Annotated in this window: 43 protein-coding genes (1 of these 43 running past the window's edge); 8 read left to right on the top strand and 35 right to left on the bottom strand. The window is 61.9% G+C overall.

Annotation, left to right across the window (positions count from 1 at the left end; genetic code table 11):
- Positions 1-22 carry the 5' portion of a GDCCVxC domain-containing (seleno)protein gene (locus ACN0SO_RS19070; protein WP_417680315.1) on the bottom strand. The gene continues 197 nt to the left of window position 1, outside the view, so the window shows 22 of its 219 coding nt (coding positions 1-22); it begins with the start codon at positions 20-22; its stop codon lies off the left edge, out of view.
- Positions 23-437: 415 nt separating this feature from the next.
- On the opposite strand from ACN0SO_RS19070, the gene ACN0SO_RS19065 reads away from it, so the two are divergent.
- A complete protein-coding gene (locus ACN0SO_RS19065; protein ID WP_417680314.1) occupies positions 438-5,339 on the top strand; it encodes a CHAT domain-containing protein in 4,902 nt (1,633 codons plus the stop codon).
- Positions 5,336-6,100 (top strand): peptidoglycan-binding domain-containing protein, encoded by a 765-nt coding sequence (locus ACN0SO_RS19060; RefSeq protein WP_417680313.1) that lies wholly within the window; start codon positions 5,336-5,338, stop codon positions 6,098-6,100. The genes ACN0SO_RS19065 and ACN0SO_RS19060 overlap by 4 nt, the downstream gene beginning before the upstream one ends.
- A gap of 12 nt (positions 6,101-6,112) precedes the next feature.
- Here ACN0SO_RS19060 and ACN0SO_RS19055 read toward each other — a convergent pair whose 3' ends face one another.
- From ACN0SO_RS19055 to chvE, 15 genes are all read right to left on the bottom strand, one after another.
- Positions 6,113-6,841 (bottom strand): FadR/GntR family transcriptional regulator, encoded by a 729-nt coding sequence (locus ACN0SO_RS19055; protein WP_417680312.1) that lies wholly within the window; start codon positions 6,839-6,841, stop codon positions 6,113-6,115.
- Complete coding sequence (yjfF, locus tag ACN0SO_RS19050) at positions 6,838-7,827, bottom strand: galactofuranose ABC transporter, permease protein YjfF (protein ID WP_417680425.1); 990 nt, start codon at positions 7,825-7,827, stop codon at positions 6,838-6,840. The genes ACN0SO_RS19055 and yjfF overlap by 4 nt, the downstream gene beginning before the upstream one ends.
- Complete coding sequence (locus tag ACN0SO_RS19045) at positions 7,827-8,870, bottom strand: ABC transporter permease (protein ID WP_417680311.1); 1,044 nt, start codon at positions 8,868-8,870, stop codon at positions 7,827-7,829. The genes yjfF and ACN0SO_RS19045 overlap by 1 nt, the downstream gene beginning before the upstream one ends.
- Positions 8,870-10,384: a sugar ABC transporter ATP-binding protein gene (locus ACN0SO_RS19040; RefSeq protein ID WP_417680310.1), complete on the bottom strand. Its 1,515-nt coding sequence runs from the start codon at positions 10,382-10,384 to the stop codon at positions 8,870-8,872. Before ACN0SO_RS19040 ends, ACN0SO_RS19045 begins: the two co-directional genes overlap by 1 nt.
- 81 nt (positions 10,385-10,465) lie before the next feature.
- On the bottom strand, positions 10,466-11,422 hold the full coding sequence (gene ytfQ, locus ACN0SO_RS19035) for a galactofuranose ABC transporter, galactofuranose-binding protein YtfQ (RefSeq protein WP_417680309.1): 957 nt from the start codon (positions 11,420-11,422) through the stop codon (positions 10,466-10,468).
- 267 nt (positions 11,423-11,689) lie between these two features.
- Entirely contained in the window at positions 11,690-13,195 is a 1,506-nt protein-coding gene (locus ACN0SO_RS19030; RefSeq protein ID WP_417680308.1) for an aldehyde dehydrogenase (NADP(+)), read from the bottom strand.
- Positions 13,196-13,205: 10 nt separating this feature from the next.
- On the bottom strand, positions 13,206-14,114 hold the full coding sequence (locus tag ACN0SO_RS19025) for an SMP-30/gluconolactonase/LRE family protein (protein WP_417680424.1): 909 nt from the start codon (positions 14,112-14,114) through the stop codon (positions 13,206-13,208).
- Positions 14,115-14,148: 34 nt separating this feature from the next.
- Positions 14,149-15,066 (bottom strand): dihydrodipicolinate synthase family protein, encoded by a 918-nt coding sequence (locus tag ACN0SO_RS19020; protein ID WP_417680307.1) that lies wholly within the window; start codon positions 15,064-15,066, stop codon positions 14,149-14,151.
- A 5-nt stretch (positions 15,067-15,071) separates the two neighbouring features.
- Complete coding sequence (locus ACN0SO_RS19015; protein WP_417680306.1) at positions 15,072-15,692, bottom strand: 2-dehydro-3-deoxy-6-phosphogalactonate aldolase; 621 nt, start codon at positions 15,690-15,692, stop codon at positions 15,072-15,074.
- On the bottom strand, positions 15,689-16,624 hold the full coding sequence (locus ACN0SO_RS19010) for a 2-dehydro-3-deoxygalactonokinase (RefSeq protein WP_417680305.1): 936 nt from the start codon (positions 16,622-16,624) through the stop codon (positions 15,689-15,691). Before ACN0SO_RS19010 ends, ACN0SO_RS19015 begins: the two co-directional genes overlap by 4 nt.
- A 4-nt stretch (positions 16,625-16,628) precedes the next feature.
- A complete protein-coding gene (locus ACN0SO_RS19005) occupies positions 16,629-17,570 on the bottom strand; it encodes a Gfo/Idh/MocA family protein (protein ID WP_417680304.1) in 942 nt (313 codons plus the stop codon).
- Positions 17,570-19,312, bottom strand: a complete 1,743-nt coding sequence (gene araD / locus ACN0SO_RS19000; RefSeq protein WP_417680303.1) for an L-arabinonate dehydratase — start codon at positions 19,310-19,312, stop codon at positions 17,570-17,572. Before araD ends, ACN0SO_RS19005 begins: the two co-directional genes overlap by 1 nt.
- A gap of 60 nt (positions 19,313-19,372) precedes the next feature.
- Entirely contained in the window at positions 19,373-20,575 is a 1,203-nt protein-coding gene (mmsB, locus tag ACN0SO_RS18995) for a multiple monosaccharide ABC transporter permease (RefSeq protein WP_417680302.1), read from the bottom strand.
- Between the two features lie 12 nt (positions 20,576-20,587).
- Complete coding sequence (mmsA, locus tag ACN0SO_RS18990) at positions 20,588-22,108, bottom strand: multiple monosaccharide ABC transporter ATP-binding protein (protein ID WP_417680301.1); 1,521 nt, start codon at positions 22,106-22,108, stop codon at positions 20,588-20,590.
- 97 nt (positions 22,109-22,205) lie between these two features.
- Positions 22,206-23,270: a multiple monosaccharide ABC transporter substrate-binding protein gene (gene chvE / locus ACN0SO_RS18985; protein WP_417680300.1), complete on the bottom strand. Its 1,065-nt coding sequence runs from the start codon at positions 23,268-23,270 to the stop codon at positions 22,206-22,208.
- Between the two features lie 427 nt (positions 23,271-23,697).
- On the opposite strand from chvE, the gene ACN0SO_RS18980 reads away from it, so the two are divergent.
- A complete protein-coding gene (locus ACN0SO_RS18980) occupies positions 23,698-24,648 on the top strand; it encodes a LysR family transcriptional regulator (RefSeq protein WP_417680299.1) in 951 nt (316 codons plus the stop codon).
- Between the two features lie 115 nt (positions 24,649-24,763).
- Here ACN0SO_RS18980 and ACN0SO_RS18975 read toward each other — a convergent pair whose 3' ends face one another.
- Both ACN0SO_RS18975 and ACN0SO_RS18970 read right to left on the bottom strand, forming a co-directional pair.
- Entirely contained in the window at positions 24,764-25,306 is a 543-nt protein-coding gene (locus tag ACN0SO_RS18975) for an invasion associated locus B family protein (RefSeq protein WP_417680298.1), read from the bottom strand.
- 185 nt (positions 25,307-25,491) lie between these two features.
- Positions 25,492-34,281, bottom strand: coding sequence for a filamentous hemagglutinin N-terminal domain-containing protein (locus ACN0SO_RS18970; protein ID WP_417680297.1), 8,790 nt, complete (start codon positions 34,279-34,281; stop codon positions 25,492-25,494).
- 484 nt (positions 34,282-34,765) lie between these two features.
- Here ACN0SO_RS18970 and ACN0SO_RS18965 point away from each other — a divergent pair, with 484 nt between their 5' ends.
- A complete protein-coding gene (locus ACN0SO_RS18965) occupies positions 34,766-36,517 on the top strand; it encodes a ShlB/FhaC/HecB family hemolysin secretion/activation protein (protein WP_417680296.1) in 1,752 nt (583 codons plus the stop codon).
- 89 nt (positions 36,518-36,606) lie between these two features.
- On the opposite strand, the gene ACN0SO_RS18960 is transcribed toward ACN0SO_RS18965, so the two are convergent.
- The 8 genes from ACN0SO_RS18960 to kynU form a co-directional block, all read right to left on the bottom strand.
- Positions 36,607-37,812 (bottom strand): ABC transporter substrate-binding protein, encoded by a 1,206-nt coding sequence (locus ACN0SO_RS18960; RefSeq protein ID WP_417680295.1) that lies wholly within the window; start codon positions 37,810-37,812, stop codon positions 36,607-36,609.
- Between the two features lie 96 nt (positions 37,813-37,908).
- Positions 37,909-38,871, bottom strand: a complete 963-nt coding sequence (locus tag ACN0SO_RS18955; protein ID WP_417680294.1) for a branched-chain amino acid ABC transporter permease — start codon at positions 38,869-38,871, stop codon at positions 37,909-37,911.
- A gap of 16 nt (positions 38,872-38,887) precedes the next feature.
- Entirely contained in the window at positions 38,888-39,760 is an 873-nt protein-coding gene (locus tag ACN0SO_RS18950; protein ID WP_417680293.1) for a branched-chain amino acid ABC transporter permease, read from the bottom strand.
- A 9-nt stretch (positions 39,761-39,769) separates the two neighbouring features.
- Positions 39,770-40,477, bottom strand: coding sequence for an ABC transporter ATP-binding protein (locus tag ACN0SO_RS18945; protein ID WP_417680292.1), 708 nt, complete (start codon positions 40,475-40,477; stop codon positions 39,770-39,772).
- Positions 40,474-41,244, bottom strand: a complete 771-nt coding sequence (locus tag ACN0SO_RS18940) for an ABC transporter ATP-binding protein (RefSeq protein ID WP_417680291.1) — start codon at positions 41,242-41,244, stop codon at positions 40,474-40,476. The genes ACN0SO_RS18945 and ACN0SO_RS18940 overlap by 4 nt, the downstream gene beginning before the upstream one ends.
- Positions 41,245-41,308: 64 nt before the next feature.
- The gene (kynB, locus tag ACN0SO_RS18935) at positions 41,309-41,935 is read right to left on the bottom strand and encodes an arylformamidase (protein WP_417680290.1); all 627 of its coding nucleotides are present in this window, start codon (positions 41,933-41,935) and stop codon (positions 41,309-41,311) included.
- Complete coding sequence (gene kynA / locus ACN0SO_RS18930; RefSeq protein WP_417680289.1) at positions 41,932-42,777, bottom strand: tryptophan 2,3-dioxygenase; 846 nt, start codon at positions 42,775-42,777, stop codon at positions 41,932-41,934. Before kynA ends, kynB begins: the two co-directional genes overlap by 4 nt.
- Positions 42,778-42,779: 2 nt before the next feature.
- Positions 42,780-44,000, bottom strand: a complete 1,221-nt coding sequence (gene kynU / locus ACN0SO_RS18925; RefSeq protein WP_417680288.1) for a kynureninase — start codon at positions 43,998-44,000, stop codon at positions 42,780-42,782.
- 149 nt (positions 44,001-44,149) lie between these two features.
- Here kynU and ACN0SO_RS18920 point away from each other — a divergent pair, with 149 nt between their 5' ends.
- Both ACN0SO_RS18920 and ACN0SO_RS18915 read left to right on the top strand, forming a co-directional pair.
- Positions 44,150-44,860: a GntR family transcriptional regulator gene (locus ACN0SO_RS18920; protein ID WP_417680287.1), complete on the top strand. Its 711-nt coding sequence runs from the start codon at positions 44,150-44,152 to the stop codon at positions 44,858-44,860.
- Positions 44,861-45,083: 223 nt separating this feature from the next.
- The gene (locus ACN0SO_RS18915; RefSeq protein ID WP_417680286.1) at positions 45,084-47,300 is read left to right on the top strand and encodes an NADP-dependent isocitrate dehydrogenase; all 2,217 of its coding nucleotides are present in this window, start codon (positions 45,084-45,086) and stop codon (positions 47,298-47,300) included.
- A 73-nt stretch (positions 47,301-47,373) separates the two neighbouring features.
- Here the strand turns inward: ACN0SO_RS18915 and ACN0SO_RS18910 are convergent, their stop codons facing one another.
- The 4 genes from ACN0SO_RS18910 to ACN0SO_RS18895 all read right to left on the bottom strand — a co-directional run bounded on the left by ACN0SO_RS18910 (position 47,374) and on the right by ACN0SO_RS18895 (position 51,041).
- Complete coding sequence (locus ACN0SO_RS18910) at positions 47,374-48,246, bottom strand: bifunctional helix-turn-helix transcriptional regulator/GNAT family N-acetyltransferase (RefSeq protein ID WP_417680285.1); 873 nt, start codon at positions 48,244-48,246, stop codon at positions 47,374-47,376.
- A 135-nt stretch (positions 48,247-48,381) separates the two neighbouring features.
- The gene (locus ACN0SO_RS18905; protein WP_417680284.1) at positions 48,382-49,311 is read right to left on the bottom strand and encodes a 3-hydroxyacyl-CoA dehydrogenase family protein; all 930 of its coding nucleotides are present in this window, start codon (positions 49,309-49,311) and stop codon (positions 48,382-48,384) included.
- A 152-nt stretch (positions 49,312-49,463) separates the two neighbouring features.
- Positions 49,464-49,787: a 2Fe-2S iron-sulfur cluster-binding protein gene (locus ACN0SO_RS18900; protein ID WP_417680283.1), complete on the bottom strand. Its 324-nt coding sequence runs from the start codon at positions 49,785-49,787 to the stop codon at positions 49,464-49,466.
- 90 nt (positions 49,788-49,877) lie between these two features.
- Positions 49,878-51,041, bottom strand: coding sequence for a cytochrome P450 (locus tag ACN0SO_RS18895; protein WP_417680282.1), 1,164 nt, complete (start codon positions 51,039-51,041; stop codon positions 49,878-49,880).
- Between the two features lie 124 nt (positions 51,042-51,165).
- Between ACN0SO_RS18895 and ACN0SO_RS18890 the strand changes: the two genes are divergently transcribed.
- A complete protein-coding gene (locus ACN0SO_RS18890) occupies positions 51,166-52,068 on the top strand; it encodes a helix-turn-helix domain-containing protein (RefSeq protein ID WP_417680281.1) in 903 nt (300 codons plus the stop codon).
- Here ACN0SO_RS18890 and ACN0SO_RS18885 read toward each other — a convergent pair.
- From ACN0SO_RS18885 to ACN0SO_RS18865, 5 genes are all read right to left on the bottom strand, one after another.
- Positions 52,065-53,075, bottom strand: coding sequence for an aldo/keto reductase (locus ACN0SO_RS18885; RefSeq protein WP_417680280.1), 1,011 nt, complete (start codon positions 53,073-53,075; stop codon positions 52,065-52,067). The genes ACN0SO_RS18890 and ACN0SO_RS18885 overlap by 4 nt on opposite strands.
- A gap of 116 nt (positions 53,076-53,191) precedes the next feature.
- Positions 53,192-54,136 (bottom strand): Gfo/Idh/MocA family oxidoreductase, encoded by a 945-nt coding sequence (locus ACN0SO_RS18880; protein WP_417680279.1) that lies wholly within the window; start codon positions 54,134-54,136, stop codon positions 53,192-53,194.
- Between the two features lie 84 nt (positions 54,137-54,220).
- Complete coding sequence (locus tag ACN0SO_RS18875; protein ID WP_417680278.1) at positions 54,221-55,075, bottom strand: class III extradiol dioxygenase subunit beta; 855 nt, start codon at positions 55,073-55,075, stop codon at positions 54,221-54,223.
- A complete protein-coding gene (ligA, locus tag ACN0SO_RS18870) occupies positions 55,075-55,464 on the bottom strand; it encodes a protocatechuate 4,5-dioxygenase subunit alpha (protein ID WP_417680277.1) in 390 nt (129 codons plus the stop codon). Before ligA ends, ACN0SO_RS18875 begins: the two co-directional genes overlap by 1 nt.
- A 444-nt stretch (positions 55,465-55,908) precedes the next feature.
- Positions 55,909-57,162, bottom strand: coding sequence for a LysR family transcriptional regulator (locus ACN0SO_RS18865; protein WP_417680276.1), 1,254 nt, complete (start codon positions 57,160-57,162; stop codon positions 55,909-55,911).
- A gap of 154 nt (positions 57,163-57,316) precedes the next feature.
- Between ACN0SO_RS18865 and ACN0SO_RS18860 the strand changes: the two genes are divergently transcribed.
- Positions 57,317-57,671: PIG-L deacetylase family protein (locus ACN0SO_RS18860; protein WP_417680275.1), on the top strand; the 355-nt coding region annotated here is incomplete at its 3' end.

Here is a 57,671-nt window from a genome sequence, read left to right as displayed (position 1 = left end):
GCTTTGATTTCAGATCAGCCATTTTTCACATCAGCGTAATTGGAAAATCATTGATACGGGCTTCGTTGAAAACGATAACCCGCGCGCACGCCGTCAGAATGGAACGGACTATCCAATGCTGACAGCTCTTATGGTGCACCAGTCTTAGTTTCCAATTGCGGCAATGGTCGGCACGGGGTCACGGACTTGGCCGAACCATGATTTTTTCCGCTTGCGCGCCGGCCTGCGCTTTGCTCCAATAGACCTGTTTTATCGGTACGCTTTTTCGAGCAGGGGTTGCTCTGCAAATTTTAACATTTTCAGATAGCTGGCCTTTTTCGCCGTCTAATGGTCCACTCTGATTAAAATCCTCCGCAAGTCATCGGGATCTGGCGGGTGAGCGGTTTTGTACCCAATGGGTTTTCGTCAGAACGGACAGGCAGAAGAAAGAACTGACCGTGTTGATCAAAGCAGTCTTTGCCGCAAGCGCATTGTTTTATCTCAGCCTCTCCGCCGAGGCGCTTGAAATCTACCGTAACAGTCAACGCTACGACATTTCAGCGAGCCTTCCCTCCGGTGCGTCTTTCAGGGAAGAGGGCGTCGACCGGAAGTTCGAGATCGGCGGCGTCAGCGGCAATCTCCGGCTGATCCAGGACAGCTATAACGACTGCACCGCCCTCATCGACGAGAGGCAGCGGAACTGGGTCAAATACGGCTTCAGCGAAGCCACCGACCGGCATGCGAGTTCCAACGAATGCGCGATCACGATCCACAATCCGGCAAGCGGCGAGACAGTCAGTTCCTTCTACATCCGCATCGATGCCTGTGATTGTTACTCGGCACTGCATTTCCGCTTCCAGGAAAAGGACCGGCCGGATTTCGTCGACGCCGCACCGTCGATTGTCGCGAGCGTCCGCCGGAACAACAGCGGGCCCGCCGGCCCGGCTGTCGCCGCGACCGCGAGCGCCTCAAGCTCCGGTGGCTTGGCGCCCAAACCTGTCGCGCAGGTAAACGGCCCCCGGGCTTCGGCACGGGACGTTATCGGCAGAATCACCTCGGCGCTGACCTCTCTCTCCTGCCTGCCCGTTGCCGAGGACACGAACGAAGAGGCCTCCCGCGCCTTGCTGACACTGTCTGCATGGACGGGAAGAAAAATCGACGACCTGGCTCGCGATGCCGGCGTCTCGCAATTGGGTTCGCGTATCAATTATGATTTTCCGTCCGGCGACCCCGGAAATCTCGATCTGGTCGAAGCCGTACTCTCGGCCAATGACAGGGCCGTCACCAGGCTGGAAAGCGACATCGAGACCCATGGCGCAAGCCTGTGCGGTGTCCTGTCCTTCGCGCTCGCAGACCGGATCGATACGCTCTACGATCAGCAGAAATCCTTCAACTCCGTCTACCACGGTTATCTGAAGGCGGCGCAAAAACTGGTCGTCATGAACCAGTGTGCGAGCGGCGAACCGGATGGCGCCTTCGGCCCGTCCAGCAGAAAAAGCTGGAACAAATTGCTTGCTGCCCTCGGTAGACCGCCAATGAGCGGGGCCTTCACCCCGACCATCAGCGACCTGATCGAGGTCGCAGCCGTTCCGGTAGCGGATGCGGCCTGCGGTTCCGGCACCGCAGGGTCACCGGGTAGCCGAGTTGCCGTTCTGCCGTTCCTCTTCAGTGACGGTTTCGATTTCGGCGGCTGGCTCGCAAAACGCACACCGGCACTCGAAGCGGCAATGGACCAAATGGCGGCCGCCGGCCAGTGGACCTCCTTCCAGCAGCAGCTTGCACGGGAGGTAATAGGCAGGAGTTACGGACAAAGCGACGGCGATGTTGCGGAGAAGCTGGCGCGGCTCTTTGCGCAAGGGATCGGCGTTGCCGCGAACAAGCAGGCCGCCGAATTCTGGCAGGCAAAGGCAGCTCGCGATCCCTCCCCATACCAGCGCTACGTCACGGCGATCGAAACCGGCGACGGCATCGAACAACTGACCAAGGAGCTGATCCGGGCCTATGCATCGACGGAAACCTATCAGTCGAAAACGGTCTCCGGCCCGATGCTCGTCGACAGCACGCTTGCCCTGACCCTGGACCGCAGGACCGGCCTGGCCCGATTTGCGCATCTGGTGATGAAATACCCCGAAGCGCTGCGGATCGTGGCCGAAACCGCCCCGGCTGAAGTTCAATACATGCTTGCGGAGCGCCTGCTCGATGGCGCGAGCATTCTGGGAAAGGGAACCGGCGAGGCCCAGGTCCTGCTTGAAGCAGCAGCTCCGACGCTGCCCTATGCCGCCGCGCATCTGGCTTTCATGCTGAGCTACGGCAACGGCGGGACCGCCGATCCGTCCCATATCCGGGACCTTCTCCGCTCCGCCGCCGACAGAAGCGATCCTTTCGCGCTCTACCAACTGGCCCGGCAGGCGGAACAGGACCGGCCCGAAGCGCCCGATGAGGCCTTGAAATGGTACGAACGCCTCTTTGCCCAGGACACAGGTGAATATTCGCCCTTCGCAGGATCCGATCTGGTCGCCAACAGGATCATGGCCGGCAGCCTTGCGCTCGCGAGCCCCAAGGGCAAAAAGCTGATCGAGGGTCTGGCAAAACGGAAGGAAGACTTCGCCGGACTGCTGGCAAGCCTCTACCTCTGCGCCGATTGCGGTGGCGCCATCGACTACGCCGAGGCGGCCAAGTGGCTGCGCATCATGCGCGACGCCAAGGTGAAGCAGTCGAGTGTCGTTCTTTACCGCCTGCTTCAGAAATTCCCCGAACTGGCGGAAAGCAAAAATGAAGCAATCGCCGGCCTTGTCCGCGCCAATACCGACGAGAACGGCAAGATCGCCCTTGGATGGGATGCGGATGTCGCCGCCTATCTTGCATTGGGTCTGGAGACCGGCAAGGCCAAGCTCAAGGCGGAGCAACTGCCCGCGTTCATGGAAAGCGTGCTCGACCGCCTGTGCCAGCCGCGGGAAAACGGTCCCACATACTGCGAAGAAGCGGCCCAGTTTTTGGCATCAGGCGCCTTCGGCACCAACCTGGTCGCGCTCGGCCTGAGGCGTCTGGAGGAAATGGACTCCGTTGCGCTCACCGACGCGCTGGCCGCTTACGGCGATTTCAAAGGCGCGCTGGAACGCGGCCTGCGGGCGGAGAAGAACCTGCGGCTGCAGACCTCCACCGTGATTTCCCGCGCCTCGTCCGGACAGGACGGCTTGCGCCTCAACCCGGACGATCTGCGCGCTCCGACCCTGCGCCGCCTTATCGCCCGACGCGATCCGTCCGACATGTCCACCCTGCCGAAAGGCTTCACCGAATACCTCGGCATGCTGGCGCGAAACGGCGACACCCAGGCGCGCGATTATCTGCGCCTGATTGCAACGCCACCCGTCGCACCGGTTGCCGTTGAACCTGACATTGCCGCCACGAAGGCAACCTTCGAAACCGTGAAGGCACGCGGCGGCCTCAGCATGTCGCTGGTCAACGCGGCCCGGGTTTACTCCTCCGCTCTGCAGGCGTCCGGCGACACGGATCAATCCCTCGAGCTGGAACTGACCGCCCTGGCGGCCGAACGGCAGCTCGACCAGGTCGTCGGCCTTGGGGCCGGGCCGCTTCAGGGCAAGCTGACCACCGTGTGCCATCTGTCCAGGGCCAGCGAACGCGCCTTCGGCCTCGGCAGCGACGGCATCGCCCTAGTTCTGGCAAAGGATGCGATCAACGAACTTCAGGAAATCCGCAGGAACCTTTCGGCGATCCCGGAACGCCTGCAGGGCTGCTTCCGTGATCTCGTCGCCGACAACTACCGCTGGCTCGCCGATCTTCTGGTGCGCCAGAACCGGCTGAGCGAGGCTGAGCTCGTGCTGTCGCTGCTGAAGGATTTCGAAGCCTTCCAGTTTGCCGGCCGTGACACCGACTTCACCGGAGATTCGTTCCGCCAGTTGCCCTATTCGGCCGCCGAGCAGGAGCTGAAGAACGCCCTCGATGCCCTGCAACTGCCGACCGTGACGGATGTCCGTCAAAGGGAGGAACTGCTTGCCAAGGAGCAGCTTCAGGGCCTCACCCAGGCCGAAGCCGCCCGGCTTGCCGATATCCAGGCCCGCCTTCAGGCGGCCGAAGGCGCATATCAAAGCGGCCTGAAACGGATCATCAAGGCGGCCGCAAACCTGAAAGGCAACGCCGATCCGGTGGCGGAACTCGCCGAAACGGAATCGATCCAGAAAACCCTTCTGGGCAAGCTGAAGGAAAAGGCCGTCGCGATCCATTACCTGGTCATGCCGGATCGCCTCAACATCATCCTGACCACGGCCACCGATCGCAAGAGCGTCACGGTCAGGACCTGGAACGGCGCTCCGTTCACCGAAGCCGCGCTGAACGAAAAGCTGGAGGAATACCATGCTGTTGTGAGCGACCCCGGATACGATCCGAAGAAGCGGAGCCGGCAGCTCTATGACCTGCTTGTCGCACCGCTGGAAAAGGACCTGAAGGCAGCCGGCCCGGACATGCTGCTCGTCTCGCTGGACAAGCGCCTCAGGTACCTGCCCTACCAGAGCCTTTATGACGGCGATGAATACCTGATCGAGCGCTACTCGGTTTCCCTTCTGACCAGCAGCGAAAGCGAGATCTCGGGCAAGAAGACCGTAGACGTCCCCTTCGCCGGCCTCGGCATGACCCAGGAGACGGAAAACTTCCTTGCCCTGCCGGGCGTAGCGGTCGAGTTGGACGGGATCGTCAAGGGCGACAACAATTTCGGCCTGTTCGACGGTGAGGTCTACATGGACAAGGCGTTCGACAAGCCGGCGCTGGTCCAGTCGCTCCGGATCGGCGAAAAGGCCCGCTCCGGACTGGGCGTCGTCCATATTTCATCGCACTTCAGCCTCGGCGACAGCGACAAGGAGTCTTTTCTGCTGCTTGGAACCGGCGAGCATCTGAGCCTCGCCGACATCAAGAACGATCCGAAGGATTTCAGTTTCGACCATGTTGAATTGCTGACACTGTCCGCCTGTGAAACCGGACGGGCAAACCCGGACAGGGACGGGCGGGAAATCGAGAGCCTTGCCAAGATCACCGGAGACCGGGGCGCAAAGTCGACGATCGCCAGCCTCTGGCCCGTGGCCGACAGCTCGACGGCGATCCTGATGCAACGCTTCTATGAGCTGCGCGAGCTCGGCGACATGTCGAAGGCGCAGGCCCTTGCCATGGTGCAGCGGGAGTTCATCCATGGTGAGGTTGGCAGCCAGGCGAACCTCACTAGGCGGAGCGTGGTCTACGAGACCGCGCAACGGTTCAATGAAAATTTCCGGGAAACACCCGACGGCCTGGATCCCGGCTTCTCCCACCCCGCCTACTGGGCACCCTTCGTATTGACCGGAAACTGGCGATGACCCGAATTTCAATGATGAAATCCGCTCTGATTCCCCTTGCCACGGCGGTCATGACGGGCAGTCTCTTCTGTTCCGGAACGGCCCTTGCCGGCGACGCGCCCGGCATCATGGCCAAGACCGGCCAATGCTACGGGGCGTCCTATTCCCGCAAGGACGGGCCTGTGAAGGACTTGCGCATTTCCTTTCGACGGTCAGTCTCAGACGAAAACGGCACGAACACTTTCGTCGACTTCCAGCTCAGCCAATGGGATGTCCCGAACGACGTTTACGGCTTCACCGCCAATTGCACCGCCGACGGCGGCGAGATCGTCTGCGGCATCGAATGCGACGGCGGCCGCCTCCGGCTTCAGATGGCGAAAGACGGCCGTCTTTTCGCCGAAGCCGTCGGTCTGCGCTATGATCTGACCCGGGGACCGGACACATTGCTGCCCCCGGTCATGGATGCGGATGGCCTCACGCTGAGCAGCATTTACGCGCTGACGCCCATCGGCAAGCCGGGAGAGGCGTGCGAAGTGTCCCCGCAACAGACCTTCGTGGCACTTCAGGCGGGCGACCTGTCGCCGCGGGTGAAGATCCTCGAAACCAAGCTCAACAGCCTCGGCCACTTTCTTCAGTTTCCAAACATGGTCTTCGACAAAACCACCACGAAGGCAGTCGAGTCCTTCCAGGGCCAGTACAACATTCCGGTGACCGGTGTGGTGGACCGCCGCACCGCCGAGACCATCGAAAGCGCGGCCCTGATCAGCGCGGGTGGTTGCTGACGGATCGGTCGGCTATCTTTTTAAGGAAGACACCAGACCCTGCTGGCCGGCCAGAATAACGGCGTGCATGGCCGACTGGGCCTCTTCGGCGGAGCCGGCGGCGATCGCGCGAACGATCGCCCGGTGGTTCTGCACGAATTCGGCCGCCTCGTCCGGATTGCGCTCCCGGATATCCGACTTGAACAACGAGAAAAGGGCTGCCTGCACCAGATCTCCGAGCGATTGCAGAAACCGGTTGCCGGAGAGTTTCAGCACGGCCTTGTGGAATTCCAGGTCCGCGACGGCAATGGCCGCCCGGTCATTGCCCGTCTCCATGTCATCGACCAGCTTGAACAGGCGGGTGCAGTCCTCCTCCGTGGCCCGCTCCGCAGCGCGTCCCGCAGCCGCCGGTTCGAAAATCAGGCGGATCTCGAAAAGCTCGTCCAGGAACGGCCCGGCGTTTTTCAGCGCCGCGTGCCAGCGCAGCACGTCCGGATCGAACATGTTCCACTGTTCGGCGGGCCGCACATGGGTGCCGACCTTGGCCTTGGACTGGATCAGCCCCTTGGCGATCAGGGTCTTCTTCGCCTCGCGAACCACCGTCCGGGAGACGTCGAACATTTCCGAAATGTCCGGATCGAGCGGGATCATGGTCTCGGGCGGGTACTCGCCTGCCACGATGGCCCGACCCAGCTGTTCCACGACATGAGCTGTGTGATTGCCGATCCGGCTGCCAAGCCCACCCGAGGCGACGAAGGTCATGATTGCGCGGCGAAATCGATCGCTGGTTTTCTGCGCACTGTCGTTGCCCAAGTCAGTCCCTTCTGCAGCAGGATAAATGCGAACAGCAGACCTCCGATCACGATCTTGGTCCACCAGCTCGACAATGTCCCGTCAAACACGATGTAGGTTTGTATCAACCCCATTATCAAAATGCCAAAGAAAGTGCCTGCGACGAAACCGGTTCCCCCGGTCAAGAGCGTACCGCCGATCACCACCGCCGCGATGGCGTCCAGTTCGACGCCGACAGTCGCCAGCGAATAGCCGGCCGATGTGTAGAGCGAGAACACGATCCCTGCGAGACCCGCCAGCCCGCCGGAAATGGCATAGATGCTGACGGTGGTCCGCGCCAGCGGTACCCCCATCAGCCGCGCCGTCGCCGGGCCGCCGCCCATGGCATAGATGTTCTGGCCGAGCCTGGTCCGGTGGGCAACGATGGCGCCGACCACGAATGTCAGGATCATGATTCCGCCGATCAGGCGAAACCGTCCGCCGCCCGGCGCCTTCCAGTAGAGCGACTGGAGCGTGTCATAGAATTCGTGGGTGATCGGTACGCTGTCCGTCGACAGCACATAGGCCGCCCCGCGGGCCAGGAACATGCCCGCCAGCGTGACGATGAAGGGTGGCATCTCCAGGTAATGGATGATCGCCCCCATCCCCGCACCGAAGGACACGGTGATCACCAGTACCAGGGCAAAGGCGACGATCGGATGGATCGACGTGTCCCGGAGGATGACCGCCAGGAACACGCCGGTAAACGCGATGACCGACCCGACCGACAGGTCAATGCCGCCGGACAGGATGACGAAGGTCATGCCCACCGCCGTGATCCCGAGAAAGGCGTTGTCGGTCAGAAGATTGGACACCACCCGCGTGGACAGCATGGCAGGAAACTGCCAGGCACACAGGGTGTAGGCGAGAAGAAACGTGGCGACTGTCACCGCGAGCGGAAGATGGGTCGTACGGATCATTGCGTGCTTTCTTTCAGCTCTTTCGGTGTCTCGGGCGGCACGATGGGCTGGGCTGAGGCGCGGATGATGTAGAGCGCGTGTTTCACTGTCGGCGACTGGATGACCAGGATCGCGATGATGATCAGCGCCTTGATCACCAGGTTGAATTCCGGCCGCATTCCCGAAAGCAGAATGACGGAATTCACCGACTGGATGATCAGTGCACCCAGCAGCGAGGCGATGATGGAGAACCGTCCCCCCAGCAGGGAATTGCCACCGATAACGACGGCGAGGATGGCGTCGAGTTCCAGCCACAACCCCGCGTTGTTGGCGTCCGCCCCCTTGATGTCGGCCGCCACGATCACGCCCGCGAGCGCCGCGCAGAAGCCGGAAATCAGGTAGACGCAGACGAGCAACACGCGGCTGTTGATGCCCGCCAGGCGCGACGAGCCTTCGTTGATGCCGATGGCCTCGATCAGCATGCCAAGCGCCGTGCGCCTGACAATGGCCGTAACGGCAAGACCAAGGCCGAGCCAGATCAGGATCGGTGTCGGAATGCCCGCAACAGTCCCGGCGCCGAGCTGGATCAGGCCCGGATTGACGAAGGTCAGGATTGTGCCCTCGGTAATGAGCTGCGCGATCCCCCGACCGGCGACCATGAGCACCAGGGTCGCGACGATCGGCTGGATACGAAGCACCGCAACCAGTACCCCGTTCCACAGGCCGCACAGGCAACCGACGGCCAGCGCCCCGATGAGCGCCGTGCCCCAGCCGTGCCCGTCGACGACGAGCGAGGCGGCAACGGCTCCGGCAATCGCCATCACCGCGCCGACGGAAAGGTCGATCCCCCGTGTGGCGATGACGAGGGTCATGCCGATGCACAGCAGCGCCGTCGGCGCGCCCCGGTTCAGGACGTCGATCAGATTGCCGAACAGCCGGCCGTGCTGGAACTTGATGCTGAAGAAGTCCGGGAACACCAGGAAATTGAGCAGGAGCACCACTGCCAGAATGAGAAGCTGCGGTGTCGTTCGCTTGAGAGTGGAACGCAGGATCTGAGGCATCAGGCGGGCTCCCCAACCGTTTCGTCGGCGATCGCCCGCACGATATTCGCTGTCGTGATCTCCTTGCCCCGAAGCTCCCGCACGTGGCGGCGGTCGCGCAACACGATCACCCGCGTGGAATAGGCGACCAGTTCCTCCAGCTCCGACGAAGCGACCAGAAGCGCCATGCCGTTTTCGCGCAGTTTCTCGATCAGGGCGATGATTTCCGCATGGGCGCCGACATCGATGCCGCGGGTCGGTTCGTCCAGGATCAGGAAGTCCGGGTTGGTCGCCAGCCAGCGCGCCAGAAGCGCCTTTTGCTGATTACCGCCCGACAGCAGCCGGATCGGCATATCGGGGCTTGCCAGCCGGATGTCGAGCGCCTTGATATAGGCCTCGACCAGCTCATTCACCTTGGCCCGCTGCAGCGGACGGAACCAGCCCTGGCGCGCCTGCAGGGCCAGGATGATATTCTCGCGCACCGACAGGTCGCCGACGATCCCGTCCGTCTTCCGGTCTTCCGGGCACAGCCCGAAGCGATGCCCGATCGCAGCCCGCGGATTGCCGAGGCCGATCTTCTTGTCTCGCAGCAAGACCGATCCCTGATCCGCCTGGACGGCGCCGAAAATCAGGTTCGCGGTTTCCGTCCGCCCGGATCCCAGAAGACCGGCAAGACCCACGACCTCGCCTTCGCGGATTTCCAGATCGAAGGGGTCGATCATGCCGCGGCGGCCGAAGTCGCGCAGTTGCAGAAGGGTCTTGCCGGCTTCGGCGGGAGCCCGGTCACGGATCCGGCTTTCCAACTGCCGGCCCAGCATCATGGTCACGATGTCCGTCTGGGACGCCTCCGCAAGCATGCGCGTACCGACCACCCGTCCGTTGCGCAAGACGGTAGCCCGGTCGGAAATCGCGAACACCTGATCCAGGAAATGGGTGATGAAGACGATCGCAAGCCCCCGTTCCCTGAGTTTCCGGATGACCGAGAACAGAAGGTCCACCTCGTCGTGATCGAGGCTCGCCGTCGGCTCGTCGAGGATCAGGACCTTGCCCGACAGGGCAACGGCGCGCGCGATCGCGACCACCTGCTGGACGGCGACGGAATAGGACGAAAGCGGTTCGTCCGGATTGATCGACAGGCCGAATTCCGCAAGCGTCTCGCGCGCCATGTCGCGCATCCGGCGTGGCGAAATGAAGCCGCGCCGCGTCGGCTGGCGGCCGAGAAACAGATTTTCGGCAACAGTCAGGTTGGGGAGCAGATTGACTTCCTGATAGACGGTGCCGATGCCCAGTTCCTGGCTGGCCTTGGTGCTTTGCGGAGCGATCTCCTCGCCGTCCAGCCGGATTGTTCCGCCGTCGCGTCGGTACGCCCCGGTCAGGCATTTGATCAACGTCGACTTGCCCGCCCCGTTTTCGCCCAGAAGCGCATGAACTTCGCCGGGATAAAGTTCCAGTTCCACCTCATCCAGTGCGATGGCGCCGGGAAAGAATTTCGAAATGCCCGTGCAGTGAAGCACCGGGCGCATGTCCTCAGCCATATATCGGGCTCCCCCCGAGGGCTTGCTCACCCCCAATTGTCGGTGCCGGGCGGTCTCCCGCCGCCCGGCACGTCCGCTGGATCAGTATCCCAGGTTCTTTTTATTCTCGTAGATGGCCTTATTATCATCTTCGGCCGTGTAGAGCCTGGATTCGGTCTGAATCCACTTGGGAGGAACGGTACCGTCCTTGAGATAGGCCTCGAGCACGTCGAAGGCCGGTCCCGCCATGTTCGGTGTCAGCTCGATTGTGGCATTGGCTTCGCCGTTGGCAATCGCCAGGTGCATGTCCGGCACGGCATCGATCGCGACGATTTTGATATCCTCGCCCGGCTTCAGGCCGGCTTCCTTGATCGCCTGAATGGCGCCGACGGCCATGTCGTCGTTATGGGCGTAGAGTGCACAGATGTTCTTGCCGCCGTCCTCTGCCTTGAGGAAGCTTTCCATCACGACCTTGCCCTGACTGCGGGTGAAATCGCCGGTCTGGCTGCGGATGATCTTCAGATTGTCATGTCCCGCGATGGCGTCGCCAAAGCCCTTCTTGCGGTCGATTGCCGGAGACGACCCGGTCGTGCCCTGCAGTTCGACGATGTTGCACTGTTTGCCGTTCATGGTATCGACGAGCCACTGACCGGCGACGTTGCCTTCGTGAACCAGATCGGACGTCACGGCGGTCATGTAGAGATCCTTCGGCGCATCGACCGTCCGGTCGAGAAGCAGCACCGGAATTTCGGCATCCTTGGCTTCCTCCAGAACCTCGTCCCAGCCGGTTGCAACCACCGGCGCCAGCAGGATGGCGTCGACACCCTGGGCGATGAACGACCGGATCGCCTTGATCTGGTTTTCCTGTTTCTGCTGGGCGTCCGCGAATTTCAGATTGATACCGCGCTTTTCGGCTTCCTGCTTGGTCACCGTCGTTTCGGCGGCGCGCCAACCGGATTCCGATCCGATCTGCGAAAAGCCGACCGTCATGTCCGCCGCCATCGAAGCGGCCGGGGCAAGCGCCATCACGCTCGCTATGAGCAATGCCTTGAGTTTCATCGTTTTCCTCCACGAGAGATTATAATTCTCACAATCGTTATTAAGTAATACTTTATGACTTTTGTAAAGGGGAGGCGAAGTCAAAATCGCCTTTAATTGCAAGGAGTTTTGCGGTTTTTGAGCCATGATTCGACCAGCCGAAAAAACGGGAATGCCGGCCGCAAGCCGCGCTCGGCTGCACCGGTCTTCCCGTGTCTTCTTTTCCGGTCCGAAGAACCGGCGGACACACTTCAAAGTCTTCCCTGCGGGCGGCTGATACCGCCCGGCCTATCCCAGATCCGCCGGCAGCAACGCGTCCGGCATGTTCTGATAACAGACGGGGCGCAGGAAACGTCGGATGGCGAGTGTGCCGACCGACGTTGCGCCGAAATTGGTCGAGGCCGGATAGGGTCCGCCATGCACCATGGCATCGCAGACTTCCACGCCGGTCGGGAACCCGTTCGTCAGGATGCGGCCCGCCTTGCGCTCCAGCACCGGCATCAGCGCCTTCGCTTCGTCCATGTCCGCATCGTCCATATGAATCGTAGAGGTCAGCTGCCCCTGCAGAGAACGGGCGATCGCCTGCATCTGGATGAAACCGGACACGGTGACGATGATGCCGAGCGGGCCGAAGACCTCTTCACCGAGCACATGGTTGTCGAGCCAGTCCTCTCCGGATACGCGATAAAGATAGGGCGTCGCGTTGCGCAGGTCGCAGGTGGACGTCATGAGTTCCCGGACCCCGGCTGTCTTCGCCACCTGATCGCGGCCCTTGCGATAGGCATCGGCAATGCCGTCGGTCAGCATGGTCTGAGCATTGACGGCTGCAAGCGCCGCGGTGGCTTGAGTGGAAAACACCTCCGCATCGTCTCCATCGATCGCCACGACAATCCCCGGATTGGTGCAGAACTGGCCTGCGCCCATGGTCAGCGACCCGGCCCAGCCCTTGGCGATCTCCGCCCCGCGGCTCTTCAGGGCATGGGGCATCAGGAACATCGGGTTGACAGACCCGAGCTCGCCGAAAAACGGGATCGGCGTCGGGCGTGCGGCACACAGATCGAACAGCGCGCGTCCGGCCCGCAGGGAACCGGTAAAGCCGACGGCCTGGATGAGAGGATGTTTCACCAGCGCTTCACCGACCTCGATGCCGTTGGACTGGATCAGCGAAAACACGCCGGGATGAACGCCGCATGTCTTGATGGCCGCATCGATCGCCTGGGCGACGATTTCCGCCGTGCCCGGATGGGCGGGATGCCCCTTGACCACCACCGGACAACCGGCCGCAAGGGCAGACGCCGTATCGCCGCCGGCGGTCGAAAACGCCAGCGGGAAATTGGAGGCGCCGAAGACAGCGACCGGACCGACCGGTCGCTGGACCATTTTGAGGTCCGGGCGCGGCAGCGGCTGGCGGTCCGGCAGGGCCTCGTCATGGCGCTTGTCGAGATAGTCGCCTTTGAGGATATGGGACGCAAACAGACGCAACTGACCGGTCGTCCGGCCGCGCTCGCCATTCAGGCGTGCCTCCGGCAAGCCGGTCTCCTGGGTGCCGATCTCGGTAATGGCGTCGCCACGGGCCTCGATCTCGTCGGCAATCGCATTGAGGAAGGCCGCTCGGCTTTCCCGCGACGAATAGCCGAAGGACCAGAACGCCTCTTCCGCGCCGGTCACCGCCGCATCCACATCGGCCGCCGTTCCGACCGAAAAGGCGCGGGCCGTCCCATGCGCAGGCTGCGAGGTGAAGGTTTCATCGCTTCCGGTCCAGTTGCCGGCAATGAGATGTTTTCCTGTCAGCATGTGATGCCTTTCATTCCGAGTGTTGGATTTCGTGGCGAAGTTGAAACGCCGCATCCGGGCGCCCCTTGAAATCGCCGTCGATGACGAAGGTATATCCGGCGCCGGGATCGGCCGCGCGCGAGGCGCCCGAATATCCCTGCCAGGCGGACGTGACGAGCATACGGTCAAGATCCGGCCCCATGAAACAGGGACAGCTGGTTTGGGCCGCCGGCACCTCGAAGGTTTGCACGAGTGACCCGTCCGGCGCAAAGCCGGAAACCGACCCTCCGCCCCAGGCCGCGTTCCACAAGACCCCGTCCGCATCGATGACCGATCCGTCGAAACTTCCGCCCAGGGGCAGATCCTTTTCGCTCAGGTGAAGCTCCGGTTCACCGGTCGGCAAACCGGTCACCGGATCGAGGGCCACGCGCCAGACCGTGTTGAGCGCGGTATCGGCAAAATACCCGGTCCGGCCGTCGGGGGAAAAACAGATCGAGTTCGGGATCGAAATGTCGCTAAAGAGCCGGCGCAGCTCCCTGCCGTCGAACCAGTAGATGCTGCCGGCCTGGTGTTCGGCGCGCTTGCCCATGGTGCCGATCCAAAGCCGGCCGGAGGGGTGAACCCGGCCGTCATTGGACCGGGTGATGGCGTTGTCCGCTTCCATTGCCGCGAGCAGGTCCAGCCGTCCGCTTGCCATGGTCCTGAGATAGAGCCCGTCTTCCATGGCCAGCAGTTGGCGTGTCCCGTCGACGGGCGCAATCACGCTGCCCATGCGCGGCAGGTCGTGAACCCGCGACCGATTTTCGGCGAAATGGTATTCGACCAGTTTCCGGCCGACGATATCGAACCACCAGGCCGTGTCGGTTGCCCGATCGTAATACGGCCCCTCGCCGAGCTCGCAGCACTCGGCGGTCAGTTTCTGCGTTATCGCTCGGGCCATGGTCATCACGGTCGTCAACTTCCCTTTTGCGCGTCTACTTGCCCCAGGACAGCGCCATAACATCCAGATCGCGGGCGAGCTGGAGGAGACGGGTTCTGGTGCGGTCGGACATGGGCTTCAGCGGGTGGCGCACGGCATCGCTGCCGATCACGCCGCCCTCCTTGAAGATCACCTTGGCGGCCCGAAGACCGCACTGGCGGTTCTCGTGGTTGATCAGCGGCAGGCAGGTCTGCCACTGCGCGAGGGCCGCATCGAGATTGCCGGCCCGGTGCGCGATCACGATCGGGCGGATCTTTTCCGGGAACATCGCCGACGTCATGGTGCCGGTTGCGCCCGCGTCGAGATCGGCCAGCAGCGTGACCGCTTCCTCTCCGTCGAAAGGCCCCTTGATATGATCACCGGCCACATCGATCAGGGCCGCCAGCTTGTCGGCGGCAAACGGGCATTCGATCTTGAAATAGGACACCTGCTCCAGCTCCCGCGCCAGACGGGCCAGCAGATCCACCGACAGGTTGACGCCGGATAGCGGCGCGTCCTGCACCATGATCGGAATCGACACGGCGTTGTTGACCGCTTCGAAATGTTCGAAAATCCCCTGCGGCGCCGGAAACAGTCCCGAGCCGTGATAGGGCGGCATCATCATCAGCATGGCCGCACCCATGGCCTGCGCATCCCGTGCCCGGCGCACGACGATGTCGGTACAGAAGTGGCTGATGGTCACGATCACCGGCACCCGTCCGGCCGCATGTTCCAGGCTGAGACGCATCAGCAGCGCGCGTTCCTCGTCGGAAAGCAGGAACTGCTCCGAGTAATTCGCAAGGATGCAGATGGCGTCGACGCCCTGGTCGATCATGCAGTCGATCACCCGGCGCATGCCGTCTTCATCGACACGGCCATCGTCGTGAAACGGAGTTGGCGCAACCGGCAGGATCCCGGCAAGAACATCGCTCATGTCATTCAATCTCCAGAAAACTTCAAAATAGCCGCGTCATAGGCGGCCACGATCTCACGCGCCTTTGCTGCAACCGCGTCCGGCATATCGCCGGGCTTGTAAAGGGCGGTGCCGATGCCGAAACCGGCGGCACCTGCCTCCAGCCATTCGGAAAAATTCGAGGCCGACGCCCCGCCGACCGCATAGACATCGATGGCTTGAGGCAACACTGCCTTCAGGGCCTTCAAACCATCCGGACCGGCAAGGGATGCCGGAAACAGCTTGACTGCCTTCGCCCCTGCGCCAATGGCCGCAAAACACTCGGTGGGGGTGAACACGCCCGGCATGGACGCCATGGACAGCGCCACCGTCCGAGCGATCACGTCCCGGTCGCAATTGGGGGAGACGACGAGCTTTCCGCCCGCGTCCAGCACCCGGTCGACATCCACCGGAGCGATCACCGTCCCCGCCCCGATCAGGGCATCATTGCCATAGGTCTTTGCAAGCCGGGCGATACTTTCGAATGGGTCAGGCGAATTGAGCGGCACCTCGATCATCGTGATGCCGGCCTCCAGCAGGACGGCCCCGATATCCAGAGCCTCATCGGGCGTAATCCCGCGCAGGATGGCGACAAGCTTCCGGGTCATGACTGGATCTCCAGCATTGCCGCACGGGCCTGTTTCAGACCGGCCAGCGTCAGGGCTTCCGCATCTTGCCGTACCGGGCGCGCACCCGCCGTCTTAAGAGCCGTGGCATAGGCATCAATCAAGGAACCGCTGCCGACGATATGAACGGGTTTCGCGTCCCACTGCGGCCGCGTTGCCGCCAGTTCCGCGCCGATCAGCAAACCGGACAGGCGGGAGCGTGCCGCGGCACCGTCCGACCGTCCAACAAGACCGGAAGCCCGGATTGCAAACAATGCGCCGGTCAGTCCCGCTGGATCGGCCAGCATGTCCTCGACAGCCTTTGCGAAGGCCGCCGCGTTTTCGCCCTCCGGGGCAATCGAATGGCGCAGGATCGAATGGCCGGCGATCACGGAAAACAGCTCGCCCGTCATGAAGGTCCGGAAACCGGCAATCCGCCCGCCTTCGAGACGAACCCACTTGCTGTGCGTCCCCGGCAGGCAGACGGTCGCGTCCAGCGGACCAAGGTTTGCGGCCAGCCCTGCAAGCTGGGTCTCCTCGCCGCGCATGACATCCGCCGGGTCCAACTGGCATACGCCGGGAAGGATGTGGACAGACAGCCTCGCGTCCCTCGTCGGAACGCGGATCATCTCGCCCTCAGGAACAGCGGCACAGGGTGCCACCCGGTAGGCGGCTTCCTTCCAGCCCTGCTTCGCCCCGGCCATGCCGCAGACGATCACCGGCACGGAGCGGACCGCCGTCTCCGGCAGCCAGGTCCGGATGTGGGCCATCAGAACCGGCTCATAGTCGGCAGGTGCAAGACCGCCCATTCCCTCCTGGGACACGGCCTTCGCAAGCACGTCTCCGTCGCGTCCGAGCGCCCAGACACGTAGGGAACTGGTGCCCCAATCGACCGCGATCCAGTCCGTTCCGGTTATGGAGGAGCTACCGGCCATGGTCTCACTCGATGAAGGGTTCGACGGTGACGCGCCGGCCAAGCAGGAAGGCATCCGCCACATGCATCAACGGAGAGAGATCCATATCGATCTCGCCGGTGCGCACCAGTTCCGCCATGCGGGCATAGAGGCGCGGGTATTCGCCGGCCAGTGGATTGCCCTCTTCATGGACTTCCGCCTGAACAATGTCGTCGATGGCAAGTTTAGCGCCGCCATCCGCCAGAACGAGGCAGCCGTCGTCCGTCTCGATCGAAATCGTCCAGATCTGTTCGCCCTCCTGCCGGAAATCGAACACCGCCGTGACCTCGGCACCGTCCGGATGGGCAAAGGTCAGGTCCGCCGCAATCGGGGTTTCGCAGTTTTCGGGAAAGAACAGCTCGGCTGCGGAGAGATGCACCGGCACGGGCAGGATTTCCGTCACGATGGAAAGTGCGTTGATGCCCGGATCGAACACGCCAAGGCCGCCCGCCTTCCAGATCCAGAGCTGGCCCGGATGCCAGCGGCGGACATCCTCCTTCCAGGTCACGGTCAGGCTGCGCAGGCGCCGGGTCGAAAGCCAGGCCTTGGCGGCCGCCACCTGGGCGGCCTCGCGCGAATGCCAGGTCGCGTAGATCGAAACGCCCGCGTCCCGTGCCATCGCCTCCAGCGTCCGGCATTCCGACAGGGTTGCGCCCGGCGGCTTTTCCAGCATCACATGACGCCCGGCCCGGAGCGCTTCGGCCGCAAAGTCGAAGCGGGGGACCGGCGGCAGGCACAGGGAGACGACCTCGATGTCGGGACGCTCTCTCAGCAGCGCGGAAAAATCCCTGTAGCTTTCCACGCCTTCGACGGTCCCTTCACGAGAGCAGGTCGCAGCCAGATCCCACTCCGCAGACGCATTGATCGTCGGAACGTGCTGATCGAGGGCGATCTTTCCAATCCCGACAAGGGCAATTTTATTGGCCATCAGTGGGAATCCTTTCCAACCGGTGCGCCGCGGCAACCATTGAGGAAATCGAGGTCCGCGCCCGTGTCAGCGCCCTGCACATGGGCCTGATGCAGCCAGGCATAACCGGACGGCGCCTGATCCGCCGGCGGCACCCATGCCGCCAGCCGTTCGACCAGTTCCTCATCCGAGATGTCGACATGAAGCCGGCGCGCTTCAACGTCGAGTTCGATCATGTCGCCGTCGCGGATCACCGCGAGCGGACCGCCCGCGGCAGCTTCAGGCGAGGTATGCAGGACGACGGTGCCATAGGCTGTTCCGGACATCCGCGCATCGGAAATGCGCACCATGTCGGTGATGCCTTTTTTCAGAACCTTCGGCGGCAGGCCCATGTTGCCGACCTCCGCCATGCCCGGATAGCCCTTCGGCCCGCAGTTCTTCAACACCATGACGCAGGTCTCGTCGATATCGAGCGCGTCGTCGTTGATCCGCGCCTTGTAGTCGTCGATGTCCTCGAACACCACGGCCCGGCCCCGATGCTTCATCAGATGCGGCGACGACGCCGACGGCTTGATCACCGCCCCCTTCGGCGCGAGGTTGCCCTTCAGCACCGCGATCCCGCCATGCTGCGTCAGCGCCTTTTCCAGCGGCAGGATGACATCCTCGTTGTGATTGACCGCGTTCTTCACCTCGTCCCAGATCGCCCCGCCGGAAACGGTCAGCGCATCCTTGTGCAGCATGCCGGCATCTCCAAGCCGCTTGAGGACGACCGGCAGGCCGCCGGCATAGAAGAATTCCTCCATCAGGTATTCGCCCGACGGCATCAGGTTGACGATGGTCGCCACGTCGCGGCCGAGGCGGTCCCAATCGTCCAGCGTCAGATCGATGCCGACACGGCCGGCGATCGCCAGCAGATGGATGACCGCATTGGTGGAGCCGCCGATCGCGCCATTGGTGCGGATGGCATTCTCGAACGCCTGCCGGGTCATGACGTCGGACGGTTTCAGGTCGTCCTTGACCATCTGCACAATCCGCCGGCCCGACATCTGCGCCATCACCCGGCGGCGGCTGTCGACAGCCGGGATCGCCGCATTCCCGGAAAGCGCCATGCCCAGCGCCTCCGCCATGGACGCCATGGTGCTGGCCGTGCCCATGGTGTTGCAGGTGCCCGACGACCGCGACATGGACGCCTCGGCTTCCAGGAAGTCATCCTGCGTCATTTCCCCGGCCTTCACCGCTTCGGAGAACTTCCAGAGATGGGTACCGGAACCGACGCGCTCGCCGCGAAAATAGCCGTTGAGCATCGGTCCGCCCGTGACGACGATCGACGGCAGGTCGGTGGAGGCCGCGGCCATCAGCAGGGACGGTGTGGTCTTGTCGCAGCCGACCAGCAGCACGGCGCCGTCGATCGGCTGGCCGCGCATGGCCTCTTCCACCGCCATGGCTGCCAGATTACGGAACATCATCGCCGTCGGCCGGTAGGTGTTTTCCGACGCGGAGAACGCGGGCACCTCGACCGGAAACCCGCCGGCCTCCCAGACGCCAGCCTTCACCTTTTCGGCAAGTTCGCGCAGGTGGCCGTTGCAGGGCGTCAGGTCCGACCAGGTGTTGAGGATGCCGATCACCGGACGTCCGTCGAACAGGTCGTGCGGATAGCCCTGGTTCTTCATCCAGCCGCGATGGTAGATGACGTCGCGCGAGGTCCCGCCATACCATTCCTGCGAGCGCAGCTTGCGCGGCCATTGTGCCGGCTTGAAACTCATGTGATCACCCTTGAGGGTCTGCGGCAGCGGCGTCGCCCGAGCATCGGGCGACGGTCACCGTCAGCCCTGTTTCTGTTTGTTGTAGACGTCGAAGAAAACGGCGGCGAGCAGCACCAGCCCCTTGATGACCTGCTGGTAGTCGATGCCGATCCCCATGATGGACATGCCGTTGTTCATCACGCCCATGATGAAGGCGCCGACCACCGCGCCGACGATCTTGCCGACCCCGCCGGACATGGAGGCCCCGCCGATGAAGACGGCGGCGATCACGTCCAGCTCGACCGCGAACCCGGCCTTGGGCGTTGCCGTGTTCAGGCGCGCCGCGAAGATCAGGCCGGCAAGGGCTGCGAGCATGCCCATGTTGACGAAGGCCAGAAAGGTCAGCCGTTCCGTCTTGATGCCCGAGAGCTTGGCCGCCTTTTCGTTTCCGCCGAGCGCATAGATCCTTCGGCCGAGCGTCGTGTTCTCCGTGACGAAGGCATAGATCACCGTGAGCAGGACCATGGAGATCAGCACGTTCGGCAGCCCGCGGAAGGTCGACAGCTTGTAGGCGATGAACAGCAGCGCACCGGCGACGATGACATTGCGGACGAAGAAGAACGCCGGTGGCTCCAGCTCCATGCCGTAGCGCCGGTTATGAGCCCGGTCGCGCACGCCCAGCCAGAGGATCAGGGCAACGGCAACGAGACCCGCGGCAAGCGCGGTGCCGTTAGGACGCCCGATGCCGAAAATGTCCGGAATGAACCCGGTGGACAGCAGCTGGAAGTTTTTCGGGAACGGACCGACCGACTGGCCCTCAAGCAGCCACAGCGACAGGCCGCGGAAGACCAGCATGCCAGCCAGTGTCACGATGAAAGAGGGAATTTTCCAGTAGGCGACGAAATAGCCCTGCGCCGCGCCGATGGCCATCCCCACGATCAGGCAGGCCGGAATGGCCATGTAGACCGGCAAGTGCATTTCCACGATCATCACCGCGGCGAGCGCACCGATGAAGCCCATCACCGAGCCGACCGACAGGTCGATGTTGCCCGACACGATGACAACCAGCATGCCCAGCGCCATGATGATGATGTAGCTGTTCTGCAGGAACAGGTTGGTGATGTTGACCGGGCGCAGAAGCGTCCCGTCGGTGACGATCTGGAAGAACGCCATGATGGCGATCAGCGCGAACAGCAGTCCGTATTCGCGCAGATGCTTCGCCAGATAAGCACCAATCCCGTTTCCCGTCCCGGTATGGCCCTCGGCGGCCTGTGCCGTTTCCATCCGTTTCCTCCCCTATACCCTGACTATGAGCGACATGATGCGCTCCTGGGTGGCCTCTTCCGCCGGCAGTTCACCGACGAGGGCGCCCTCGTTCATGACGTAGATGCGGTCGCACATTCCGAGCATTTCCGGCATCTCGGACGAGATCATGATGACCCCTTTGCCCTCTGCGGAAAGCTCGTTGATGAGGTTGTAGATCTCGAACTTCGCCCCGACATCGATGCCCCGCGTCGGCTCGTCGAGGATCAGCACGTCCGGTCCGGCGAAGAGCCATTTCGACAGGACGACCTTCTGCTGGTTGCCGCCCGACAGGTTGCCTACCTTCTGGAACACGGACGGCGTGCGGATATTCATCGCCTCGCGGTATTTCTCCGCGACCTGGGTCTCGCGTGCTTCGCTGATGACACCGCGGCCCGATACGGCGGGCAGGTTGGCCAGCGTGATGTTGCGCTCGATGGTCTCGTCCAGAATGAGGCCGAGGGTCTTCCGGTCTTCCGTCACATAGGCAAGTCCGGCCTTGATGGCCCTGTCGACGCTGGAGACATCGATAGGCTTGCCGCGCATCAGGACCTCGCCTGAAATGTTGCGGCCGTAGCTGCGGCCGAAAATGCTCATGGCGAGTTCCGTCCGCCCGGAGCCCATCAGTCCGGCGATCCCGACCACCTCGCCGGCGCGCACGGTCAGGTTCGCGTTGCGGATGACCTGGCGGTCGGAATGTTCCGGATGCCAGACGTTCCAGTCGCGCACGTCCATCAGCGGCTCGCCGGCCCGCCGTTGCCGTGCGGGATAGCGGTGGGCCATGTCACGCCCGACCATGTCGCGCACGATCCGGTCCTCGGTAATGTCCTCGGTGCGCGCATCCATGGTGGAAATTGTCGCCCCGTCGCGGATCACTGTGACCCGGTCGGCGATACGGCGGACTTCGTTCAGCTTGTGGCTGATGATGATCGAGGTGACGCCATGCTCTTTAAGTTCCAGAAGCAAGTCGAGCAGCGTCTGGCTGTCGCTTTCCGATAGCGCCGCGGTCGGCTCGTCCAGGATCAACAGGCGCACGTCCTTCGACAGGGCCTTGGCGATCTCGACCAGCTGCTGCTTGCCGACGCCGAGGCTGTCCACCAGCGTGGAGGGGGCTTCCGCCAGCCCGACCTTCCTCAACAGGCCCTCGGTCCGCTGGAAAGTCTCGCGCCAGTCGACGACGCCGTGGCGCGCGCACTCGTTGCCCAGGAACAGGTTCTCGGCAATCGACAGCAGCGGCACGAGCGCCAGTTCCTGGTGAATGATGATGATACCGACGGCTTCGCTGTCCTTGATCCCGCCAAAGGCGGCCACATGGCCGTCATAATGAATTTCGCCGTCGTAGCTGCCGGCCGGATAGACGCCGGAGAGAACCTTCATCAGCGTGGACTTGCCCGCGCCGTTCTCGCCGACCAGCGCATGGATCTCGCCCTCGGCGACGGACAGGTTCACCGCATCGAGCGCCTTGACGCCCGGAAAGGTCTTGGTGATGGAGCGCATCTCCAGCAGGGGTGTCATCGCCTACCCTCAATATGCCTTGATAGCTCTGAATGTGCAGTCGGGATCATCCGCCCGCGTGAGACCACGCGGGCGGGAGTCTCGTGAAGCCGGAGGCTTACTTGATCTGATCCATCGTGTAGTAGCCGGAGCCGATCAGCACCTTTTCCCAATTCGATGCGTCGACCGAAACCGGTTCCAGCAGGTAGGAGGGAACGACCTTGACGCCGTTGTCATAGGTCTCGGTGTCGTTGATTTCCGGCTCGCCGCCCTGCAGGAGCGCATCGACCATGCCGACGGTGACGCGGGCCAGTTCGCGCGTATCCTTGAACACGGTGGAATACTGCTCGCCCGCGAGGATCGACTTGACCGAAGGAACTTCCGCATCCTGGCCGGTCACGATCGGCATCTTCAGGTCGCCCGACCCGTAGCCCACGCCCTTGAGGGAAGACAGGATACCGATGGACAGGCCGTCATAGGGCGACAGCACGCCATGGACCTGCTTGTCGGTGTAGTAGGCGGACAGAAGATTATCCATGCGCGACTGCGCGACCGCGCCGTCCCAGCGAAGGGTGCCGACCGTATCCATGCCCATCTGACCGGACACGATGTTGACCTTGCCGGCATCGATCAGCGGCTGCAGCACCGACATGGCGCCGTTGTAGAAGAAATAGGCGTTGTTGTCGTCCGGAGACCCGCCGAACAGTTCGACGTTATAGGGGCCGTCGCCGAAGCGTTCCTTCAGTCCGTTGACCAGCGAGGTCGCCTGCTGCACGCCCACCTTGAAGTTGTCGAAGGTGGCATAGTAGTCGACGTTGCCGCTGTCTCGGATCAGGCGATCATAGGCAATCACCTTGATGCCGGAGGCGGCCGCGTTTTCAAGCGCGTTCGAAAGCGTCGTCCCGTCGATGGCCGCGATCACAAGGACGTTGACGCCCTTGGTGATCATGTTTTCGATCTGCGCCAGCTGGTTCGGAATATCGTCTTCTGCATATTGCAGGTCGGTTTCATAACCGGCCTTGGTGAACTGCTCCACCATGGAATTGCCGTCGGAAATCCAGCGGGCCGACGATTTGGTCGGCATCGCGATACCGACAGTGCCCTTGTCCTGGGCGAAGGCCGGAGCGGCCAGCAGCCCGGCGCCAACCGCGGCCGAAGCCAGCAGCGAAATCAGCTTTCTCATGAAGTCCTCCCGAATTTTTTGACGCGCGCAACCTGTATATGTCTCTCCCGACAGGCAGCGCTTGCGCCGGATCTCGTTGATCCTGCGCCGACTTAAAGGCCTCGCCTCATGCATTGCAAATGCCTAGATTGACAATCTGCATACCAAAACTGATAACTGAAACATGCTAGCCTGCATTTCTCACGCTCCCTTTGCCCTGCGCCGGTTCAAACTTTCGACAGGGCAGGAGGATGGCGCAGGTCGATGTGGGTCATCGGGCAAGCCATTGGACGCACACTGTCGAAAGTTTCAACCGGCCCGAAGGGTCGCGTTTTGGCGGCCGCCTGCAGGCGAAAGTCGCTTGAGCATAGCGCCAGCTATGCACTGCGCACCTTTCACCCGCATTCGGCAAGCCAAAATGCGACGCAGGGCATAGGGAGTGTGAGAAATGCTGGCTAATCTAGCCAACAGGTTGCAAATCAAGGATCTCCGGTTGATTCAGGCGATCCACGAGACCGGCCAGCTCGCCCTGGCCGCGGAACGGCTGTCCATGACCCAGCCGGCCGCCTCGCGCATGCTGGCAAGCATCGAGCGCCTGATCGACGCCCGGATTTTCGTACGGCATCCGAAAGGCATGACACCGACGCCCGTCGGGGAGACCCTGGCGCGCAATGCCATGGGCCTCATCAACGGACTGGATCAGACATTGCTGGAAGCCCATGCGGTGGGATTGGGGCGTGCGGGCACGGCCCGTGTCGGATCGGTCACCGGGGGCGCCGTGGCCTTCGTCGTCCCCGCTGTCCAGGAGCTGAAGAAGACCGCCTCCGGCGCGGACATTCACGTGGACGTGGCGCCGAGCGATGTCCTGATCGACGGCCTGCTAAAAGGCGAATACGACTTCGTGCTTTCGCGGATACCGGCAGGCACGGACGCAAGGCAGTTCGCGATCCGCCGCGGCCGGGTCGAAGTGATCCGGTTCCTCGTCCGCAAGGACCATCCGCTGGCAAGCCGACGTCAGGTCGGTCTGCGCGAGATGACTGGCTACGAGTGGGTCATCCAGGCCCCCCACACGCCCATGCGGCGCGCGGTCGAGGAGGCCTTCCTCGCCGACGACATTCCCCTGCCGGACGAAATCGTCAATACGACGTCGCTGCTGGTCATGATCGCGTACCTCGCCTCATCCGATGCGATCGCCCCGATTTCGCGCGAAGTGGCGGACCTGCTCGATACCGGCGCCGCAGCCGGAAATCTGACCGCGATCGATGTGTGCGAGCCGATCATCATCAATCCGTACTATCTGATCACGCGCAAGAACCAGATCATCAATCCGCTGGCGGCGCGCCTGCACGATCTCGTTCTCGACGCGCTGCAGGTCGACAAGGACACCGACCTGAATTAGAGCCTCGGAGGCGGCGTTCGGGGCAATCGACCATGCCAATCCCGCTGGCCCGTCCCGAAAGTGCCCGCCGTCAACGGTTTCGGGTCAGACTATTGCGATCAAGACCAAAGGCCTCTCAGGACGGCGCTTCGAATGTCTTCTTGAAAGCCGCGGTAAAACCCTTGAGCGACACCGGAACCCCATGGGCTGCACCGGCCCGGGTCTTGAAGACGATGGTCATCGCCTCGGCCTTCTTGAACATCTGCACCGCATCGTCGCTAAAGGAAGCACCTGCAAGGCAGAAATCGGGATAGCAGGTTTCGTATGTCGCACTGACGGCCACCTTGTCGCCAACCCGCAGTTCGACCGGACTGCTCAGGTTCACGGCCAACGGCAGCTGCACGACCACGCGCATCGCCTCCTTGCCCGGAAGCCGGCCAACGGCGATCTTCGCCAGAAGGCCGTTGTTCTCCTTCGCCTGGATGGCCTGCAGCATCTCGCAGAGCTTTGTCGACTTGTCGTCGAGAAGACGGCATTGAACCGTCCAGTCACCGAAGGTCGCAGTGGTCTGCGAGGGCGTATCCACGTCTTCCGCCGCGAACGGCTGGGCAAGGGACAAAAACAAAAAGCAAACCGCCGCCGCGGTTGCCGAAAACACCTTGGAAAGAGAATGAAACATCTGTTGCCTCCTGATCGGCTCACAGGCACTGGAAAATATCGATCGGCCTCCCCCTGGCACCGGAGCTTTCCGCGCAAGGTCGCAATACGAGCGCCAAACCGCAAATGAAAGACTAATTTAACCTTAATCTTCCGGACCGAGAGCGGCGCCTGCCTGAAGCGTTCCGCCCCGCTCTGCGCAGAGCCCTAGTTTACCGCCGCGACGGCAAACGGCAGGGCGCTCATGTACATGTGCGGATAGGTTCCGTCGATGAAGGACGCACAGGCATAGGTCCGGATGTGACCGGCATTGTCCAGCACCGGCCGGCAGCCGCCCAGCCGGTAAGTCCGGTCGACAGGATTGCCGTAGGGACGGATCCACGGGAACGGCGGGCGCAGGATCCAGTCACCCGGTGCCTGGATATTCGTGGTCTCGATATCGCCGATGCTGAAGCCGAAGAACGCGTTGAGCCGCTGCCCGACGTCCATCACGTCGGCCGGGGTCAGCGGCACGAAGAAGATCTGGCCCAGCGTATTGTCGTCGTCGAAGTCGATGATCCGGTCCTCGATCGACTGGATCAGCGCAGGCAGTGACTTGGCCGGAACGGGAACCCCGTCGAAGATCGCGCTGTTGCCGTCGATGATGGTCGGCCGCCCCGGCTCGAACAGCCCGCCATTGGCGAGGACGATGAAGTTGCCTCGGCCCGGAGCGTTGAACGCGGTGTCACCAAGCGTGTCGCCGACAAGCGCCAGGCGCGGGCCGGACAGATACATGGACGGCTGGCCTGTGAAGGTGTTGCCGCCGGTCGAGGCAATGTCGATGTCCAGTGCGGGTGCTGAATTGCCGTTGATCACGGAGAGCCCGGTCCCGGTCGTTCCGGTGAAGGCAGAGTTGGCGAAGGACAGCGTGTTGGCGGATCCGCCCTGACCGTTATTGGTCAGCAGGAAGCCGTTGGTTCCGCCGTTTCCATTGGTGTCGCTTACCGCAATCGTCGAGCCGGATAGGCTGTTGAAGAACACCGCGTTCTGGCTGCCGCTCACCTGGTCATTCTGGCCGATGGTCACATTGGTATCGACCAGACCGCCGGAAAAGTCGATGCCGTTGCCGTTCATGCCGTTGATCAGGGTGTTGCCGCTGATGTCGACGGTGGACGGATCGATCAGGTCGGCAAAGGTAACGCCATGGCCGTCCTGACCGGTGATTGCGCCATTGCCGGCGACCGTCACCGTACTGTCGGTGACCGGGCTGAGGAAAAGCACGCCGTCGCCGGTCTCGCCGAGGATCGTCGTGTTGCCGGTCACCGAGATCGTGCTGTCCGTCACGGCGCCGTCGATGGTAATGCCCTTGCCCGGGTCGGCGAAGAGGCCGTGACCGATGATGCTGCCATTGTCGGCGATGGTCAGCGTGGATCCGCCCTCGATATCGTCATTGGCATCGATGCCGTCGTCATCGCCTTCGATCCTCGTGTTGCCGGCGACGGTGACGTTGGAGTCGAGGATATACATGAACTCGATCGCATCGTCCCCGCCCCGGATCGTGCCGTTGCCGCCGAAGCTCGTGGCGGTTCCGTCGATGGCGACCGTTGCCGGGCCGATGTTCACGGTCGAATGGCGGATGCCGTAGTCGAAGTAGATCGCCTCGTAAGTGTCTCCGCGGATCTCGTCGTTGCCGGCGATGTTCACGGTCGAGTTGGTGACCGGCGCCCAGAAGGCGATGCCGCCGTCTCCGCCATTGATCGACGTGTTGCCGACGATGTTGACGGTCGAGCCGACACGAACCGGGGCATCGAAATCGAAACCGGACGAGCCGCCGGTGATCTCGGTGTTGTTGCCAACGGTGAAATCGGTGTTGTTCAGGATCCAGGTCTCGATGCCGGTCGTGCCGCCCGAGATGGTGCCGTTGCCGCCATAGGTCGTGGCGGTGCCGCCAACGTCGACGGTTGCCGGACCGATGTTCACCGCGGAATCCCGGACGGTGCGATAGAACCAGATACCGTCATCGATAGTTCCCTCGATCGAGGTGTTGCCTGCCACGTTGACGGTACTGTCGAGCACCACGCCGAGGAAATCGAGACCGGTCTCGCCACCGGTGATCGCGTCATTTCCGGCCACACTGAATTCGGAGCCGCCGGTCACCCGGGACGCCACCTGGACACCGTCCACGAGCGTACCTTCGATACCGGTGTTGTCGGCGATTGTGATAACGGAATTGTCGATATCGCCGATACCCTCGGGCGGTCCGAACAGGATGCCGTTGTAGCCTCCGGAGATGGTCTGGTTGCCGCTGACCAGAACACCGCTGTCGGAAATATCGCCGGCGAACTCGATCCCGTTGACGAAGCCGCCGATGGCGGGCAGAGGCGAAACGCCCGCATTGGTGTTGCCCGTAACGTTGAACTGCGTGCCGTTGACGAGCGCCGCATCCACATAAATACCGGAATACCCCTGACCGGAGATCCCCGTATTGCCCGCAATCGAAACCGTGGAGTTGTCGATGATCGCCGCACCGTCATAGGTGAACTCGATCCCCGAACTTGCGCCGGTGATGGACGCGTTCCCGGAAATCCCGACCATCCCGTCGGTAATGTTGTTGGAGAACTTGATGCCGTCTCCGATCGCGCCGGAAATGCCGGTGTTGTTCAGGATCGAAACCGTTCCGCCATCGAGTTCGCCGATCTGGATACCGTCATTCAGACCCAGGATGCGGTTTGCTTCCGCGGACGTTGCGCCGCCCACCGTGAAAGCACTGCCGCCGACGATATCCCCGCGAACGGCAATGCCGTCCTGGTTGCCGATGATGTCGGTGTTGCCGGCTATGGTCACCATCGAGGCGCCGCTGATGCCTTGCTCGAAGACGATGCCGTTCTGGAATTGGCCATCGATCAGCGTGTTATCGGTGACATTGACCTGTGCCCCGCCGGAAATCGGCTGTTCGAACTCGATGCCGTCGCCGTCCGCACCCAGGATCTGGCTGTTGTTGGCAATCGTGAACGTCCCGCCGGAGATGGCGTCGATATCCAAACCGTCCTGAGCGCCGGTGATGCTGTTGCCGTCGGCGGCACTGGCGCCGCCGATGAGAACGGTCGCATTGGTCAACGCGCCATTGAAAAGAATGCCGTCGAGATCAAGGGATTCAATCGTGTTGGCACGAACCGTAACCGATGCATCCGTTACGGTGCCCTCGAACGAGATACCCCGATCCGCACCGCTGATGTCTGCATTGTCCGCAATCAGGATTTGCGTGGAGGCTCCGGAGATGGACTGCGCGAAGCTGATCCCGTCGTCATCGATGCCACCGGTGTCGACCAGCGCGGCAATCTGGCTGTTGCCCTGAATGGTGACCCGGGTCCCGTTCGATATGGCGCCGTTGAAGAGAACAGCCGTCCTGTCGCTGGAAGCAACGCTGTTCAAGATCTGGATATCGGCTCCGTTCAGCGCATTGTTGAACCGGATCCCGCTTCCGGTGACGCCGCTCATCGTTACATTGTCGATGGTGAGATCGAGACCGGCCGTGACGGTATTGTCGACCAGAATGCCGGCTCCGCCCGCTGCCGTTCCGGTAATGGTACCGTTCTCGATGGTCACATTGTCCGCCGCACCCGTCAGCAGCACTGCAGGATCACCGCCGGTACCGGAATAGGAAAAACCGTTCAGGGTCACGCCGTCGGCGCTGATGGTGAAACCCGGGCTCGCGGGCACGACAACGGCATCATTGACGATGTTGATCGGGTTGCTGACGTCGTCAACGTTTTGCATCGTCAGACCATCGACGTCGAGGATCACGCCGCCAACCGTGTTGTAGGTTCCGCCCAGCACATTGACGGTCGCACCCGTTGCGGCAACATCCACCGCGTCGTTCAATTCCGCCCCGCCGGTCGAACCGAGCACGTTGACGGTCGTGGCAGTACCGGTAATGCCGCTCGGCGCCGTCAGATTGCCGTCGAGATTGACGATCGGCGCATCGATCAAGATCGAGCCGGTTGCGGTGACGCTGGCGCTGTTGGCGACATTGAATGTGGAGGCGCCGATTGCCATCGAACCGACATTGCTGGTGCCGGTTGCGGTCACAGAACCCGTGTTGGTGATGTCCACATCGCCGCTTGTGGAGTTGGTAAAGGTCACCGACGTCGCATCGACATTGAGATGGTCGGCGGCACCGATACCGGTCGCGCTCAGGATGGTCAGGTCGCCGACGGTGATGTCGGGATCGGCCGCGTTGGCGTCGATAATGCTGCCACCCGTCCGCAGTTCAAGCGCTCCGACCTTTGACGGGTCGAGCGTGATTGCGTCGGTGATGGTGATATCGCCCGAGCCGGAGTGGCCGATCTGCAGCACGCCCGGCGTCGTCACGGTGTCGAGTTCGGTGTCGGTCAGGCCCAGCGTATTGACCCCATCCGCCCCGCCGAGATCGATGGCGACGGTCGCGGTCGAAGACGGGTCGTCTTCGAGGATGACGCGGTTCACCGCCGAGATGGTGCTGCCCTGGCTGAGCACAATGTTGTTGCCGCGGATATCGATCTGGCCGTTATTCGCGTTGCTGCCGGAATCCGCGTCGATGATGTTGGCGTTGTTGGTGAATGTGCTGTCGCCGGCCCCGCCGTTGCTCTGCTGCGCGACCAGGAACATGTTGCGGCGCGAGGTATAGATGTCGTTGTTGACGGTGAGATCGCCGTTCGTCGTTTCCAGCTGAATCGCCAATAACGGGCTGAACCCGGTGGAAGCCGTGTTTCGCAGGCCGACGACGCCATCGACGGTACCAATAATCAGATCGCCGCCGTTAGAGGTCTCCAGGATCGCAATACCGCCGCCGGTCGTGTTGCGCGCAGCAACCGTATCGACTTCGGTTTCGAGAAGTTCATTGTTGGCGATCCCGTTGACCGACTGGATTGCAAGGTTGGAAACCTGGACATCGACGCCGGAATTGGTGTCGAGAATCTCGTCGCCGGTGATCAGCGACAGCGTGCTCGTGTTGGCCGGACTGATCGTACCGTTGAAGGTAATGCTGCCCGCATCGCTGCTGCCTATGCGCAGGATCCCCGCGGTGATCAGGTCGATTTCCGCATCGGTCAGGCTGAGACTGCCAACGACCTCGGTGCCGAGGCTGATGGTCCTGCCCACCGTACCCGGCGCAAGGGTGACGATGCCGGTACCCGCATTGACGGCGCCTGCAATGCTCATGCTGTCAGCCGACAGATCGATCGCGCCGTTGTCGGTGGCAATACCGCTTCCCGCGGCAATGGTCACGGCATCAGCGTTCGCAGCGAAGGACGTCAGCGCCGTCGTGCCTCCAATCAAACCGCCGACGGTGAGCGTGCCACCCGAATTCACCGTCAGGTCGTAAGCTCCGTCGACGGTGTTGTTGAAGGTCACGTCGCCGGCATCGGTGATCGTGGTATCGACGCCCAGCGTCACCGCATCGTTGAAGGTCAGCGTGTTGCCCGAAAGCGTGAACGCACCGCCTTCAAGAAGAGATGTCCCTGCTGCATCCGTGGTCACGCTGGTGAGCGCGGTTGTCCCGCCGACCACACCGCGGAAATTGGTCACGCCAGGCGCGTTGATGGTCAGATCGTAGGCCCCATCGAGCGCGTTGTGGAACCGGACATAGTCGTTCGAAGTCAGTGTCGTGTCCGCACCGAGAACGACATTGTTGAAATAGCCTTGCCCGAATTCCGTCGTGGTCACCGAGCCGCCGTTGAGGTTGGTCTGCCCACCGCTGGTGACCTGAAGGCCCTTGAACGACACCGCGTCATTGAAAGTGATCGGATTGAAAGCCCTGAGGATAATGTCGACGTCGCCGATCAGTGTCCCGTCGAAGGTGGTATTGCCGCGGAGCGCCCAGATCTGTCCGCCCCCGGAGACGGTGACGTCGTCGCCGAAATGCGCATCGCCCTGGATGTCGACCCCACTGGTGACGCCGGTGTTGAACGCGGTCGTGCCGCCGGCATCCGTGGTCAGGCCGCCGAGCCGGGTCGAAAGACCGATCGTGCCGTTGAAAGCCGTTGTCCCCAGAGTGTTGACGGTCAGAACCGACGAGCCGTCCAGCGTCGAATTGAAAGTGATATTGCCGCCGCCGGAACTCGCCAGAAGCGTGTCGGAGAAAAGCAGGGCCGGCCCGTTGAAAGTCTGTGTGCCGGTGCTGTTGTAGGCGCCCCCGAGAGCTGTGTTCCCAGTCACGGACAGGTCCCTGAAGGAATAGATCCCTCCGTCGTCCATATAGATAGTGCCGACGGACGAGTCGAGGCTCACCCCGGCGCCGGACTGGTTGCCGCTGCCGAACGTGATGTCGTCATATGCGGAGATATTCATCGTAAAGGCGGCGAGGTTCGCGGTCGGGTCCAGAGTCAGTCCGCCATCAAAATCCGTGTCGGCGGAACCGGCGCTCAGGGTTAGGGCACTGTTCGCACTAACTGTGGCGCCGCTCCCGACGATAACGTCGTCGCCTGCCAACAGGCTGAGGTTGCCGCCGGTCGACTGCACCGTTACGCCCGCATTTACCGTGATGTTTTCGGTATCGACGACCCCGGATTCCAATGCTGCCGCGGTCAGGCTGCCACCGTTGGCAACATTCGCCGCGAACGTTATCGGACCGCCCGCGGTAAGTAGCGTCGTGCCGGCATTGGAAGAGCTGGAAAGTCCGTCGACCGATGCAATGGTCAGCGCGCCGGTGTTGCCGAAGTCGACATCGCCGCTGGTGTTGGAGAACGCCAGATAGGACACCGCTGTATCAAGACTGATGCCGCTCCCGGCCCGCACAGCCAGGCTGTCGACGGTGACATCCGTCCCCGATGCATTGCCATCCACAACAGCACCGCCGGTCGTCAGCGACAGTGTGTTCACCTGGGCGGGTGCGATCGAACTCGCGATTGTGATGGACCCGGCGGAGCTGTCTCCAATGCTCAGGGTGTCGGCCTCAATACGATCAAGAACATCGTTGTTGATACTGAGGCTGCTGCCGCTGTTTCCGCCAAGTACTATTTTCCTGCCTGCGGTTTTGGACTTGATCGAAACCGTACCCGTGCCGGCGTTGATCAACGGATCGAACGTGGCGCTGCCGTTGACCTGAAGGGTGTCCGCCTGGATGCTGATCGCTCCGCCGGAGGAATCGATGTAGGCATCACTGGTCCGAAAGATGACCTTCGAGCCACGCGCGATCAGGCTCACATCGCCGCCGCTGGTGGTCAGCGGATCGCCGATGGACACGTCATTGGCGGCATCGAAGATCACGTGCCCGCCGCCGGTGTTGAACACCTGGCCGAAGTGAATGATGTCCGCGGAGGAAACCGGGCTCGCCGTCGCCGAGCTTCCCGCATACCACTCGTAATTCGTGCCCGTCGTTCCATTCGTCAGGAATCCGACCTGCACAGTATCGATGGTGTCGGCGGCATGGATGATGAAGGTCCCCATGGTTCCGGTATTGTTGTTGATGGTGACGTTTCCGCCGCCGCCGAATTCGACCTTTCCGGTGCCGGACGTTCCGTAGGTATCCGTATTGAGCTCGAAGGTGCCGCCGACGTTCAGAACCCCTTCGATGATGGCATCGTCGAGGTCGAACGCACCGGATGTACAGCCGGATGTGCTGGCGGTGGACACACAGACGTCGCCCGGATCGACCAGCATGTACCCTGTCCGGACGGTCCCGCCGATCACGCCCGTCCCTTTGGTCGACATTTCGACGAAGCCGTCGTCGCCGCCCCCAATATTGCCGCCGATGGTGTCGACCAGGCCGTGGAAATTGAGCGCGTCGTTGCCCCAGGCAATGACCGTGCCGCCATTGCCGCCCGTTGACGAGGCATCGATCGTGGCACCCGCCTCGATCAGCAGGCTATCAGCCGTCGGCATGAAACCGTTGCCTGCGGCCCCGGCCTTGTCACCGACCAGGACCGAATGGGAGCCACCGCCGTTATCCAGGTAGCCGATTGTGCTGTCATCGGCGAGCGAACCACCATGTTTAGCCCCGCCGATCAGGGCGGTCCCGCCGCCGTTGGTGCCCGAAACATCGATCTCAGCGCCCGATGCGATCTCCACGTCTTCGCCGGTGATATGAACCGTGCCACCGCGCGACGGCGGCAGGGGAATGTCCTCTCCCGTCTTGGGAAGATCCACCCGGGCCAGTACCTTGCCGGAAACCCGGACCTTGCCCACGCGCCCGCCGCCGAGCACGATCCTGCCGTTGCGCACGCCGACCGAATTGGCCTGGGCGATACCCGACATGTTGATCGACTGGTCGAGCACGCGCGACGCCTGGCTCGCGGTCATGACGATGGAGCCGCCGTCGGCGACGATCTCGCCCTTGTTGGAGACGAGCGCATCCGCGTCGGAGCCATCTTCCTTTTTCGGCGTCGCCCTGGTCGGGCTGGTCAGAGTGAAATTGATCAGACCGTCGCCGCGAAAATCGATCGAGTGGGTTTCCCCCGCGCCCAGGATGACCGTACCGAGATTTGCCTGAATGTAGCCGGAGTTTTCCACGCCCGGAGCGACCAGGGCGGCCAGCCCGGTATCGCGAACGGAGATCCGTCCGGCGTTGGTGACCATCGCATCCGGCACGCCGGGCTTGTCGAAGTCGAACCGCCCGTTCATGAAATTGTCGTTGGAGATATCGGCGCTGGAGGCGATCAGCCCACCCACGTCCAGAACCGAATTCGGGCCGAAATGAATACCATGACGGTTGACGATGGCCACGTTGCCGTTGGCAAACAGCGAACCGTCGAATTTCGTCGCCGAATTCGACAGCACCCGGTTCAGGGCCCAGGCCGAGGACCCCGGTTGATTGAAGCGCACGGTTTCAGAAGCGTTGGTGTCGAAGCTGTCCCATTCGATGACCAGCCGGTTGGAGGACTGGTCGATCGTGGTGGTGGTGCCGGATTGGGTGATGCTGCTCGACCCGGCGGTAACGCGGCCGCCGGCCGGACCGGCAAGAAGCGGCTGGATGCTTGTTATAAACGTGAAGCCAAAACAAAAGGCTCCGCGGAAGAGCCGGTTCACCGTTAAGCCACGCATTACTCAAACGCCTACTCGCGGGGCCAGACCGGCCACCAGGTTAATATATCGTTAACACTTCGTATCAGAATAGGAACGTTTTCGCTCGAAACTCAATGCCGGCAGTAACGTTTCGGTAACTAATTGGGCGCGTGGTTAATCTCCCCAGAAATCCCGGTTTTCCTTTTTCCCCGATTGTTCCAGAGGCCTTTCCAGCCTGGCGGCACCGTGTCCCGTGTCTGACGACCGAGCTTTCAACAGCGTTCCCGCGGCCCATTAAAGACGAAGAAATTCAAGTACTTAAGAAAAAATTAACCATGACACATTTATGGTTAACGCAATAATTACAGGGATCGAATGTTCGGAAATTCACCATAAGTGTGAAGGACTTAGGTCATCCAAAGTAATGCGAAAATAGTTTCAAGTTTTCGCATCATTCGTCCCGGCAAGGGTTGCAACGGCGTCGCTTGTTTCCTCGTGGCGCCCAGGGACGGAGTTCCTTTACGTGAAGAGCCTCAAGGGAAAGACTTTGAAGCCTTTGGCTGCGTTTGTGCTGGCGGCAGCCGCCGTTATGGCTCCCCTGTTCCTGTCAGACCATGCCCTCGCACAGGTCACCATTCCCGGACCGGCCCAGCCGGGGCGCGCCGAAGAATGGCTGCGCAATCTGCCGATCTCGCCCTATCGGATATCTCCTGGACCCATCGTCCGCGAAGGCGAAGGCGCGGGCCTGCCGGACGTCGATCTGAGCCTCACCATCAAAAAGGTGGTCATCGAGGGGTCGACGGTTTTCGATCAGGGTGATTTTCAGCCGATCTTTTCCAAATACACAGGCCGCGAGGTTCCGGTCGCCGTTATCTTCCAGATGGCAGCGGAAGCAACCGCCTTCTACCGCGGCAAGGGCTATATCCTGTCCCAGGTGATCGTTCCGCCGCAGGAGGTCGACGGCGGTGTCGTCCGGCTGCAGGTAGTCGAGGGCTATGTCGACAACGTCGTCGTCGAAGGCGAGGACGGCAGCCGGCGCGATCTCGTCCTGGCGATGACGTCGAAGATCACCCGGTCCCGCCCGCTGCATTCCGACGATCTGGAACGCTACCTGCTTCTGGCCGGCGATCTCGCGGGGCTCCAGGTACAAGGCTTTCTGTCTCCGTCTTCGTCGGCACCGGGGGCCGCGACCCTGACGGTCAAAACCACCTACGACCGCTTCGAAGCGGCCTTCCAGGTCGCCAACTACGGATCCGAGTACGTCGGCCCCTGGACAGGTTCCTTCGGCATTACCGAGAATTCTCTGCTCGGCCTGCATGAACGCATCGGCGTGCGATTCCAGACTGCCCCTTCCGTTGACGAACTGCTGTTCGGCGAGATCGTCGGCTCGGTTCCGATCGGGACGGAAGGCACGACCGTCTACGGCCGACTGTCCAACAGCGCCTCCGATCCCGGCAACGGCCTGCAGCAGTTCGGGGTCACCAACGACAGCCTATATGTGACCGTCGGCGCCCGCCATCCGCTGATCCGGTCGCGCCGTCAGAACCTGTTTATCGACGGCCGGTTCGACTGGGTCGACCTGATTTCCGATTCCACCACCTTCGGCGACATTTCCGACGACAAGCTGCGCGTCCTTCGCCTTACCGCGGATTACGATTTCGTGGATTCCTGGTTCGGCGCGCTGATGCCGGCGGTCACGACCATCTCCGGTCGCATCAGCATCGGGCTCGATGCCTTCGGCGCGACCAAGTCCGGCGATCCGCTTGCTTCGCGAACCGGCGCCGACGGCACCTTCACCACCCTCTGGGCCGATTTCCAGCGCCAGCAGCGGTTGCCGATGCGGGGCGTCAACCTGCTAGTCGCCGCGCGTGGCCAATATGCCTTCGAGGAACTGCTTTCCAGCGAGGAAGTCGGTTTCGGCGGGATGGACTTCCTGCGCGGCTACGACCCGAGCACGATCCTCGGTGACCGCGGCATCGCCGGCAAGGCGGAGCTGCAGTACACCCGTCCCGTGGACTTCGGCCAGTATCTTCAGAGCTATCAGCTCTACGCCTTCCTGGATGCCGGGGTGATCGAAAACATCAACTTCGACGGCCTCGGCAACAACAAGACCAACGCGCTTTATTCCACCGGTGGCGGTATCCGCCTTGCCTCTGCTAACAGCCTGGAATTCGACCTCGGGCTGGCCGCGCTCCTCAACGACAACCGGAATAACGTGAAGAACCTCGGTACGGACAATCTGCGCCTCCTGTTCAAGGTGACCGGCCGGTTCTGATCAGTTTCCTTTGCAATCCCGGCAAAAGAAAACCGGCGGCTTCCATGGAAGCCGCCGGTCGTGTTTCACGTCATTGAAAAGCGTAAAGCTTACTTCATTTCGGTGATGGTCTCAAAACCGTCGCCTGCGACCTTGAACAGGGCGTAGGTGCCCGAAACGTCGCCGTTATCGTCGAAGTTTTCGTCGCCTGCGGCACCCTTGTAGTCGATGGCCGTACCGGCCGCGATCAGCTCCTTGGCCTTCTTCCACTCGCCCGGCATGATCGGCTCGCCTTCGCCGTTGGAGATTTCGCGAAGAGCCGCCGAAACGCCGGCCTTGTCGCCACCAGCCTTTTCCACGGCCAGGGCCAGAAGGAAGGCCGCGTCGTAGGACGTGGTCACGAAGATGGCGCTCGGATCACCGCCGGAGGCCTTGAAGGCGTCGTTGAACATGTCGAGAGACTTGGACTTCTCGCCCACCGGCGCAGACGCCATGAACGTGGACAGGTTTTCCGCACCCAGTTCCTTGATCGGAGCATCCGACTTCATGCCGTCACCGCCGACGAACTTCTCGAAGAAGCCGTTTTCGAGCGCCTGGCGCAGGATGGTCAGGCCGGTGCCGTCACCGTAGTCGAAGATGACCAGCGTATCCGCGCCGCCCTTGGCCAGTTCGGCCAGGTCGGACCGGTAGGATGCCTTGCCGTCTTCATGGGCTGCATAGCCGGCGATCTCGCCACCTTCAGCCTCGAACACGGCCTTGAACGCATTGGCAAGACCGGTGCCGTAGTCGTTGTTGATGTAGGAAACGGCAACCTTGTTGTAGCCCATGCTCTTCAGGGTACGCGCCAGCGCGCGGCCCTGGTCGTCATCGGACGGCACGGTGCGGAAAACGGTGTCGTTGTCCTTCAGGCCGGTGATTTCCGGAGACGTGCCGGACGGCGTGATAATGGTGATGCCGGCGGGAATAGTGACCGAACCGGCGACTGCCATAACTGCGCCGGAGCAATGCGGACCGACGATGGCGACGACGCCTTCGATGTTTACGGCCTTGGTGGCCGCATCTGTACCGCCTTGCGGGTTACAGGCACTGTCGCCGACGACGCCGACGATTTTGTCGCCACTCAGGATGCCGCCCTGCTCGTTGACCTGCTGGAACGCGAGCTGGGCTGCGTCGATCATGGCCGGGGCCATGGCTGCAATCGGGCCGGAAACGCCGCCGATGACGCCGATCTTGACGTCGGCTGCCTTGGCCGGTGCGCTGGCCAGGGCGGTGGCTGCGAGCAGACCGCCGGCAATTGCGAGAACTTTGGACTTCATGGGTACTACCTCCACTTGTTTTCGGGCTGATGCCCGCGTGAACCCTGTTTGTCGCTTAAGTCGTAAACTCATACCATGTCGGCTTCATTTACGATTTCAAGACTTAGACGAATCGTCATCCGACCGCAGGTCGCCACGAAGCGGCTCCGGCAGCAGTCCCTCGGGCCGGAAGCGCAGCACAAGCTGCAACATCAGGCCGATCAGGAACAGACGGATGTATTTCGCCTTGACCGCATATTCCTGCGGAAGTTGATCAGTTGCAATCTCGGAAACTGACCAAATGGTCCAAACCACCGCCGCACCAAGGATCGCACCCCGGTTGTTGCCCGATCCTCCGAGGATCAGCATGATCCAGACGAGGAAGGTCGCAACCATCGGATCGATGGCCTCCGGCGTGATCGAACGGTTGAAATGAGCAAACAGCGCGCCGCCCAAGCCCATCAGGGCCGAGCCGAAGATAAAGGCTTCCAGGCGCCGGTACTCCACATTCTTGCCCATGGCGCGCGCCGCCAGTTCGTTGTCGCGGATCGCCCGCATCATCCGCCCCCAGGGCGCATTGAACTGTCGTTCCACCATCAGGTAGGCGACCAACAGGACAAGGACAACAATCGCCAGATAGGCCATCTGCGACTCGACATAGGGAAGGTCGCCGTAGGGACGCGGAATGTTGGAAATTCCACGAGCACTGTTGGTCAGCTCCGCTTCCGACTTGATCACCAGACGGATGATTTCCGCAACGCCGATGGAAGCGATTGCCAGATAATCGGAGCGGAAGCGCAGGCAGATCTTCCCGATCGGCCAGGCGATCAGCGCGGCCGCAATCATTGCGCCGATCCAGCCCACATAGAACGGCAGTTCGAACCCGCCGAGCCGCCCGTCCGCGTGAGGACTGGTCAGGATCGCCGAGGTATAGGCGCCGACGGCGAAGAAGCCGGCGATACCTGCATTGAAGAGACCGGCAAAGCCCCATTGGATGTTCAGGCCCAGCGCCAGGAGCGCATAGATGCCGATGAAGATGCCCATGAAGAGGGCGTAATTGGCGAGACCGATAAGTTCCATGATCCTGCGCCTCCCTCTAGAGAACCTTGCCGCGCAGCAGCCCGGTCGGGCGCACCAGCAACATGAACAGGAGAATGGCGAACGCCATGGCCGCCTTGTACTCGCTCGGCAGAACGAGAACGGACAGTTCCTCCGCAATCCCGACGATCAGCCCGCCGATGACGGCCCCTTCCACACGCCCGACCCCACCGAGAATGGCGCCTGCGAACATCGGCAGCAGCATGTGCCAGCCCATCATGGACTTGAGTTCGGTATTGATCCCCAAGAACACGCCCGACGCGGCGCACAACCCGCCGGCAATCACCCAGGTCAGAATGACCACCTTCTTGTTGTCGATCCCCGACAGGAGCGCCAGGTTGGGATTGTCCGACATGGCCCGCATGGCCTTGCCCCATTTGGAGCGAGACAGGAACAGCTGCAGGCCACCGACAAGGACCAGCATGATCACCACCGTGTAGATCTCGCGGTCCTTGATCCGGAGACCGAAATAGGTTTCCGGCCGAACGATGCCGCGAACGTAGCTCTCCGCATCGACGCCCCAGACCACCTGCACCACGGATCGCACCATCAGCGCGATGCCGAGCGAAGCCATCACGGTAACGATCTTCGGCCGCTCGCGCAGATGTTCGTAAAACATCTTGTCGATGCCGACGGCGACACCGGCCGTCAGGATCATGGCAAGCGGCAGCGCCGCCAGAGGCGTCAGGCCGAAACCGGTCACGATGGCAAGGGCCAGAAAGGCGCCGAGCGTCGCCAGGTCGCCATGGGCCAGATGGGCATAACGCAGGATCGCGAAGATCAGCGTGATGCCGACAGCACCGAGCGCATAGATCGACCCGAGAACGAGGCCCGGGATGAAATAGAAGTTCAGAAAATCCAGAAGGCTCATATCGTTTCCTCACCCGCCGAGGAACATTTCGGCGACCTCACGGTCGGCGAGGAGATGGGCACCCGTGCCTTCGTGCCGGTTCTGCCCGGCGGCAAGCACATAGCCGCGATCGGCGAAGGCCAGCGCCTGTTTGGCATGCTGCTCCACCAGGAGAATGGCAACGCCGGTCTCACGCACGTCCCGGCAGATCTGGAAGATCTGCTCCATGTAACGCGGCGACAGGCCGGCGGTCGGCTCGTCGAGAAGCAGCAGCTTGGGATCGAGCATCAGCGCCCGGCCCATGGCGACCATCTGGCGTTGGCCGCCAGACAGGCTGCCCGCAAGCGTCTTGCGCCGCTCCTTGAGATCCGGAAACAGCTCGTAGACCCGGTCATAAGCCGCCGACAGGTCGCCCTTCTTCAGGAAGGCACCCATTTCAAGGTTTTCGTGGATCGTCATTTCGCGGAAGATATTGTCCACCTGCGGCACGTAGCAGATGCCGCGCTGGACGATCCGGTTCGGTGCCCAGCCGGTGATATGGTCGTCATCGAAGACGATCGAACCGCCACGGACCTTCAAGAGGCCGAAGACCGCTTTCATGGCCGTGGACTTGCCGGCGCCGTTCGGGCCGACGATGACCACGATTTCCTTTTCGTCCACCTGGATCGAGACGTCCTGGAGAATATCCGCGTCCCCATAGCCGCCGGTGACACCGTTCATCGAAAGAAGAATTTTCACGCGGCATCCCCCACCGTCTCGCCGAGATAGGCCTCGAGCACGCGGGCATCGGAGCGCACGGTCTGGAAATCGCCCTGGATCAGCACCGTTCCCTCAGCCATGCAGATGACCGGATCGCAGAGCTTCTCGATCATCTCCATGTCGTGCTCGATCAGGATGAAGGTGTAGCCGCGCTCCTTGTTGAGGATCTGGATCTTTTCCTCCAGCTTCCTCAGAAGCGTCCGGTTGACGCCGGCCGCCGGCTCGTCGAGCAGAACCAGCTTGGCGTCGGTCATCATGGTGCGGCCGAGTTCCAGCAGCTTCTTCTGTCCGCCGGACAGATTGCCCGCACGCTGATGGGCGACATGGGTCAGCTCAAGAAATTCGAGGGTCTCGTAGGCCTTCGTCTCGACCTCCTCCTCGTTCTTCCTCACCTGCCCCCATCTGAACCAGTTGGCGAACAGTCCCTCGCCGACCTGATGCGGCGGCACCATCATCAGGTTTTCCAGGGTGGTCAGATGATGAAATTCGTGCGGAATCTGAAAGGTTCGCACCAGACCTTTATGAAAAAGCGCGTCGCTCGAAAGTCCCGTCACGTCCTCTTTCAGGAACTTGATGGTTCCGCTGGTCGGTTCAAGCGCTCCCGCGATCATGTTGAAGAGGGTCGTCTTGCCCGCTCCATTCGGTCCGATCAATCCGGTGATGCTTCCTTCCTCGACGTGGAAAGAACATCCGTTGACGGCCCGAAAACCGCTGAAGTTCATGACAAGCTGGTTGAGTTCCAGCATATAGGCTCCTCGCCGCCAATCTTGTGGCGATCTTTTGTTTTACCCCGTCTGCGTGCCGGGCAGCCTACGTTTTCCGCAGGACAGCCCGTATTGGCGCTGCATCGAGCCCTTCTAGCTTCATTGGCAGCGCAATCAATTCATAATCCCCCGGTTCCGCACAATAAAGCGCCAGATTCTCAAGAATCCGCATGTCGTGGCGCCGTGCAACCATATGGGACGGTAAATCCTTGGAGGTTTCCGGGTCCACCGACGGCACGTCCACACCAATAAGTTTTACCCCGGTTTCGGCCAGAAGCGTCATCGTTTCCGGCGCCAGGGTGCGAAATCCCGTCGGCCAGACCATCGGATCGATGCGTTCCGCGAGCCGGAGCAGGATGCGCGGCGGCGCGTTTTCCAGTTGCCCGGCAATATCCTCCGGACGGCACAATGGTTTCGTTCCGCGTGCATCGATCAGCCGGGCGGGACCCAGAAAGTCGGAAAGATCCAGTTGATCGATGGACTTGCCGTCGGCATCGTAGTGCAGCGGCGCATCCGCATGGGCACCACAATGAGTGGACATGGAAATTTCGGTGACATTGACCGGGCACCCCGGCCCGATGGCGAAGGTCTGTGCCGTCCGGCACGGCGCATCTCCCGGAAAAACGCCCATTCCCGCCCGAACCGGTGGCGTTATATCGATCAGCCTCGTCACAGATCCGCTCTCAGGGCCCAGAGTTCGGGAAAGAGAACCACATCCAGCATGCGGCGCAAATAGGTGACCCCGCTGGTGCCTCCGGTTCCGCGTTTGAAACCGATCACACGTTCGACCGTGGTGACGTGGTTGAAGCGCCAGCGCCGGAAATAATCCTCGAAATCGACCAGTTTTTCCGCAAGCTCGTAGAGCGGCCAGTGCTTTGCCGGTTCCCTGTAAACGGCGATCCAAGCCTCGCGGACGCTGTCATTCGCCTGATAGGGATCTGCATGATTGCGCGCCAGATGCTCGGCATCGATCCGGAAACCGGAGCGGGCCAGCAAGGCAATTGCCTCGTCGTAGAGGCTGGTCTCATGCTGCAGCCGGGTCAGCCAGCCATGGACCTCCGGCACATGGGCATGGGGGCGGAGCATGGCGGCATTCTTGTTGCCCGCCAGAAACTCGATGGCCCGGTACTGGAAAGATTGAAAGCCGGAGGATTGTCCGAGCGCCTCGCGAAACGTGGTGTATTCGCTCGGCGTCATGGTGCGCAGCACGTCCCAGCTCGAATTGAGCTGGTCGAAGATGCGCGCGGTCCGGGTCAGCATCTTGAAGGCCGGCGGCAGATTGCCCGACGCGACCGCCGCCTTTGCCGCCGTCATTTCGTGCAAGGCCAGCTTCATCCAGAGTTCGGACGTCTGGTGCTGAATGATGAACAGCATCTCGTCATGGGCCGACGACAGCGGCGACTGAGCGGTCAGCACCTTGTCGAGGGCGAGATAATCGCCGTAGGACATGCGCCCGTCAAAGGCCATCTGCGCCCCGTCGGCGGCCGGATCGTAAGGCGTATGCGGCTCGCTCATTGTCAGGTCACCTTTTGCTTCTTCTTGAATTCATCCCGGTCCCACAAGCGCTCTGCCAGGATCTTCTCCAGAATATCCACGGCGCGCATCACGTCGGCATGGGACAGGTAAAGCGGCGTGAAACCGAAACGCACCGTATCCGGCGCGCGGAAGTCGCCGATGACGCCATGGGCGATCAGCGCCTGCATCAATGCGTATCCATTGTCGAAACGGAACGAGATCTGGCTGCCGCGGCCTTCCGGATCGCGCGGGCTGGCGAGCACCAGATCCGGACAGCGCACCTCTACTTCCGACAGGAAGAGTTCGCACAAGGACACCGACTTCGCGCGCAGCTCGTTCATGTCCACATCATCGAAGACGTCGAGCGCCGCATCGAGGGCAGAGAGTGACAGAACCGGCGGGGTTCCGACCCGCATGCGGCCGATGCCGCTCTCCGGGCGATAGTCGAGATCGAAGGCGAAGGGTGCCTCGTGCCCCATCCAGCCGGTCAGCGGCGGCCGGACATGATCCTGGTGCTCCGGCGCGACATAAAGAAAGGCCGGGGCGCCGGGGCCGCCGTTCAGATACTTGTAACCGCAACCGACGGCGAAGTCGGCCCCGGCACCTGCAAGGTCCACCGGCAGGGCGCCGGCGGAATGGGCCAGGTCCCAGATCGCCAGAGCCCCGGCCGCATGGGCCTTTGCCGTCAGCGCCTTCATGTCGTGCTTGCGGCCGGTCTTGTAGTCCACTTCCGTCAGCATCAGGACGGCGAGATCGTCGCCGATGGCGGCCTCGACCTCTTCCGGTGCGACGATCCGCAGTTCGTGCCCCCGGTCGAGCAGATCCTTCAAGCCGCTCGCCACATAGAGATCGGTCGGGAAGTTGCCGTTGTCGGACAGGATCACTTTACGTTCCGGACGCAGCGCAAGCGCGGCCGAGAGCACCTTGAAAACGTTGATGGACGTGCTGTCAGCGGCAACCACCGTGCCGGGAGCCGCACCGATCAGCCTTGCGATGCGGTCGCCGACCCTTTGCGGCAAGTCGATCCAGTCATGGTCGTTCCAGCCGCGAATGAGGCTCTCGCCCCATTCGTTCATGATCACCTTTTGCATGCGGTCCGGCACATGGGCAGGCAGAACGCCAAGCGAGTTACCGTCCAGATAGATCACCCCCTCCGGCAGCGAAAAGGCCGCCTTTTTAACCGCCAGCGGATCGTTTTCATCGAGGGGATGGGTGACAGGCATTCTTGTTTGCTTTCCGACGCATAAGGGCAGCCATCGGTGGCCGCATGGATAATTCTTTGGAGGCGGACGGTAACAAGACAGATGACGAAGCTCAAGTGATTATATATAATCTGATTGATTTGATATTTTCTTCGCAGCCTCCGGATTAGATGTCTCAAACCAATTCCGCCTATGAAACCCTGCGCCGCGCGCTCCTGGACTGCGATATCGCGCCGGGTGCGCCGCTGGCGATTTCCAGCCTGAAGGCCCGGTTCGGCTTCGGCTGGACGCCGCTACGGGAAGCGCTGTCGCGGCTGGAAGCGGAAAGCCTGGTGACCTTCGAAAAGAACAAGGGCTATCGGGTTGCTCCCGTCTCTGTCGCGGGACTGAAGGATCTTCAACTTGCCCGGACCGCCGTCGAGACCACGCTCTTTACCCGCTCCATTGCCCGCGGCGGCGACAAGTGGGAAGCCGATCTCGTTGCGGCTCATTATCTGCTGGCCCAGGCCTCTCCCCCCACCCCAGGGGCCGTAACGGCCGAAGGCTTTCTCTGGGAAGAGCGGCACGACGCCTTTCACGCCGCCCTCTTGTCGGCGGCCGACGCCCCCTGGCTGGCGCACCTGGCTCGCCAGACAAGCGACCAACTCCACCGGCATCACCGTTTCATCCTGAACGGGGCCGATGTGGCGGAACAGCTCGGAGGCAAACAGGGCCAACGGATCCGGGACGTTTTCGCCAGGACGCTCGGCATCGCCCATCACACACGGCTCATGGATGCGGCCCTTGCCCGTGATCCGGTGGCCGCCACCCGTCTGCTGGAAAAGCACATCGGCTTCACCCTTGCCGTCTATGAGGTGCTCTGGCCGGAGAACGGCGAATAGGCCGATGCAGAACAATCCGGGCGATCAAAGCCGCCTTGCTTCATTGTGCCGTTTGCCTTTTTGACTGGCTTTGCTAGAACTTTCGCGGACTCCAGTCGCCTGCTCCTTTTGAAGAGCTGGCATTTGATTGCGTACAATCGTATACGCATCGGACAATCCATCTACGAAGGTTCATTTCAAGCCTTCACCGACCGCATCTTGAACACTGGGAAATGTAAAAGTCATGGCCGACATCATCTACACCAAGGTCGACGAAGCACCGGAACTGGCAAGCGCCTCGCTGCTGCCGATCATCCGGGCCTTCACCAAAGAGGCAGGCATCACCGTCGGCACCAAGGACATTTCGCTGGCCGGCCGTATCCTGGCGAATTTCCCGCAATATCTGACCGACGCCCAGAAGCAGTCGGACGATCTGGCCGAGCTCGGCAAGCTGGTGACCCAGCCGGACGCCAACGTGATCAAGCTGCCGAACATCTCCGCCTCCCAGCCGCAGCTCAACGCCGCGATCAAGGAGTTGCAGGCCCAGGGCTATGCGATCCCGTCCTATCCGGACAGTCCGTCGACCGACGAGGAAAAGGCGGTCAAGGCGACCTATGACGCGATCAAGGGCTCAGCCGTGAATCCGGTGCTGCGCGAAGGCAACTCCGACCGCCGCGCGCCCAAGGCCGTCAAGGAATACGCCAAGAAGAACCCGCACTCCATGGGCACCTGGCTGCCGACCTCCCGAACCCATGTTTCGACCATGGGCCACGACGACTTCGCCAGCAACGAAAAGTCCGTCACGGTCGCTGCAGCCTCCGCCGGCACGGCGAAAATCGAATTCGTCGGCACAGACGGCGCCGTCACCGTCCTGAAGGACAACCTGAAGCTCACCGAAGGCGACGTCCTCGACGGCACCTTCATGAGCGCCAAGGCCCTGCGCACGTTCCTGGAAAAGGAAATCGAAGACGCCAAGGCAAAGGGCGTGCTCTTCTCCGTCCACCTGAAGGCCACCATGATGAAGGTCTCCGACCCGATCATCTTCGGTCACGTGGTCAGCGTCTTCCTGAAGGACGTCTTCGCCAAGCACGCCGACACCCTGGCGGCCGCCGGCGTCAACCCGGATCTCGGCATCGCCGATCTGGAAGCCAAGGTCGCTGCCCTGCCCGCCGACAAGGCCGCCGAAATCCAGGCCGACATCAAGGCCGCGCTCGACAACGGTCCGGCTATGTACATGGTGAACTCCGACAAGGGCATCACCAACCTGCATGTCTCTTCCGACGTCATCATCGACGCCTCCATGCCGGCCCTGATCCGCGCCGGCGGTAAGGGCTGGGGTCCGGACGGCAAGGAAGCCGACGCCAAATGCGTGATCCCGGACTCCTCTTATGCCGGCGTCTATGATGCGGTCATCGAGTTCTGCAAGAAGAACGGCGCGCTCGATCCGTCGAAGATGGGCACCGTGCCGAACGTCGGCCTTATGGCCCAGAAGGCCGAGGAATACGGCTCCCATCCGCAGACCTTCAAGGCTCCGGCCGACGGCACCATCCGCATCGTCGATGCGGCCGGCACCACGCTGATCGAGCACAAGGTGGAAGACGGCGACATCTGGCGCGCCTGCCTGACCAAGGACGCGCCGATCCGCGACTGGGTCAAGCTCGGCGTCACCCGCGCCCGGCTCTCCGGCATGCCGGGCATCTTCTGGCTCGACAAGAACCGCGCCCATGACGCGGAGCTGATCAAGAAGGTCGAGGCCTACCTGCCCGAGCACGACACCTCCGGCCTCGACCTGCAGATCATGGCACCGTCCGATGCCGCCCGTTACACGACCGAGCGCATCGCCCGCGGCGAAGACACGATCTCCATCACCGGCAACGTGCTGCGCGACTACCTGACCGATCTCTATCCGATCCTCGAAGTGGGCACCTCGGCCAAGATGCTGTCCATCGTGCCGCTCATGGCCGGCGGCGGCCTGTTCGAAACCGGCGCCGGCGGCTCGGCACCCAAGCACGTGCAGCAGCTGATGGAAGAAAACTACCTGCGCTGGGATTCGCTCGGCGAATTCTGCGCGCTTGGCGCGTCGCTTGAACATCTCGCCAACGTCAAGAGCAATGCCAAGGCCCAGGTCCTGGCCGACGCCCTCGACACGGCGGTCGAGAAGCTGCTCGACAACGGCAAGTCCCCGAGCCGCCGCGTCGGCGGCCTCGACAACCGCGGCAGCCACTTCTACATCGCCCTCTACTGGGCCCAGGCCCTGGCAGCCCAGGACAAGGACGCCGAGCTCAAGGCGCATTTCACGCCGATCGCGGAAGCTCTGACCGCCAACGAGGACAAGATCGTCGCGGAACTCAACGGCGTCCAGGGCAAGCCGGTCGATACCGGTGGCTACTACCATGCCCCGGCCGACAAGGTCGCCGCCGCCATGCGCCCGAGCGAGACCCTGAACGGCATCATCGGCTGATCGGCCGATACATTCGGAAATCGGAAAGGGCGGCCGCGTGCCGCCCTTTTCTTTTTTCAGGCAAGAGACATCCTCACAGCGCCTTTTCGAAGAAGAAGTCCGGATAGGGATCGTCGTTGAAGCGGTCGATTTCTCTCCAGCCGGCGGTCTGGTAGAAGCGGACCGCTTCCGGCAAGGCGCTGTTGGTGTCCAGGCGCAGGAGATCGATCTCCAGTTCCCGCGCGATCTCTTCCACCTCCGCCATCAGCCGCCGGGCAAGGCCCATGCCCCGGGCCGCCGGCGATACCCAGAGGCGCTTGATCTCGGCATAGCCCTTGTCGGTACCCTTCAGACCGACGCAGCCAAGCGGCAGGCCATCGGACATGGCAACCAGAAAACATCCGCGCGGACGGATCATGTCGGTCGCATCCGGATCGCAGGACAGCGACACATCGAAACCGCCGTCGAAGCGGCGGTTCAATTCCCCGTAATATTCTTCCAGACAGTAGCGGGCAGCCGGATCCCTCGGATCGCATTCCTCAAGCGTCCATTTTTCCCGGCCCAGCGCGGAGGCCACCAGATCCATGGCCTCCAGCAGCGCTTCCGGATGCGGATATTTCGCAAGCAGATCCTGCGCCCGCCCGTCCGACAGATGTTCATAAGCCCGGAACTCTTCCTGTCCCTTGGAGGTCAAGGTCGCTCTGCGCTTGCGGGCATCGTCCGGATCGGACGTCACCTCGATCAGTTTTTCGTCTTCAAGGCCGCGCAGGAGCCGGCTCATCAGACCGGAATCGAGACCGAGATAGGCACGAACGGCCGCCACATCGGTCCGGCCATGACCAATGGCATTGAGAACACGCGCGGCGCCCAAAGGGCGGCCACGCCCGAGAAACGACGTATCGAGTGCGCCGACCTCTGACGTGACGGAGCGGCTGAATCGGCGGAAGCGGGAAATATCGTCCAACATAATTACCTGACTTAAGTCAGATATATTTTCCTGTCAATCGAAACAGCGCTCCCCCCCCCCGGCAATACCGGTCTCCGTCATGGCGAAAGCAAAGGGCACGCACGGCGGTCGCGTCCTCAATGCGGATGACGCATCTCAGCCGTCCTCGTTTCCCGGGTTATTGCCCCGCGCCTGCGCGGCCAGAAAATCGCGCAACTGATCCCTGACAGCATCGGCCGATTCCGGCGTCCATTTGCGGAAGCCTTCGCCGGACTTCATGCCCAGTTTGCCCGCCTCGCAGCATTCGACCAGATAGGGATGCGGCCCGGCGGTGTTATCGAGATCGGGCATGATCGTCTCGTGGATTGCCCGGGTCAGGTCGAGCCCGACAAGATCCGACTGTTCCATCGGCCCGAGCACCGCCATGCGCCGGCCGAAACCGTATTTGACCACGTCGTCGATGGTCTCCGCGTCGCAGACGCCGTTCGCCACCATGGCGATCGCCTCCCGCTTCAGCGCATGCTGTAGCCGGTTGCCGATGAAACCCGGCACGTCCTTCCTGGCATGCACCGGCTTGCGCCCGGCATCAGCCAGGATCTGAATCGTCTTTTCGACCGCCGGCAGGTTTTCCTCCGCCATCTGGACGACCTCGACCAACGGCACCAGATGCGGCGGATTCCAGAAGTGGGTTCCGACCACACGATGCTTGGTCTTCACCTTTGCCGCGATGATCCGGGTCGGGATCGAGGATGTGTTGGAGGCGAGAATGCACTCCGGCGAGACAAGGCCTTCCAGCTCCTCGAAGATCGACTGTTTCAGGGGAACGTTCTCGATCACCGCCTCGACCACAAAGGACGCGCCCCTGACGGCTTCGGCAACAGAGCCCACGCCCTGCACACGGGCACGCACATCCGGCCCCGCGCCGAACATCGCCTCGATCCCGGCGAGCCGGGACTGTAGGCTGTCGAGCGCCTCCTGAGAACTGTCATAAACCTTGACCTCATGGCCTGCTTCGGCGAGGAGCCAGGCAATGCCGTGCCCCATGAGGCCGGCACCGATGACCGCTGTCTTCAATTGTTCCGTCATTGCTTTTCCTGCTGTGTAACCACATCCACATACATAACCTGTCCGGTTCAGAAATCGGATGCATGTATCAGCAGATAAAGCGCCATCCCCATGAGATACTCCGCTTCGCCATACCGGCCTGGCGGAATGCAGGACAAGGAGTGCTTGGCGGATCAGCTCTGCGCTTCGGGCAGTTCCACGACAACACCGTCCAGGGCCGGGCTCATCTTGATCTGGCAGGAAAGGCGGGAATTCGGCCGCCGTTCGGAGACCACGCATTCCAGCATCTCGTCCTCGATCTCGCCCATCGGCGGCAGCAGGCCGAGCTTGTCTTCTTCCACGTAGCAATGGCAGGTGGCGCAGGAGCAGGACCCGCCGCATTCGCCCTCGATGCCCTCGATCCCGTTCATGGTCGCGCCCTGCATCAGGGTCCAGCCGTCCTGGAGATCGATTTCGGTCGCCGTACCGTCATGTTCGACGTAGGTCACTTTGGACATGGATGTTTCCTCCTGAATTTGATGGGGCCGCATGTCTTTTTCTGAGTATGCCGGCGGCAGAGGGAAATGCCGCCGGCGAGCTTCCCTACGTCAACCGACCCTGAGGTCGAGCCGCGTCGGGCTGCGGAAGGTGGTCGACGGCATCCACGGAAGTTGCTCCTGCACCCGGGAATACTCCGGCACACGCTTCAGGAATTCCTCGAAGATGATCTTCGTGGCGAGCCGCGCTATCGCTGTGCCGAGACAGGCATGCACACCGCCGCCGAACCCGAGATGCCCGCGCGGTTTGCGGGTGATGTCGTAGGTGTCCGGATCCTCGAAGCGGCGCTCGTCCCGGTTGCCGGCACCGTAGGCAAGGCAGACGAAATCGCCTGCTTTCAGAGTCTCACCGTGCAACTCGACGTCCTTTTTCAGGCAGCGCCTGAATCTCTGCGCCGACGTGTTGAAGCGCAGGCTTTCCTCCATCGCGTCCGGGATCAGCTCCGGATTGGCAACGAGCTGGCGCCGGGCTTCCTGATGGTCCGCCAGATTGAGTGCGAACATGGTCAGGAAGCCGGACAGGGATTCGATACCGGCCATGATCAGCGTCGTCACCGTCATCTGCACTTCCCGGTCGTCCAGCTTCTCGCCGTCGATTTCCGCGGTGATGAACTGGCTCATCAGATCCTCGCCCGGGGCCTTCTTGCGCTCGGCGATCAGGTTGGCGGCATACTCCGTCATCCACTTGTAGGCGGCCATGTGCTCCGGCCCCTTGCTGCGGGTCGTCGGATCCGACTGCACCATGAGCACCGCCTTGTCGCGCATGACGTCCTGTCCCTCCTTCGGCAGGTTGAACAGGTAGACCATCAGATCAACGGTGATCTTCGACGACACGTCGGTGACGAAGTCGAACGTCCCCTCACCCTCGATGGCATCCAGATGCGCATTGGTGACAGCCCGCGTCGGCTCGACGATATGGTCGAGCGCCCGCTTGGTCACAGCTTTCTGGATCAGGGCGCGCAGTCGGTCGTGGCGGGGCGGATCGGTGGTCCCAAGCGTCGCCCCGGCGCGGCCCGGAAACTCGTCCATCAGATTGCCGCTCGCCGAGGAATAGGTCTCCCAGTCGTTGAGCGCGGTCATGATATCCGCGTGGCGCGACAGGACCCACATGTTGGCCTCTGTGCTCCAGAAGGCCGGATAGTCGTCGCGAAGGCGCTTGTAGAACGGAAACGGATCCGCATCGACCGCCGGCGAATAGGGATTGAATTGAAACATTGTCTTTCTATCCTCCAAAGGCTCTCCTCAAGCCTTGGACAGGACAATAGGTCCGATAGTTACGCAAAATAATGGAGTTTTCGCACCAATTCTGGTACTTTTGGTCCAAACTTTGCGAGCCCGTATGAAGAAACCCGTAAGTCAGATCGGCGTCACCCGCTACGCGCTCTTCGGCGAAGAGCTTGCCGGAGAGGACCCCGAATTCATCCACATCGAGGACATCCGGACAAGATCGCGCCTCTACGAATGGCGGATCACGCCCCACGTCCACCAGCGCATGCTGCAGATCGTTTTCGTCGCGGAAGGCTCGGTGCAGGTGCACCTGGAAGACCGGACGCAATCTCTGGACGGTCCGTGCGCGATCACCATCCCCGGCGGCGCGGTGCACAGCTTCACCTTTTCAGAGGGCACCGTCGGCTATGTGGTCACCGCCGCCGATACGGTTGCCATGGACGCCCGCTTCCGCCGAGCGCGGAAGTTCTTCGAAGCCCTGATGAAGGAACCGCACATCCTGGACTTTGCCAATGCCCCGGACGATGCGGATTTCATTCACACCTCGCTGATGCAGATGGCCCGGGAGTTCAGCCAGACCCAGCCGGGCCGCAGCTCCATGCTGGACTGGCTGTTGCGGGTGGTGATGATGGCGGTCGCCCGCCGGGCGGAAACGGTGGCCGTCGCGACAGGCGCGCGCGGTTATGCCCACGAGACCTTCGCCCGCTTCACCGGCCTGGTGGAGGATCACTACCGCGACCACTGGTCGATCGGGGACTATGCCAGGGCCCTGGCCATGAGCCCGGCCCGGCTCAACCGCCTGTGCCAGAGCTTCGCGGGAAAACCGACCCAGGACATCATCCACGCTCGCGTCGCACTGGAGGCCAAAAGGCTCCTGACCTACACCAACGCCACCTCGGCCATGGTCGCCTACGAACTGGGCTTCCAGGACCCGGCCTACTTCACCCGCTTCTTCCGCAAGCGCACCGGCAAGACCCCGAGCCAGTTCCGCTCGGAGCCGATCGCGGAGGCTTAAGCCTCCTGCGGGAACTGTTCCGTGTCGATGTCCGGCTGCTGGGCCGTGCTGTAGCGGGGACCGACAACCGTCTGCTGGTTGATGATCGCATCGAGGCGGTCGACGACCGACTGGTCGATTTCCACGTCCGCGCCGCGGGCGTTTTCCGCCAGATGATCGAGACTGGTCGTGCCCGGAATGGCATGAATGTGGTCACCCTTGGCGAGCACCCAGGCAAGCGCCAGTTCCGCCATCGAACAGCCCACCTCGTCGGCAACCAGTTTGTAATCGTCGAGAAGCTTCAGGTTGCGCGCGTAGTTTTCCGGCGAAAAGCGCGGCATGTTGCGCCTGAGGTCGCCGGGGTTCGGATTGAGCACATTGTCCATGCCGAACTTGCCGGTCAGGAAGGCACGGGCAAGCGGGCTGAAGGCCACAAAGGAAATGCCCAGTTCCTTGCAGGTGTCGAGCACCGCGATTTCGGCATTCCGGGTCCACAGCGAATATTCGGTCTGAACGGCCGTGACCGGGTGTACCTTATGGGCGCGCCGGATCGTTTCGGCTGACATTTCCGAAAGCCCGTAGGTCTTGATCTTGCCTTCCTGGACCAGTTCGGCAAAGGCGCCGGCGCTGTCCTCGATCGGAATGTTGCGGTCGAAGCGGTGCAGGTAATAAAGATCGATCACGTCGGTCTTCAGGCGGCGGAGACTGTCCTCGCAGGCCTGCTTGATCCGCTTCGGATCGCCGTCGATATCGCGCGGCTTGTCGCCCTTGCCCGGATAGAGCCCGCATTTGCTGGCGAGGAAATACTCGTCCCGGCGGCCGCCGATCGTCTCGCCGATGATTTCCTCGCTCTTGCCGGCGCCGTACATGGTCGCGGTATCGAAGTGGGTGTAGCCCAGGTCGAGCGCCTTCAGAAGAAGGGTCGCGCTGTCTTCCCGGCTGAGGGCATTGCCGTAGCCATGCGCGAAATTCATGCAGCCGAGACCGACTGCCGAAACCGTGAAGGGACCAAGCTTGCGTTGCTTCATGAGACTGCTTTCGTGAAATCTGACTGTGCGGGCGGGACGAAATCTGACGATTGGAGATTACAAAAAAAAGACGCCCGGGCGCAATTGCCCGGGCATCATAACTCGCAGCGTGGCGCTTATCGGAACGAACGCTCGATCGTGTCGAGGGTCTCCATGGCCGGAAGGACCTGGGCGACGCTCGCATTCGGCTCGCGGCCTTCCTTGATCGCGGAGAAGAACTCGCGGTCGATCAGCTCGATGCCATTGTTGGAAACGGCAACGCCCGACAGGTCGATCGGCTTGTCGTAACCGTCGAACAGATCGTCGTAGCGGGCAAGGTAGGTGCCGTTGTCGCAGATGTAACGGAAGAAGGTGCCGAAGGGACCTTCGTTGTTGAACGACAGCGACAGGGTGCAGATCGCCCCGTTCGGGGTCTTCATGCCGATGGCCATGTCCATGGCGATGTCGAGGTCCGGATGCATCGGGCCCTGAAGGCCGAAGCTTTCGGACACCGTTTCGCCGGTCTGATACTGGAACAGGTCGACCGTGTGGCAGGCGTGGTGCCACAGAAGGTGATCGGTCCAGCTGCGCGGCTCGCCCTTGGCATTGGTGTTGGAGCGGCGGAAGAAATAGGTCTGGACATCCATCTGCTGGATCTTCAGCTCACCGGCCTTGATCTTGTTGTGGATCCACTGGTGGCTCGGGTTGAAGCGGCGGACCTGTCCGGCCATGGCCACCAGACCCGTTTCCTTCTGCTTGGCAACGACGCGCTGGCTGTCGGCGAGGCTGTCGGCCATCGGGATCTCGACCAGCACATGCTTGCCGGCTTCCATGCAGGCAACCGCCTGATCGGCGTGCATCTGGGTCGGGGTCGCCAGGATCACCGCGTCGACGTCGTCGCGTTCAAGGCATTCTTCAAGCGTCGCACCGGCATGGCCGATCCCGCGTTCTGCCGCGAACGCTTCGATCTTCTCCTTGGTCGGCCCCATCACCGAGGTGACCTGAACGTCTTCGATGTTTGCAATGGCATCAAGGTGCTTGATACCGAAAGCGCCGTAGGCGCCGGCGACACAAACTCTCATGTGACAATTCCTCTCAGTTCTAGATGACATGCCCCCGGGACGGGTCCGGAACGGATCCTGAAACCGGTCCCGGGGGCATTCGCTTTAGGCAGCTTTGTTTTCCAGAATGATGTGGCCGACCGCCGTGTTGGAAGCCGGAACATGATAGTGGCGATGCACCTCGATGACCTCGTCGTCGAGCGCGCCGCGCATGACATGCCACATCACCATTTCCACACCTTCGGAGCCGGCTTCACGCAGGTATTCCACGTGGGGGATCTTGCTGGCATAGACCGGATCTTCCGTCAGCAGATCGAGGAAGCGCTTGTCCCATTCGGCGTTGATCAGGCCGGCCCGCTTGTACTGCAGCTGGTGGCTCATGCCACCGGTGCCGAAGATGACCACGTTGAGGTCTTCCTCGAAGGACTCCACGGCGCGGCGGATCGCCTTGCCCAGGTTGTAGCAGCGGTTGCCGGTGGGTGCGGGATACTGCACCACGTTGACGGCAAGCGGAATGACCAGCGCCGGCCACTCGTCGTCCGGCCCCATGTCGCCGTACATGACCGAAAGCGGCACGGTCAGGCCGTGGTCGACTTCCATCTCGTTCATGATGGTGATGTCGAACTCGTCCAGGACCAGCGACTGGGCGATATGGCTTGCCAGCTTCTGGTGGTTCTTGACCACCGGTACCGGACGCGGTCCCCAGCCTTCATCGGCCGGTTTGAACTCGGCGGCAGCACCGAGCGCGAAGGTCGGGATACAAGACGCATCGAAGGCCGTGCAATGGTCGTTGTAGACGAGGAAGATGACGTCCGGGTTCTTTTCCTTCATCCACTCGCGCGACTTTTCGAAGCCCTTGAAAACGGGCTGCCAGTAGGGCTGGTCGGTGATCTTGGTGTCCATGGCCACGCCGATGGCGGGCACGTGGGAACAACCGACGCCTGCGGTGATACGGGCCATTAATCTTCACTCCATTCCGATTTGTAGCGATTGCCTTCGATGGACCGGCCGCCATGCAGCATCATGTCCCGGTAGGCTTCCACGCCCATGCCGGTCATCAGCCCGGCGAGATTCTGGAAATTGATGCCGTCGTTGGCGGCAAGCTTCGAGGTGTAATAGATGTTGCCGCCCAGCTCGAGCAGCCCGTTCCAGTCCCGTTTCAGCACCGCTTCACGCTGTTCGGGCTTCATCGGAAATTTGTCCAGATAAGCCTCTTCATTGGCGTTGAATTCATCGCGGTTCTTCTGCAGTCTCAGCGAGATGCAGAACTGGTTCAAATGGTAACCTTCACGCGACCGATCGGCATCGAACACGAAGGTTCCAGGAATATCTTCATATTCCTTTTCCATGGCCAAGTTTCTCCTGTGAATCCGTTTTCTGCCCGGTTCCCGCGGCCGCTCGGGGCCAAACCGGGAAACCGGAATCCTCCAATTGCGACATCGCCCGCATGGCGCCGCCAAGGTCTGTCCTTATGCGGCTGTTCAGGCGCGGCGCGCGTGCGTTACGGCATTGAAACCGGCGCTTCGATAGTCGATGCTGGTCTGCGCATTCCGGCGGCCCGTCCAATGCCCCGTCCAATGCCATGCGTCATGGTTCATCTTATCATAAAATCGGCTTCGCCCCTCCGGACGAAACAGGCCTTTTTCAGGCGCCCGGTTTCGGGCTTCCCGGCCGGCCGGCGAAGCTTTCCCCTCCTCACGTTTCGCTTCCACAGCATGTATACATGACCGATACAGCCTGTCTCCCTATCATTCAAGAACGCCGAAAGGGTATTCAATCGAAGAGGCTGCTATTCATTTTTTCAATAGAAGCGCTTCTTTGGCCGCTCCTGAGAGATCCGAAACGCTGATTTCGCGCAGGTAAGTGAGGAACTGTTTCTGCGTCTCCGTCGGCCTCCAGTCTGCACGGTAGGTCAAGCCGATGGGCCTGGTATTGTTGGTGAGGTCTATCGGCAGCGGTTTCAGAAGATCGCGCTCCAGTTCGCTGCGGATCTGGCTTTGCGAGATAATCGTGATGTAATCCCCCATCATCAGCAGGCCACGCACCAGAATGAGCGAACTGGAGACCGCCCGGACCGGCGTCTCGGGCAATTCATCGATCCGCAAGGTATCGAACAGATAACCGCCGGCCGGCGTCGTCTTGGGCGGAGCCACCCACGGATAGGCGAGCGTATCTTCAAGCGTTACGTTCGCCTTCTGCAACAGGGGATGATTGGCGCCGACCACGATGGCCAAAGGGTCGTCGAACAGGACCTCTTGTACCACATCGTCGACCGGGAGCGTCTTGCGCAGGGCGCCGACGAGAAAATCGATGTCCCCCTGGCGAACGCCCTGCAGGAGTTCCGCATAGACCCCGTCGAGAACACGTATCTGCACCTTGTCCCGAACCCGGACCATACGGTCGATCGCCATCGGTAGAAGATAGGTCCGCGCCAGCGGCAGCGATCCGACGATAATCTGGCTGGAATCCCGACCCAGAAAATCGTCAACCTCGTCGAAACCCTGCTGCAGTTCGGCCAGCGCAAGCTTTGTTCGCTGCGCCAGAACCTGGGCGGCCGGCGTCAACGAGATACCCTCCTGCGCCGGATTGAAAAGCTTGATACCCGACAACCGTTCCAGATTGCGCGCCGCGCGATGGATCGACGGTTGGGAAATGCCGATATTCCGGGCGGCAATACTGAAATTATGCGCCTCCGACATGGCGATCAGGGCCCGAAGCTGGGCGGCCGTCACCAGGCGGTCGAAATGGGAAAAGCCGCGTTCCTTCTGTTTTGCCCCGACCCTGGACGCTTCCCTTGCGCCGACCTGCAGATGGTCCAGCGCACGCTCGACACGCTCCAGCAGGCGGCCGCCGACCTCCGTTGCGAACATGCCGTCCGCGCGCCGCTCGAACAGCTGGACATCGAGTTCGTCTTCCAGTTTTGAGATCGCCTGGGTCACGGCGGGTTGGGACAAATGCTCCTTTTCCGCGGCCGCACTGACGCTGTGGCACTGCGCGACGCGCCTGAACACCCTCAGATGCCGGATGTTGGGAACCTTCAATCTCATTCAGTGACCGCTTCCTGTTTGGAATTCGTTATAGCAAAATTTTATAACAAGCGTTCCCTTTTGAAATGGGATTCTTGCAGCTTCTGGAGCATCGTGCGCACGAAACCTCGTCGCTCGAGGGGCAAAACGAGATATTCAGGGCGGAAAATTCAATATGACTTCAAAGAAAACGGCATTGGTTATCAGTGCGCATTCGGCGGATTTTGTGTGGCGTTGCGGTGGCGCGATCGCGCTGCACGAGGAGCGCGGCTACGACGTGACGGTGGTATGCCTGTCCTACGGCGAACGCGGCGAGAGCGCGAAGCTGTGGAAGCAGGAAGGCATGACCCTGGAGAAGGTCAAGACCGAACGGCGCAAGGAAGCCGAGAATGCGGCCGCCGCGCTCGGTGCTTCCGACATCCGCTTCTTCGACCTCGGCGACTATCCGCTCACCCTGGACCGGGACGCCAAGGACCGCATGGTCGACGTGATCCGCGAAGTCCAGCCGTCCTTCATGCTGAGCCACTCCA

This window comes from Roseibium sp. (assembly GCF_048260565.1).
Taxonomy (GTDB): Bacteria; Pseudomonadota; Alphaproteobacteria; order Rhizobiales; family Stappiaceae; genus Roseibium.
Note: the sequence above shows the minus strand (reverse complement) of the source record. Positions and strands in the feature narration are given on the sequence as shown.

Coding starts and splice junctions, on each gene's coding strand:
- ACN0SO_RS18970 (WP_417680297.1), bottom strand. CDS start 34,281: ATGCGTGGCTTAACGGTGAACCGGCTCTTCCGCGGAGCCTTTTGTTTT.
- ACN0SO_RS18910 (WP_417680285.1), bottom strand. CDS start 48,246: ATGTTGGACGATATTTCCCGCTTCCGCCGATTCAGCCGCTCCGTCACG.
- ACN0SO_RS18975 (WP_417680298.1), bottom strand. CDS start 25,306: ATGTTTCATTCTCTTTCCAAGGTGTTTTCGGCAACCGCGGCGGCGGTT.
- ACN0SO_RS19060 (WP_417680313.1), top strand. CDS start 5,336: ATGACCCGAATTTCAATGATGAAATCCGCTCTGATTCCCCTTGCCACG.
- ACN0SO_RS18960 (WP_417680295.1), bottom strand. CDS start 37,812: ATGAAGTCCAAAGTTCTCGCAATTGCCGGCGGTCTGCTCGCAGCCACC.
- ACN0SO_RS18920 (WP_417680287.1), top strand. CDS start 44,150: ATGTCTCAAACCAATTCCGCCTATGAAACCCTGCGCCGCGCGCTCCTG.
- kynA (WP_417680289.1), bottom strand. CDS start 42,777: ATGAGCGAGCCGCATACGCCTTACGATCCGGCCGCCGACGGGGCGCAG.
- ACN0SO_RS18885 (WP_417680280.1), bottom strand. CDS start 53,075: ATGAAGCAACGCAAGCTTGGTCCCTTCACGGTTTCGGCAGTCGGTCTC.
- ACN0SO_RS19030 (WP_417680308.1), bottom strand. CDS start 13,195: ATGCTGACAGGAAAACATCTCATTGCCGGCAACTGGACCGGAAGCGAT.
- ACN0SO_RS19005 (WP_417680304.1), bottom strand. CDS start 17,570: ATGGCCAATAAAATTGCCCTTGTCGGGATTGGAAAGATCGCCCTCGAT.
- ACN0SO_RS19010 (WP_417680305.1), bottom strand. CDS start 16,624: ATGGCCGGTAGCTCCTCCATAACCGGAACGGACTGGATCGCGGTCGAT.
- ACN0SO_RS18980 (WP_417680299.1), top strand. CDS start 23,698: ATGCTGGCTAATCTAGCCAACAGGTTGCAAATCAAGGATCTCCGGTTG.
- ACN0SO_RS19025 (WP_417680424.1), bottom strand. CDS start 14,114: ATGGCCCGAGCGATAACGCAGAAACTGACCGCCGAGTGCTGCGAGCTC.
- ACN0SO_RS18890 (WP_417680281.1), top strand. CDS start 51,166: ATGAAGAAACCCGTAAGTCAGATCGGCGTCACCCGCTACGCGCTCTTC.
- chvE (WP_417680300.1), bottom strand. CDS start 23,270: ATGAGAAAGCTGATTTCGCTGCTGGCTTCGGCCGCGGTTGGCGCCGGG.
- ACN0SO_RS19040 (WP_417680310.1), bottom strand. CDS start 10,384: ATGGCTGAGGACATGCGCCCGGTGCTTCACTGCACGGGCATTTCGAAA.
- ACN0SO_RS18950 (WP_417680293.1), bottom strand. CDS start 39,760: ATGAGCCTTCTGGATTTTCTGAACTTCTATTTCATCCCGGGCCTCGTT.
- ACN0SO_RS19055 (WP_417680312.1), bottom strand. CDS start 6,841: ATGACCTTCGTCGCCTCGGGTGGGCTTGGCAGCCGGATCGGCAATCAC.
- ACN0SO_RS18915 (WP_417680286.1), top strand. CDS start 45,084: ATGGCCGACATCATCTACACCAAGGTCGACGAAGCACCGGAACTGGCA.
- ACN0SO_RS18895 (WP_417680282.1), bottom strand. CDS start 51,041: ATGTTTCAATTCAATCCCTATTCGCCGGCGGTCGATGCGGATCCGTTT.
- ACN0SO_RS19015 (WP_417680306.1), bottom strand. CDS start 15,692: ATGACCCGGAAGCTTGTCGCCATCCTGCGCGGGATTACGCCCGATGAG.
- ACN0SO_RS18880 (WP_417680279.1), bottom strand. CDS start 54,136: ATGAGAGTTTGTGTCGCCGGCGCCTACGGCGCTTTCGGTATCAAGCAC.
- ytfQ (WP_417680309.1), bottom strand. CDS start 11,422: ATGAAACTCAAGGCATTGCTCATAGCGAGCGTGATGGCGCTTGCCCCG.
- ACN0SO_RS18875 (WP_417680278.1), bottom strand. CDS start 55,075: ATGGCCCGTATCACCGCAGGCGTCGGTTGTTCCCACGTGCCCGCCATC.
- ACN0SO_RS18955 (WP_417680294.1), bottom strand. CDS start 38,871: ATGGAACTTATCGGTCTCGCCAATTACGCCCTCTTCATGGGCATCTTC.
- ACN0SO_RS18940 (WP_417680291.1), bottom strand. CDS start 41,244: ATGCTGGAACTCAACCAGCTTGTCATGAACTTCAGCGGTTTTCGGGCC.
- araD (WP_417680303.1), bottom strand. CDS start 19,312: ATGAGTTTCAAGCCGGCACAATGGCCGCGCAAGCTGCGCTCGCAGGAA.
- ACN0SO_RS19045 (WP_417680311.1), bottom strand. CDS start 8,870: ATGCCTCAGATCCTGCGTTCCACTCTCAAGCGAACGACACCGCAGCTT.
- mmsB (WP_417680302.1), bottom strand. CDS start 20,575: ATGGAAACGGCACAGGCCGCCGAGGGCCATACCGGGACGGGAAACGGG.
- ACN0SO_RS19020 (WP_417680307.1), bottom strand. CDS start 15,066: ATGAGCGATGTTCTTGCCGGGATCCTGCCGGTTGCGCCAACTCCGTTT.
- ACN0SO_RS18900 (WP_417680283.1), bottom strand. CDS start 49,787: ATGTCCAAAGTGACCTACGTCGAACATGACGGTACGGCGACCGAAATC.
- mmsA (WP_417680301.1), bottom strand. CDS start 22,108: ATGACACCCCTGCTGGAGATGCGCTCCATCACCAAGACCTTTCCGGGC.
- kynU (WP_417680288.1), bottom strand. CDS start 44,000: ATGCCTGTCACCCATCCCCTCGATGAAAACGATCCGCTGGCGGTTAAA.
- ACN0SO_RS18905 (WP_417680284.1), bottom strand. CDS start 49,311: ATGACGGAACAATTGAAGACAGCGGTCATCGGTGCCGGCCTCATGGGG.
- ligA (WP_417680277.1), bottom strand. CDS start 55,464: ATGGAAAAGGAATATGAAGATATTCCTGGAACCTTCGTGTTCGATGCC.
- ACN0SO_RS18865 (WP_417680276.1), bottom strand. CDS start 57,162: ATGAGATTGAAGGTTCCCAACATCCGGCATCTGAGGGTGTTCAGGCGC.